Origin of the sequence: Actinomyces radicidentis (assembly GCF_001553565.1) — a bacterium.
GTDB classification, from domain to species: domain Bacteria; phylum Actinomycetota; class Actinomycetes; order Actinomycetales; family Actinomycetaceae; genus Actinomyces; species Actinomyces radicidentis.
The window spans coordinates 1,436,296-1,493,496 of record NZ_CP014228.1; the positions used below are offsets into that span (position 1 = coordinate 1,436,296).

At 72.2% G+C, this 57,201-nt stretch carries 53 protein-coding genes, 1 tRNA gene and 1 pseudogene (2 of these 55 cut by a window edge); 44 read left to right on the forward strand and 11 right to left on the reverse strand.

Annotation, left to right across the window (positions count from 1 at the left end):
• A protein-coding gene (locus AXF14_RS05985) for a TetR/AcrR family transcriptional regulator (protein ID WP_067941659.1) crosses the window boundary here: on the reverse strand, positions 1–194 show its beginning. 460 nt of this gene lie to the left of the window's left edge; only the first 194 of its 654 coding nucleotides appear in the window; it begins with the start codon at positions 192–194; its stop codon lies off the left edge, out of view.
• A gap of 159 nt (positions 195–353) precedes the next feature.
• Positions 354–851, reverse strand: coding sequence for a (deoxy)nucleoside triphosphate pyrophosphohydrolase (locus AXF14_RS05990; RefSeq protein WP_067944105.1), 498 nt, complete (start codon positions 849–851; stop codon positions 354–356).
• A 126-nt stretch (positions 852–977) separates the two neighbouring features.
• Between AXF14_RS05990 and AXF14_RS05995 the strand changes: the two genes are divergently transcribed.
• The 3 genes from AXF14_RS05995 to AXF14_RS06005 all read left to right on the forward strand — a co-directional run bounded on the left by AXF14_RS05995 (position 978) and on the right by AXF14_RS06005 (position 3,320).
• On the forward strand, positions 978–1,715 hold the full coding sequence (locus AXF14_RS05995) for a M50 family metallopeptidase (RefSeq protein ID WP_084355399.1): 738 nt from the start codon (positions 978–980) through the stop codon (positions 1,713–1,715).
• A 42-nt stretch (positions 1,716–1,757) separates the two neighbouring features.
• Entirely contained in the window at positions 1,758–2,807 is a 1,050-nt protein-coding gene (locus AXF14_RS06000) for an ArsB/NhaD family transporter (protein ID WP_067941661.1), read from the forward strand.
• A gap of 129 nt (positions 2,808–2,936) precedes the next feature.
• Positions 2,937–3,320: a DoxX family protein gene (locus AXF14_RS06005; RefSeq protein ID WP_067941663.1), complete on the forward strand. Its 384-nt coding sequence runs from the start codon at positions 2,937–2,939 to the stop codon at positions 3,318–3,320.
• 581 nt (positions 3,321–3,901) lie between these two features.
• Here AXF14_RS06005 and AXF14_RS14885 read toward each other — a convergent pair.
• A pseudogene (locus AXF14_RS14885) lies at positions 3,902–5,098 on the reverse strand (esterase-like activity of phytase family protein); the annotation flags it as partial.
• 1,102 nt (positions 5,099–6,200) lie between these two features.
• Positions 6,201–6,274 (reverse strand) — tRNA-Gly (locus AXF14_RS06020).
• Positions 6,275–6,497: 223 nt separating this feature from the next.
• Between AXF14_RS06020 and AXF14_RS06025 the strand changes: the two genes are divergently transcribed.
• The 4 genes from AXF14_RS06025 (at position 6,498) to AXF14_RS06040 (ending at position 9,954) form a co-directional block, all read left to right on the forward strand.
• Entirely contained in the window at positions 6,498–7,097 is a 600-nt protein-coding gene (locus tag AXF14_RS06025) for a TM2 domain-containing protein (protein ID WP_067941670.1), read from the forward strand.
• A 153-nt stretch (positions 7,098–7,250) separates the two neighbouring features.
• Positions 7,251–7,988 carry a DUF805 domain-containing protein gene (locus AXF14_RS14675; protein WP_211260142.1) on the forward strand — a complete coding sequence of 246 codons (738 nt, stop codon included), beginning with the start codon at positions 7,251–7,253 and terminating at the stop codon, positions 7,986–7,988.
• A gap of 207 nt (positions 7,989–8,195) precedes the next feature.
• Entirely contained in the window at positions 8,196–8,849 is a 654-nt protein-coding gene (gene dcd, locus AXF14_RS06035; protein WP_067941672.1) for a dCTP deaminase, read from the forward strand.
• 7 nt (positions 8,850–8,856) lie between these two features.
• On the forward strand, positions 8,857–9,954 hold the full coding sequence (locus AXF14_RS06040; RefSeq protein ID WP_067941675.1) for a hypothetical protein: 1,098 nt from the start codon (positions 8,857–8,859) through the stop codon (positions 9,952–9,954).
• A 79-nt stretch (positions 9,955–10,033) separates the two neighbouring features.
• Here AXF14_RS06040 and AXF14_RS06045 read toward each other — a convergent pair whose 3' ends face one another.
• Positions 10,034–10,828, reverse strand: coding sequence for a 3'-5' exonuclease (locus AXF14_RS06045; protein ID WP_067941677.1), 795 nt, complete (start codon positions 10,826–10,828; stop codon positions 10,034–10,036).
• Positions 10,829–10,996: 168 nt separating this feature from the next.
• Here AXF14_RS06045 and AXF14_RS06050 point away from each other — a divergent pair, with 168 nt between their 5' ends.
• Positions 10,997–11,749 (forward strand): NADPH-dependent oxidoreductase, encoded by a 753-nt coding sequence (locus tag AXF14_RS06050; RefSeq protein ID WP_067944124.1) that lies wholly within the window; start codon positions 10,997–10,999, stop codon positions 11,747–11,749.
• Positions 11,746–12,594 (forward strand): serine hydrolase domain-containing protein, encoded by an 849-nt coding sequence (locus tag AXF14_RS06055; protein ID WP_067941679.1) that lies wholly within the window; start codon positions 11,746–11,748, stop codon positions 12,592–12,594. Before AXF14_RS06050 ends, AXF14_RS06055 begins: the two co-directional genes overlap by 4 nt.
• A 103-nt stretch (positions 12,595–12,697) precedes the next feature.
• Here the strand turns inward: AXF14_RS06055 and AXF14_RS06060 are convergent, their stop codons facing one another.
• Positions 12,698–13,522: an exodeoxyribonuclease III gene (locus tag AXF14_RS06060; RefSeq protein WP_067941681.1), complete on the reverse strand. Its 825-nt coding sequence runs from the start codon at positions 13,520–13,522 to the stop codon at positions 12,698–12,700.
• Positions 13,523–13,558: 36 nt separating this feature from the next.
• Here AXF14_RS06060 and AXF14_RS06065 point away from each other — a divergent pair, with 36 nt between their 5' ends.
• From AXF14_RS06065 to AXF14_RS06155, 19 genes are all read left to right on the forward strand, one after another.
• Positions 13,559–14,866, forward strand: coding sequence for an ABC transporter substrate-binding protein (locus tag AXF14_RS06065; RefSeq protein ID WP_067941683.1), 1,308 nt, complete (start codon positions 13,559–13,561; stop codon positions 14,864–14,866).
• Between the two features lie 62 nt (positions 14,867–14,928).
• A complete protein-coding gene (locus tag AXF14_RS06070; protein WP_067941685.1) occupies positions 14,929–15,804 on the forward strand; it encodes an SDR family NAD(P)-dependent oxidoreductase in 876 nt (291 codons plus the stop codon).
• 111 nt (positions 15,805–15,915) lie between these two features.
• Positions 15,916–16,413, forward strand: a complete 498-nt coding sequence (gene tpx / locus AXF14_RS06075) for a thiol peroxidase (RefSeq protein ID WP_067941687.1) — start codon at positions 15,916–15,918, stop codon at positions 16,411–16,413.
• Positions 16,414–16,778: 365 nt separating this feature from the next.
• Complete coding sequence (gene nrfH, locus AXF14_RS06080) at positions 16,779–17,285, forward strand: cytochrome c nitrite reductase small subunit (RefSeq protein ID WP_236756080.1); 507 nt, start codon at positions 16,779–16,781, stop codon at positions 17,283–17,285.
• Between the two features lie 6 nt (positions 17,286–17,291).
• On the forward strand, positions 17,292–18,758 hold the full coding sequence (locus tag AXF14_RS06085) for an ammonia-forming cytochrome c nitrite reductase subunit c552 (RefSeq protein ID WP_067941688.1): 1,467 nt from the start codon (positions 17,292–17,294) through the stop codon (positions 18,756–18,758).
• 79 nt (positions 18,759–18,837) lie between these two features.
• Entirely contained in the window at positions 18,838–19,455 is a 618-nt protein-coding gene (locus AXF14_RS14440) for a hypothetical protein (protein WP_067941690.1), read from the forward strand.
• A 39-nt stretch (positions 19,456–19,494) separates the two neighbouring features.
• A complete protein-coding gene (locus AXF14_RS14445; protein ID WP_067941693.1) occupies positions 19,495–20,073 on the forward strand; it encodes a tetratricopeptide repeat protein in 579 nt (192 codons plus the stop codon).
• Positions 20,074–20,077: 4 nt separating this feature from the next.
• Positions 20,078–20,770 (forward strand): cytochrome c biogenesis CcdA family protein, encoded by a 693-nt coding sequence (locus tag AXF14_RS06100; RefSeq protein WP_067941694.1) that lies wholly within the window; start codon positions 20,078–20,080, stop codon positions 20,768–20,770.
• Between the two features lie 13 nt (positions 20,771–20,783).
• Positions 20,784–22,313 carry a cytochrome c biogenesis ResB family protein gene (locus AXF14_RS06105; RefSeq protein ID WP_067941696.1) on the forward strand — a complete coding sequence of 510 codons (1,530 nt, stop codon included), beginning with the start codon at positions 20,784–20,786 and terminating at the stop codon, positions 22,311–22,313.
• Positions 22,306–23,229 carry a c-type cytochrome biogenesis protein CcsB gene (gene ccsB, locus AXF14_RS06110; protein WP_067941698.1) on the forward strand — a complete coding sequence of 308 codons (924 nt, stop codon included), beginning with the start codon at positions 22,306–22,308 and terminating at the stop codon, positions 23,227–23,229. Before AXF14_RS06105 ends, ccsB begins: the two co-directional genes overlap by 8 nt.
• Entirely contained in the window at positions 23,216–23,947 is a 732-nt protein-coding gene (locus AXF14_RS06115) for a TlpA family protein disulfide reductase (protein WP_169798254.1), read from the forward strand. Before ccsB ends, AXF14_RS06115 begins: the two co-directional genes overlap by 14 nt.
• Positions 23,948–24,097: 150 nt before the next feature.
• Entirely contained in the window at positions 24,098–24,667 is a 570-nt protein-coding gene (gene pyrE / locus AXF14_RS06120; protein WP_067941702.1) for an orotate phosphoribosyltransferase, read from the forward strand.
• 28 nt (positions 24,668–24,695) lie between these two features.
• Positions 24,696–25,265, forward strand: coding sequence for a hypothetical protein (locus tag AXF14_RS06125; RefSeq protein ID WP_067941704.1), 570 nt, complete (start codon positions 24,696–24,698; stop codon positions 25,263–25,265).
• Entirely contained in the window at positions 25,262–25,975 is a 714-nt protein-coding gene (locus tag AXF14_RS06130; protein WP_067941707.1) for a TrmH family RNA methyltransferase, read from the forward strand. The genes AXF14_RS06125 and AXF14_RS06130 overlap by 4 nt, the downstream gene beginning before the upstream one ends.
• 128 nt (positions 25,976–26,103) lie before the next feature.
• Positions 26,104–27,159: a class II fructose-bisphosphate aldolase gene (fbaA, locus tag AXF14_RS06135; RefSeq protein WP_067941709.1), complete on the forward strand. Its 1,056-nt coding sequence runs from the start codon at positions 26,104–26,106 to the stop codon at positions 27,157–27,159.
• A gap of 351 nt (positions 27,160–27,510) precedes the next feature.
• Complete coding sequence (locus tag AXF14_RS06140) at positions 27,511–28,866, forward strand: ABC transporter substrate-binding protein (RefSeq protein WP_067941711.1); 1,356 nt, start codon at positions 27,511–27,513, stop codon at positions 28,864–28,866.
• Between the two features lie 112 nt (positions 28,867–28,978).
• Positions 28,979–29,824 (forward strand): carbohydrate ABC transporter permease, encoded by an 846-nt coding sequence (locus AXF14_RS06145; RefSeq protein ID WP_067941713.1) that lies wholly within the window; start codon positions 28,979–28,981, stop codon positions 29,822–29,824.
• Positions 29,821–30,747, forward strand: a complete 927-nt coding sequence (locus tag AXF14_RS06150) for a carbohydrate ABC transporter permease (RefSeq protein ID WP_084355401.1) — start codon at positions 29,821–29,823, stop codon at positions 30,745–30,747. Before AXF14_RS06145 ends, AXF14_RS06150 begins: the two co-directional genes overlap by 4 nt.
• Before the next feature lie 110 nt (positions 30,748–30,857).
• Positions 30,858–31,496 carry a MusI family membrane protein gene (locus AXF14_RS06155; protein ID WP_067941715.1) on the forward strand — a complete coding sequence of 213 codons (639 nt, stop codon included), beginning with the start codon at positions 30,858–30,860 and terminating at the stop codon, positions 31,494–31,496.
• Between the two features lie 213 nt (positions 31,497–31,709).
• Here the strand turns inward: AXF14_RS06155 and AXF14_RS06160 are convergent, their stop codons facing one another.
• A complete protein-coding gene (locus tag AXF14_RS06160; RefSeq protein WP_211260143.1) occupies positions 31,710–33,059 on the reverse strand; it encodes a hypothetical protein in 1,350 nt (449 codons plus the stop codon).
• A 149-nt stretch (positions 33,060–33,208) separates the two neighbouring features.
• On the opposite strand from AXF14_RS06160, the gene AXF14_RS06165 reads away from it, so the two are divergent.
• The 4 genes from AXF14_RS06165 to efeB all read left to right on the forward strand — a co-directional run bounded on the left by AXF14_RS06165 (position 33,209) and on the right by efeB (position 38,793).
• On the forward strand, positions 33,209–34,495 hold the full coding sequence (locus tag AXF14_RS06165; RefSeq protein WP_067941718.1) for an adenylosuccinate synthase: 1,287 nt from the start codon (positions 33,209–33,211) through the stop codon (positions 34,493–34,495).
• 516 nt (positions 34,496–35,011) lie between these two features.
• Positions 35,012–35,902 (forward strand): iron uptake transporter permease EfeU, encoded by an 891-nt coding sequence (efeU, locus tag AXF14_RS06170; protein WP_067941720.1) that lies wholly within the window; start codon positions 35,012–35,014, stop codon positions 35,900–35,902.
• A gap of 72 nt (positions 35,903–35,974) precedes the next feature.
• A complete protein-coding gene (gene efeO / locus AXF14_RS06175; protein WP_067941722.1) occupies positions 35,975–37,342 on the forward strand; it encodes an iron uptake system protein EfeO in 1,368 nt (455 codons plus the stop codon).
• Positions 37,342–38,793: an iron uptake transporter deferrochelatase/peroxidase subunit gene (efeB, locus tag AXF14_RS06180; RefSeq protein WP_084355402.1), complete on the forward strand. Its 1,452-nt coding sequence runs from the start codon at positions 37,342–37,344 to the stop codon at positions 38,791–38,793. The genes efeO and efeB overlap by 1 nt, the downstream gene beginning before the upstream one ends.
• A 162-nt stretch (positions 38,794–38,955) precedes the next feature.
• Here the strand turns inward: efeB and AXF14_RS06185 are convergent, their stop codons facing one another.
• Entirely contained in the window at positions 38,956–40,224 is a 1,269-nt protein-coding gene (locus AXF14_RS06185; protein ID WP_067941724.1) for an LppM family (lipo)protein, read from the reverse strand.
• An 89-nt stretch (positions 40,225–40,313) separates the two neighbouring features.
• Complete coding sequence (locus tag AXF14_RS06190) at positions 40,314–41,144, reverse strand: LppM family (lipo)protein (protein ID WP_236756082.1); 831 nt, start codon at positions 41,142–41,144, stop codon at positions 40,314–40,316.
• A 175-nt stretch (positions 41,145–41,319) separates the two neighbouring features.
• On the opposite strand from AXF14_RS06190, the gene AXF14_RS06195 reads away from it, so the two are divergent.
• The 10 genes from AXF14_RS06195 to purQ all read left to right on the forward strand — a co-directional run bounded on the left by AXF14_RS06195 (position 41,320) and on the right by purQ (position 51,241).
• On the forward strand, positions 41,320–43,167 hold the full coding sequence (locus AXF14_RS06195) for a phosphoenolpyruvate carboxykinase (GTP) (RefSeq protein ID WP_067941726.1): 1,848 nt from the start codon (positions 41,320–41,322) through the stop codon (positions 43,165–43,167).
• Positions 43,168–43,327: 160 nt separating this feature from the next.
• Positions 43,328–43,834, forward strand: coding sequence for a phosphatase PAP2 family protein (locus AXF14_RS06200; protein ID WP_067941728.1), 507 nt, complete (start codon positions 43,328–43,330; stop codon positions 43,832–43,834).
• A 152-nt stretch (positions 43,835–43,986) separates the two neighbouring features.
• Positions 43,987–44,631, forward strand: coding sequence for a hypothetical protein (locus AXF14_RS06205; RefSeq protein ID WP_067941730.1), 645 nt, complete (start codon positions 43,987–43,989; stop codon positions 44,629–44,631).
• A 205-nt stretch (positions 44,632–44,836) separates the two neighbouring features.
• Positions 44,837–46,192, forward strand: coding sequence for a hypothetical protein (locus AXF14_RS06210; RefSeq protein ID WP_150118434.1), 1,356 nt, complete (start codon positions 44,837–44,839; stop codon positions 46,190–46,192).
• 149 nt (positions 46,193–46,341) lie between these two features.
• Positions 46,342–47,595, forward strand: coding sequence for a phosphoribosylamine--glycine ligase (gene purD, locus AXF14_RS06215; RefSeq protein WP_067941734.1), 1,254 nt, complete (start codon positions 46,342–46,344; stop codon positions 47,593–47,595).
• A 191-nt stretch (positions 47,596–47,786) separates the two neighbouring features.
• Positions 47,787–48,719: a phosphoribosylaminoimidazolesuccinocarboxamide synthase gene (locus AXF14_RS06220; protein WP_067941736.1), complete on the forward strand. Its 933-nt coding sequence runs from the start codon at positions 47,787–47,789 to the stop codon at positions 48,717–48,719.
• Positions 48,716–49,378 (forward strand): hypothetical protein, encoded by a 663-nt coding sequence (locus AXF14_RS06225; RefSeq protein ID WP_067941738.1) that lies wholly within the window; start codon positions 48,716–48,718, stop codon positions 49,376–49,378. Before AXF14_RS06220 ends, AXF14_RS06225 begins: the two co-directional genes overlap by 4 nt.
• Positions 49,375–50,088, forward strand: a complete 714-nt coding sequence (locus AXF14_RS14450; protein WP_236756084.1) for a PsbA protein — start codon at positions 49,375–49,377, stop codon at positions 50,086–50,088. Before AXF14_RS06225 ends, AXF14_RS14450 begins: the two co-directional genes overlap by 4 nt.
• Positions 50,089–50,288: 200 nt before the next feature.
• Positions 50,289–50,549 carry a phosphoribosylformylglycinamidine synthase subunit PurS gene (gene purS, locus AXF14_RS06235; RefSeq protein WP_067941740.1) on the forward strand — a complete coding sequence of 87 codons (261 nt, stop codon included), beginning with the start codon at positions 50,289–50,291 and terminating at the stop codon, positions 50,547–50,549.
• Complete coding sequence (gene purQ, locus AXF14_RS06240; protein WP_067941742.1) at positions 50,546–51,241, forward strand: phosphoribosylformylglycinamidine synthase subunit PurQ; 696 nt, start codon at positions 50,546–50,548, stop codon at positions 51,239–51,241. The genes purS and purQ overlap by 4 nt, the downstream gene beginning before the upstream one ends.
• A gap of 484 nt (positions 51,242–51,725) precedes the next feature.
• Here the strand turns inward: purQ and AXF14_RS06245 are convergent, their stop codons facing one another.
• The gene (locus AXF14_RS06245; protein WP_067941744.1) at positions 51,726–53,150 is read right to left on the reverse strand and encodes a glycosyltransferase; all 1,425 of its coding nucleotides are present in this window, start codon (positions 53,148–53,150) and stop codon (positions 51,726–51,728) included.
• 165 nt (positions 53,151–53,315) lie between these two features.
• Here AXF14_RS06245 and purL point away from each other — a divergent pair, with 165 nt between their 5' ends.
• Complete coding sequence (gene purL, locus AXF14_RS06250) at positions 53,316–55,697, forward strand: phosphoribosylformylglycinamidine synthase subunit PurL (protein WP_067941748.1); 2,382 nt, start codon at positions 53,316–53,318, stop codon at positions 55,695–55,697.
• Between the two features lie 216 nt (positions 55,698–55,913).
• Here purL and AXF14_RS06255 read toward each other — a convergent pair whose 3' ends face one another.
• Positions 55,914–56,726, reverse strand: a complete 813-nt coding sequence (locus tag AXF14_RS06255; RefSeq protein WP_067941749.1) for a class I SAM-dependent methyltransferase — start codon at positions 56,724–56,726, stop codon at positions 55,914–55,916.
• A 118-nt stretch (positions 56,727–56,844) separates the two neighbouring features.
• Between AXF14_RS06255 and AXF14_RS06260 the strand changes: the two genes are divergently transcribed.
• Positions 56,845–57,201, forward strand: the beginning of a protein-coding gene (locus AXF14_RS06260; RefSeq protein WP_084355403.1) for an NAD(P)-binding domain-containing protein. The gene runs 1,002 nt beyond the window's last position; 357 of the gene's 1,359 nt are visible here — the first part of the coding sequence; its start codon is at positions 56,845–56,847; its stop codon lies beyond the right edge, outside the window.

Sequence of the window (57,201 nt, forward strand, 5' to 3'; positions counted from 1 at the left end):
GCGAGGAGGAGGTCCTCCTTGTCCGCGAAGTGGTTGTAGACCGCGGTGCGGCCGACGCCGGCGTGGGCGGCGACGTCGGAGAGGGTGATCCTGTCGAAGGAGCGCTGGCTCATGAGCTCGGCCAGGGCTCCGAAGAGGGCGCTGCGGGTGCGCTCGCGGTGCTCGGCCAGTGAGTTACCCATGATCTTCGGCATGGGGGAGAGCCTAGACCCGAAGGTGACGGATCGCGATGCGACGTCAGGAAATAGGGGGCCGGTGCGGTGGGGCAGACGGCCCATCCCGCCGAGAACGAGGGTTGTGCACGAAAACGAAGGAAGTTCCCTCGTTCTCGGGCACAACCCTCGTTCTCGAGGCTAGAGGGCGACGACCTCGTGGATCGCGGTGAGGATCGGCAGGTCCGCGGGTAGCCACGGCAGGTCCGCGACCTCGTCGAGCGGCACCCAGGACATGGACGAGTGCGCGGTGCCCCGGTGCGGGCCGTGCTCGGGGTCAGCGGGCTCGGCCAGCCACACGCGCATCCGGTAGCCGTGCATCGCGCGCCACGAGGCGGCGTCGTCGCCCGGGTGCGTGGACGGGTCGGCCACGTCGGCCTGCTCGGGCGTCCCGACGGCGAGCGCGGGGGAGGGACGGACCTCCTCGCCGAGACGGACCTCGAGGTCAATCTCCTCGCGGAGCTCGCGGGCGAGGGCCTCCGCGGGCGTCTCCCCGGGCTCGACCTTGCCTCCCGGGAGCTCGTACTGCCCGGCGTGCTCGGCCGGGTAGGAGCGGGCGGTGCAGAGCATCGTCGTGGGGTGCTCGAGGGAGTCGAGGACGGCCGCGGCGACGACGAGGCGTGAGGCGGGCGAGGGGATCTCGGAGCGCTCGGCGCCGGCCGGGGGAGTGGGGCCGGTGGGAGCGTCGTCGACGGGGAAGGTCATGCCCGGACCCTAGCGGAGAGCCGACGGCGGTCCACAGCATCGGCTGGCACACTGCCGGGCGTGAACACGGACTGGAACGCGCTGTGGCAGGGCGCGGTCGAGCGCACGCGCCCCGACGCCGTCGCCGACCCGCGCGCCCTGTGGCCCGCGCTGGTGCTGCTCGCCGTCGTCCTCGCCTGGCGGCCGGCGCGGCGCTGGGGCCGCACCCTCGTCACCGTCGTCCACGAGGCCGGGCACGCCGCGGTCGGCGTCCTCGTCGGGCGGCGCTTCCAGGGCTTCGTCGTCGAGCGCGACCTGTCCGGTCACGCCGTCACCGCCGGCCGCTCCCGCGGCCCGGGCCGCATCGCGACCACCTGGGCCGGCTACCCCGCGCCCGCGGTCCTCGGCGCGCTCGTCGTCGTGGCCGCGGTCCACGGCTGGGCCGGGGTCGTCCTCGTCGCCGCGCTCGCGGACGGGCTCGTCCTGCTCGCCATGTCCCGCTCCTGGCGCACCGCCGGGCTCGTCCTGCTCATCGGTGCGCTGACAGGAGCCCTGTGGTGGTGGGGCGGGCCCTGGCGCGACGGCGTCGTCGGAGGCGTCGGTCTCGCCCTGCTGCTGGGCGCCTGGGACTCCCTGCGCGACGTCGCCGCCAGCCGCGACGCCCACCAGGACCACGGCACGCTCGCCGACCTCACGCCCCTGCCCGCCGGCTTCTGGCTCCTCACCTGGTTCCTCGCCGACGCCGCCGCGACCGCCCTGGCCGTCTGGGCCGCGTGCGGGGCGTGGGCCGTGAGCGGTGCGGGGCTGCCCGGCGCCTGAGCGTCCGCGGCGAGCCTCCGCGCGGCGTGGTTGGATCGGGGCGTGCTCCTTCTCGGCGGCGCCGCCGCCGGGGCGGTGAGTCTCCTCTGCGTCCTCCTCGTCCTCGGCGTCGCCATCGCGAGGCCCCGCGGCGTCCCCGAGGCCGTCGCCGCCGTGCCAGCGGCCCTGCTCCTCCTCGCCACCGGTGTCGTCAACCCCGACGACGTCGGCGACGTCCTCCACGAGCTCGGCGGCACCGTGGCCTTCCTCGCCGTCATCCTCGTGCTCGCGCACCTGTGCGAACGCGAGGGGCTCTTCACCTACGCCGGACGCTGGATGGCCGACCGGGCGCACGGGTCGCCCCGCCGTCTCCTGCTCCTCGTCTTCCTCGTCGCCTCCGTCACCACCGCGGTCCTCAGCCTCGACGCCACGGTGGTGCTGCTGACCCCGGTGGTCCTCGCGACCGCCGCGAGGGTCGGTGCCGACGCCGGCGCCCCGCGCCTCGCCCTCGCCGTGGTCCTCCTCGTCCTCGTCGGCTTCGTGGTGTGCTCGGCGCTCGGTATCGAGATCGTCTGGCCGACGCTCGCCGGCGTCGTCGTGCTGCTGGTGAGGAGACTCGTCGCGCCGTCGGGCGACAGGGACGGGACGATCCGCGAGCTCGCCGGCGTCCTGCGCGCCGCCAACCCCCTCTTCCTGCTCTTCGTCCTCGCGCTGGGCGTCGTCGTGCGCGGGGCCGTCGACCACGGCCTGGCCACCCTCGCGGACGGGATCCTGCCGCACGAGACGGGGCTGCCCACCGTCATCGTGATCGCGGTCCTCGCGGCGCTGGCCGCCAACCTCGTCAACAACCTCCTGGCGACGCTCATGCTCGTGCCCCTCACGGCCCCGCTGGGGCCCGTCGCCGTGCTGGCCGTCCTCATCGGCGTCAACATCGGGCCGAACCTCACCTACGTCGGGTCGCTCGCCACCCTGCTGTGGCGTCGGGTGCTCGTCGGGCAGGGCGCGCGCTCCGAGCTGCGTGAGTTCACCCGGCTCGGGCTCATGGTCGTGCCCGTGTCGCTCGTGGCCTGCGCGACGGCGCTCTGGGGCGCAGCGCGGGTCCTCGGGGTCTGAGGGCGCCGTCCGCGCTGGGCTGACACGGCCGCCGTCGGCGCCCCCTGCCTGGGCGAGCCGTCGAGCGAACCGCTAGGGTCCCGGCAGGAGCAGGCGCCGCCTGGGCGCCCCGCAACGAGAGGATCCACCGTGATCAACCCCGTCAAGATGGCCGGACGCGCCATGCTCGCCACCGTCTTCATCGGCGGCGGCCTCAACCAGCTCAAGGGCTCCGCCCAGCTCGGCCCCGTCGTCGACTCCGCCAAGGAGGAGTACGGAATCGACGTCGACGTCCCCGGCGAGACCCTCGTCAAGCTCAACGGCGCCGGCATGATCGCCGCCGGCTCCGCCATGGCGCTGGGCATCCTGCCCCGCGTCTCCGCCCTCAGCCTCGTCGGCCTCCTCGTCCCCACGACGATCGTCGGCCACCCCTTCTGGAAGGAGACCGAGGCCGGCAAGAAGCAGACCCAGATGACCTCCTTCGCCTCCAACACGGCCGTCGCCGGCGGCCTCCTCATGGTCGCCGCCAGCTGAGCGCAGGCGTCACCGCGGCCCTGGCGACGTCGCAGCCCGGCGCCGCGCACGAGTGAGCCGGTCCCCGCTACGGGGACCGGCTCACTCGCGTCCGGGGCCGCTGTGAGGGCGTCCGGCACCGACGACGGCGACGCGCCGTCCGGCCCGGTCGCGGGGCGGCTCAGCGCAGGTGCAGGCCCGGCCACACGGGGCCGTGACCGCCCCACCACGGGCCGCGGCCCCAGCCGTGCCCCTTGCCGTGACCGTTCCCGTGGCTCCGGCCCTTGCCGTGACCGCGGCCCTTCTCGTGCCCCTTGGCCTGACCCGGGTGGGTGCTCGTCGGCTCGCTCGTCGGCTCGTCGCTGGGCTCCGTGGTCGGCTCCGTGGTCGGCCCCGCGCTCGGCTCGTCGCTGGGCCCCGCCGTCGGCTCCTCGGACGGAGCCGGGGGTCGGCTCGGCCTCGGCCGGGTCGTCGTCGGTGAAGAGAGCCGAGGCGTCGCCCAGGCGAAGGAACACCGTCTCGCCGGTCGCGTCCTTGAGGCCGTCGTTGTCCGTGACGGCGTAGGCCCGGCCGTCCGCGGCGATGGTGAAGCCCTCGAGCTTCCCCTGCGTCCAGCCGTTGGTGCCGCGCAGCGCCGGGAGCGCGTCGTAGGCGACGCGCGTCGTCGTCGGGTTGAGCGCGTCGGCGGACACGGAGCCCTCCTCGGGCAGCGTCACCTGGAGGACCTGCTTGATCCGGGCGTCGGGTCCGTTCAGCTTGTCCCGCTCGATGACGGCGAGGGTGTTGTCGTCGACGACGGTGAGCTCGGACAGCCCGATCCAGTCGCCGTCCGCGTCCGTCGAAGTCGTCTCGACCCCGGACCAGGTCCACTCGCCCGTGGCGGTGTTGTAGCGCCCGATCCGGTTCGTCGTCGCGCCCTCGACGGCCTCCAGCGGCTTGGCCGACGGGTCCACCCACAGCGGGCGCTGCAGGGCCACGTAGACGACCTCCTCGCCCTTGGCGTTGACGGTGGAGTCGATGCGCTCGAGGCCCCACTTGCCGACGTGGTCGGTGATCTCGGCCGGCAGGTTGATGCGCTCCTGGATCGAGAGCCGCGAGTCGGTGCGGATGATCTGGTTCTCCGCCCCGGTCGCCCCTCGGAGGTGAGCCAGGAGCCGCCGTCGGCGCGCGCGTCGAGGCCCCCGATGTCCAGGTCGGAGGCGGCTGCGCCGTCCTCGGTCACGGAGCGGGCCCGCACGATCCGCGCCGGCGTCTGCGAGGCGTCGATCGTGTACAGGCGCCCCTCGGCCAGCGCCGCGTCGGAGGCCGCGTAGAGCGTCGAGGCGTCGGCCGGGTCCCCGGTGAGGGAGCCCAGTGCCGTCCACCCGATCGCGTGACCGGAGGCGTCGTCGTCGGAGACGATGCTCGGCTGCTCGGTGGCGGGCACCGCGCCCCCGAGCTCGTAGAGGTTGACGGACGAGCGCACGAGGGCGTCGGAGTCGTCGGTCTCGGAGGAGACGGCGAGGAGGTTCCGGCCCGGGATCGGGAGGATGCCCTCCGGGCCGTTCGTGGAGAAGAGGAGCTGGACGAACCGCGGGTCGGCCGGGTCGTCGACGTCGTAGACGGCCACGAAGTTGGAGCGCTCGGAGGCGACGAAGGCGTAGCGGGTGCCGTTCATCGTGGCGACGGCGAGGCCCTCGATCTCCGGACCCTTCTTCCCCGCGCGGTCCTCGTTGTGGAGGCCGTAGCGGGTGGCGAGCTCCTCGACGGAGGTCCCCGCGTCCCACACGACGTTCCCTGCGGTGTCCCACACGGTCCACCCTCGGCTGCCGCCCTTCCAGTCGCCCTCGTTCGCGGTGGCGAGGTGGTCGTCGTCGATCCAGCCGACGGCGTCGGGCTCGCGGGGCACGTCCGTGATCGAGCCGGACGGGTCGATGAGGCCGTCCTTCTCCGTGTCGACCCCGTCGAGGGAGACGGTGCCGGCGGAGAAGACGCTCGTGATCTCGCGGGTGCCCAGGTTGATGACGGCGACGCCGTTGTTCTCCTGGAGGGTGACGGCGAGCTCGTTCCGGGAGTTGATGGAGACGTACTCCGGCTCGAGGTCCTCCGGGGTGTCCAGGCCGGCCGCGGCGACGATGGGCAGGGGGTTGCCGGCGTCGTCGTGGAAGCGGATCGGGGTGGCGGTCCAGCCCGAGGGGTCGCCGGTGAGGTCGAGGGTCTGGACGAAGCCGGTGGGCGGCTGGGGCAGGCCGCCGTCGACGTCGGTGTTCTCCTCGTCGCGCTGGTTCTCCATGGCGATCGCGGCGATCGAGCCGTCGTCGTTGATCGCGATGGAGTCGGGCTGGCCGCCCAGGTCGATGGAGGCGACGCGCTCGCGGTCGGACAGGCGCAGGACGTCGACGCGGCCCTTCGGGTCGGTGAAGTCGTCGCCGGTCTCGTCGATGACGACGAGCACGTAGTCGCCGGTGATGGCGACCGAGGTGGCTGGTCGTCGGCGTGGCCGAGCTCGGCGAGGTCGACGGTGCCGGCGCCCACGGGGTTGCTCGGGTCGGAGATGTCGAGGAAGCCGAGGCGCTTCCCGGCGGCGCCGGAGACGGCGAGCGCGGCGGCGGCGCCCGCGATCGTCGGGCGCGCCAGGTGGGTGAGACGGGGGAGCAGCACGGTGGTCCTCATCCGGTTGGGGATCGTGCCCGTCGGGGTGGACGGGCTGGTCGTGCCGATGCTGTGAGACGGGGATGAACCCGCGGCGGCGGCAGCGGGAACGGTCACGGAACAGTCACGGCGCCCGCCCGGGAGTGCGGTTCCGCGGCGTCCGGGACGGGTGCCGCCGGGCGCCGAATCGAGAGGGGGCGGAGCATGCTGTGGCGGTGCGACGCCGGGGGACGACGAAGGCCAGGAACCGTGCGGTTCCGGGCCTTGCGCTGGAGCGGGTGACGGGAATCGAACCCGCGCTGTCAGCTTGGGAAGCTGAAGTTCTACCATTGAACTACACCCGCGCGCTCACCAGTGGTGAGGTGCTGGAGCAGCATACCCCACGCACGCGCCAGCGCCGAAAACGGCACGATTCGGCCACGGACGCGCCTCGAAGCGGATACGTGCCGCGGGGGCGACGGTCCTGCCGTTACTGTGGCGGAGGCGGGCCCCGTGCCCGCGGCCCCGGCGTCCGGCACCTTCTGCCCGTCGCGGTGACGACACTCCCTCCCCAGAGAGCCCCTCCGCATGAGCGACCCGTACAACCCGTCCGGCTACCCCCAGGGCCAGGCCGGCGTCCACCAGGCACCTCCGATCGGCGCCCAGGGCGCCGTCGTCCAGCCCTACGGGCAGCCCGGTCAGGCCTATACGGGCACCGGCTACGCGTCGGCCCCGTCGGGCGGCTACGCCTCCGCGCCGTCGGCCGACAGCGGGTACGACGCCGGATACCAGCAGTACCAGGGCGCCTCTCAGCAGCCGGGCTACGGGGCCGGATACCAGGCCGCCGGCTACCAGCAGTACCAGGGCGGCTACCAGCAGCCCGGCTACCAGCAGCCCTACGCCGGCGCCTACGCGGTCGCCCGCAAGTCCAAGATCGCCGCGGGCCTCCTCGGCATCTTCCTGGGCTCCCTCGGCGTCCACAACTTCTACCTGGGCCGCGACGCGCGCGGCGGTCTGCAGCTCGGGCTCACGGTCGCCGGCGTCATCCTCAGCTTCATCTTCGTCGGCCTCTTCGTCCTTCTCGGCGTCGAGGTGTGGGCCCTCGTCGAGGGCATCCTCATCCTCGCGGCGACCCCCGGCGCCGTGCCGTGGGGCGTCGACGCCCGAGGCGTCCCCCTGAGCGACTGAGCCGCCCGCCGCCGCCGGACCGGGTGGGGACCGGTCCCCACTGACACGGCGGCGAGCGCGTCCCTAACCTCGTCGGGACACGGCGGAGCACCGCCCTCCCGCGACCCCGTCCCCGAACCGCAGACAGCCCCGACAACCAGCCAGGAGCATCACGTGAGCACCGGATACGACCCCTACAACCAGCCCCAGGGTGGCCAGCAGCCCGACGCCTCCCAGGGCTACGGCTACGGGCAGGCCTCCTCGCCCGCCTACGGCCAGAGCGCCGTCGCTGCCTACGGCCAGTCCGCCTACGGGCAGCACGCCGGATACGGCGAGCAGGGCTACGGCCAGCAGGGATACGCCCAGCAGGGCTACGGCCAGACCGGGTACGCCGACCCCGCCCAGGGCTACCCGGGCTACTCGACCTACGGCGCCGCCTCCGTCCCGGGTCTGCCGCCCTTCGTCACCGCCGAGACCGCCCCGAGCGACGTCGGCCTCGTCGACGCCATGAAGCTCTTCTTCAAGAAGTACGCCCAGTTCCGCGGCGCCGCGTCGCGCTCGGAGTTCTGGTGGGCGGCCCTCGGCATGTTCCTCATCGAGCTCATCCCGATGATCCTCGTCTTCATCGGCTTCGGCGTCATGGCCGCCGGGACCACCCTCGACGAGTACGGCTACGCGCAGTCGACCGGGTCCCCGGCCATCCTCGTCATCGGCTACCTCCTCATGATGATCATCGGCCTCGCCTGCATCGTCCCGAGCCTCGCCATCACCTGGCGCCGCCTCCACGACGCCGGTAAGTCCGGCCTGTGGTACCTCATCACCTTCGTGCCCTTCATCGGCCCGATCTGGCTCCTCGTCCTCACCATCACCGAGCGCCACCCCGAGCAGTGGCGCGCCGAGTGGTTCGTGTGAGCCGCTCCTGAGCGCCCGCCCGTGAGGGCCGTCGGCCCCGCACCACCGAGCGTGGTGCGGGGCCGACGTCGTTCCCGGGCCGGGTTCCGCCGCACCCGCCGTACCCGCCGCGGCGCCCCGCCCCGGCGGGCGTCCCCGTGGGGAGCCAGACGCCGTCGGCAGCCGCTCGAGGCCCGCCCGCGGTGCGGTCCTGGCACAATCGGGCCCGTGCTGCTCTCCGACCATGACATCCGCGCGGAGCTCGACGCGGGCCGCGTCGTCCTCGACCCCTACGACCCGGCGATGATCCAGCCCGCCTCCATCGACGTGCGCCTGGACCGCTGGTTCCGCCTCTTCGACAACCACCGCTACCCGGTCATCGACCCCGCCGTCGAGCAGTCCGAGCTCACCCACCTCGTCGACGTCGGCCCCGACGAGCCCTTCATCCTCCACCCCGGCGAGTTCGTCCTCGGCGCCACCTACGAGCGCGTCACCCTGCCCGACGACGTCGCGGCCCGCCTCGAGGGGAAGTCCTCCCTCGGCCGCCTCGGCCTCCTCACCCACTCCACCGCCGGCTTCATCGACCCCGGCTTCACCGGGCACGTCACGCTCGAGCTCTCCAACACGGCCACGATGCCGATCAAGCTGTGGCCCGGGATGAAGGTGGGCCAGCTGTGCTTCTTCCGTCTGTCCAGCCCCTCCGATCACCCCTACGGCTCGGGGGCCACCGGCTCGCACTACCAGGGGCAGCGCGGCCCGACCGCCTCCCGCTCCCACGTGCGCTTCGACCGGATCCGCATCACCGACCCCGGTCCGCTCGCCGACGGCGTCACCAGCTTCGACGACGCCGCACCCTCCGGCCGGGCGGCCGACGAGCGCTGAGGCCGTCATGACCGACTCCACCGGAACCTCCGCCGGCCGGCCCGGTGCCCAGCGGCCCGCGGACACCGCCGCGGCCCTCCCGCTCGACACCGGCGTCCTCATCGTCCCCAGGACCCTGCCCGCCGACGAGCTCGACTCCCGCCACCTCCTCGTCCTGCCCGACGACGTCGAGACCGAGGAGGTCGAGGCCCTCGCCGTCTCCCAGGACGCCCGCGCCGGTTGGCTCTCGGTGTCCTCGATCGGCCTCATGCCCGGCGTCGAGCTCCACGGCCCCTGGCGCCTCGACGACGCGCTCCGCCACCGCCTCGACCTGCCCGAGTGGGCCGACCAGGTCATGGCCCTGGCCTGCGAGCCGGACCGCGGCGGGCCCCTGCCGGTCGAGCTGGCCGGACTCGACCCCCTCGCCGACGCCTTCGCCCTCCACCAGCCCGAGGGGACCGAGCTCCTCGCCCTCCAGCGACTGCGCGCCATCGCCCGGCGCCTGCGCGGCGGCCTGCGCCTCGTCGGTGACGGCATCGTCCCCGAGCTCCACGTCCCCGACCCCGATGAGCACGTCGGCCTCACCCTCGTCGCCCCCGTGTGGCTCGCCCCGGACGCCCTCGAGGCGCTTCTCGCCGACGTCGCCCCCGGCTCCCGCGCCCAGCTCGATGTCCCGGCCCCCGCCGCGGGGGAGACCGGCCTCGCCGCGCTCGACCCGGAGGAGCGCCGCCGGCTCGAGGCGGTGCTCGGCGCCGAGGCGCTGGACAAGGCCGAGGAGGCGGCGCGGCACCGCGCCGCCGCGGGCCCGGAGGAGACCGTCCTCGACGGCTACGCCGTGCACGTCCCCGGGGCCGGGGCGCCCGACGGCAGCGTCGTCGAGCTGCGCGTGCAGGGCGTCGAGGCGCTCCCGCTCGCCCTGCGCGGCGAGCCCTGGGCCGCGGAGGGGTCGCTCATCGCCTACCAGGGCGTGTGGCGGCCGCTCGACCCCGCATCACCGGACGCGGGCGAGCGCGCCGCGGCCGGGGAGGTCATCGAGGCGGTGACAGCGGCCGTCCAGCGGGCCGCCGGTGGCGCCGTCGTCGACGACGACGGCTTCCTCGTCGTCCTCGACCCGGACGCCGACTGACCGGCTCCTGACGCAGGCGCCGGCTGAGCCGCCGGCTCGTCACCGACCGGGTGCGACGGTGCTCGCGCCCCGCGTTCCGTCAGAGGTGGTCCGGGACGCCCTCGCGGGGCACGCCCGGGCCACGGCGCGGCACGAGCAGGGCCTCGGCCCGCTCGGCGGCGGCCTCGTCCCAGGTCCAGCCGGTGAAGGCGCGCGCGTCCGCCAGCGCCCGCGCCCAGGCGACCGGCGCCTCGCCGCGCTGCGCCCCGATGCTCATGTAGTGGCGCAGCAGGCCCGCGGAGGCGCGGGCGTCGTCGAGCGCCGAGTGGTGGTGCCCGATCTCCACGCCGGAGGCCTCGCAGCAGGTCGTGAGGCGGCGCGACGGCGTCGTGATGAAGTGACGCGCCCACTCCATCGTGCACACGCGCGGCACCCGGGCCCCGCGGGCCAGGCGCTCCCGGCGCCCGAGCGCCTGGGTGAGGAAGCCGACGTCGAAGCGGGCGTTGTGGGCCACGACGACGCGCCCGGCCAGGTCCCGCACGAGGAGGTCGGCGACGTCGTCGAGGCTCGGGGCGCCGACGAGGTCCTCCGCGACGATCCCGTGGATGAAGGTCGGCCCCACGTCCACGCCGGCGCCCGGGTCGACGAGGGTGGACCAGGCGCGCTGCTCGACGCCGTCGGGACCGGCCAGGACGAGGCCGATCTCGAGGATCTCGTCCCCGGCGGGGGACAGGCCGGTCGTCTCCAGGTCGACGACGGCGTAGCCGACCTCGCGGGCCGCGCTCGCCAGCGCCTCGCGGTCCTCGGCGGCCCGGGCGTACGCCGCGGGCGCGACCGTCGCCGTGCGCGGCCTCAGCGGGCCGCGGTCGTGCGGGCGGCGGTGGTAGAAGGGCATCGCGGGCATCGTATCGGCCCGGACGGTCACGAACGGCGCGGCGCTAGAGTCGGGGACATGACCGAGACCAGCAACGAGTCCACGGGGGCCGCCGCGCTCGACCACGGCAACGGCCCGCAGCGCACGGACGCCCCCTCCGACGCCCTCAACCGGCCCGTCACCTCCCTCGTGAGCGGCCCGACCATCGACGTCCAGCTCGCCCACCGCACCATCCGCGCGTACACCGACGAGCCCGTCGGCGAGGACGTCATCACCACCCTCCTCGACGTCGCCCGCCAGTCGGCCACCTCCTCCTTCCGCCAGCAGGTCACCGTCATCCGCGTGCTCGACCCCGCCATCCGCGAGGAGATCCACGCCGTCTCCGGCCAGCCCTACGTCGGCGGCAGCCGCGGCGAGCTCCTCGTGTTCGTCGTCGACCTCCACCGCAACGCCGTCCTGCGCGAGCGCGCCGGCGCCGACGTCGAGCCGGTCGAGCGCACCAACCTCTTCCTCCAGGCCGTCGAGGACACCGTCATCGCCGCGCAGAACCTCGTCGTCGCCGCCGAGTCCCTGGGCCTGGGCACCACCTACCTCGGCTCGATCGCCACGGACCCGCGCCGGATCATCGCCGCACTCGGCCTGCCGCGGCACACCTACCCGCTGCTCGGCCTCCTCGTCGGCCACCCGGACCAGGAGCCCCAGTTCAAGCCGCGCCTGCCCCGCGAGATCACCACCGCCGTCGACACCTACCCGGAGGTGACGGACCACCTCGAGGCCCTCGAGGCCTACGACCGCACCGTGCGCGATTACTACGACCTGCGCGAGGCCAACAAGCGCTCCGACACCTTCACCGCGCAGGTGGTGCGCACCCTCGGCAACGGCGGCTCCTCCAGCTCGCCCGTCCTCGAGGTCCTCCACGAGCAGGGGCTGTGCCTGCGATGAGTGCTCCCCTGACCGGTGAGGCCGCCCGCGCCGCCCTGCCCGCCCTCGACGGTCTCGACTTCCCCTGCGCCCTCGTCGTCACCGAGAACGGCCAGGTCGTCGCGGAGGCCGGCGAGGTCGAGGAGACCTTCCCCTTCGCCTCCGTCACCAAGCCCATCGCCGTGTGGAGCGCCCTCATCGCCGTCGACCGCGGCCTCATGAGCCTCGACGACCCCGCCGGCGAGCAGCTGCCCGGTGCCACCGTCCGCGACCTCATGTCGCACTCCTCGGGCATCTCCTTCGACGGCGCCGACGGCGCGGACACCGTCCTCGGGCCCCCGCGCAAGCGCCGCGTCTACTCCAACCGCGGCATCGAGATCCTCGGCCAGCGCCTCGAGGAGGCCACCGGCACGGACCTCGAGGAGTGGATCGAGACGACCGTCCTCGAGCCCCTCGGCATGGCGAGCGTCCTCGTGCCCGGGTCGCCCGCGCACTCAGGGTCCGGCAACGCCCGCGACCTCAGCCTCTTCGCCCGCGAGCTCGCCGCGCCCACGCTCGTGTCCGCCGGTCTCGCGGAGCAGGCGCGCCACGTCGTCCACCCCGGGCTCGACGGCGTCCTGCCCGGCTACGGGCGCCAGACGCCCAACGACTTCGGCCTCGGCGTCTCCATCCGCGGTCACAAGCACCCGCACTGGACGGGGGAGCGGAACTCCCCGGAGACCTTCGGGCACTTCGGCCAGTCCGGCTCCTTCCTCTGGGTGGACCCCGTGGCGGGCCGTGAGGCCGTGTTCCTCGGCGCGAAGCCCTTCTCCAAGGCGCACAAGGCGGCCTGGCCCGCCCTCAACGACCAGGTCCTCGCGCTCTGACTCACGCCCCCTTCGTCGAGATCGGGACATCCTGACCTCGAGATCGGGACACCGTCTCCCGGAGAGGCGCTGGGCCAGCCCCGCTCGCTCTGTCGGCCGCCGCTCAGTCGACGTCGACGATGACCGGGACGTGGTCCGAGGCGCCCTTGCCCTTCCGCTCGTTCCTGTCGATCGCAGCGCCGCGCACGCGGCCCTCGAATGCGGCCGAGCCGTAGACGAAGTCGATGCGCATGCCCTCGTTCCGGGGGAAGCGGAGCTTCTGGTAGTCCCAGTACGTGTAGTTCGTGACGCGGTCGCGGGTCACCTCGGTCAGTCCCGCCCCCTCGAAGGCGGCGAAGGCCTCGCGCTCCGGGACTGAGACGTGGGTGGCGCCCTCGAAGACGCTCATGTCCCACACGTCCTCGTCGCGCGGGGCCACGTTCCAGTCGCCGACCAGTGCGAGCGACTGGGCGGGCTCCGCCGCGAGCCAGCCGGCGACGTCGTCGCGCAGGACCCGCAGCCACTCGAGCTTGTACGCGTAGTGCGGATGGGTGAGCTCGCGGCCGTTCGGCACGTACAGGCTCCACAGGCGCACCGGGTCGCTCACCGCGCCGTCAGGACCCGGCAGCCCGCCCACGGTCGCGCCGAGCGCACGCGCCTCGACGACGGGCTCGACGCCCTCCTTGGAGGACCACGTCGGCTGGCCCGGGAAACCGACCTCGACGTCGGCGAGCCCCACCCGGGAGGCGATGGCGACGCCGTTCCACTGGTTGAGGCCGTGCACCGCGAGCTCGTAGCCGGCGGCCTCGAGGGCCTCGCGCGGGAACTGCTCGGGCTTGCACTTGATCTCCTGCATGGCGAGGACGTCGACGTCCTCCCGCTCGAGGAAGGCGAGGACGCGGTCGACGCGGGTGCGGATCGAGTTGATGTTCCAGGTGGCCAGTCGCATGCGGGCAGGGTACCGGCCGGGTGCGAGACTGCCCCCATGCCGCAGACGCAGTCCCACGCCCAGCCGGACGGTCCCCGTACCGCCCTCAGTCGCCGTCGGGTGCTCGGCGCCACCGCCGCCCTCGCCTCGGCCACCGCGCTCGCCGCCTGCAACCGGCCCGGCTCCTCCGGGGCTGGATCCACCGAGACCATCGCGATGCTCACGCTCTGGCACCGTCTGCCCGACGCGGCCACGGCGGCTCTCGAGGCCATGGTCGAGGAGTGGAACAAGGCCAATCCCGACGTCCAGATGACCGCCCTCCACTTCGACGGGACCGCGGACGAGCTGGAGAAGCAGGTCGCCGACGCCGTCGCCAAGGGGAAGGTGCCCGACCTCGTGCAGGTCGAGGCCGAGGACCTCCCCGCCTGGTACGGGGCCGGCGACCTCTCCGACGTCACGAAGGCCGCCGCCTCGTACACGGGCTCCTACACGAAGGGCTCCCTCGCCCAGACGACCGTCGACGGCGTGCTGTGCGGCATCCCCCTCACCGTGGACCCCCTCGTCTACGCCTACGACGCAGCCGCCTTCACCGAGCAGGGGTGGAGCGCACCCGCCAGCTGGGCCGAGCTCAGCAGCGAGGGCTGGGCCGGCGGCCCGGCCGGCAAGTACGTCGTCACCTGGGATCCCGAGCGCTCCGCGCACCGCATGGCCGCCCTCACCACCGCCGACGGCGGGGCCTGGTTCACGGCCGACGGCGGCACCTGGACCGCCGCCGTCGACGGCGAGGCCTCCCAGACGGTCGGCGCGGCCGTCCAGAAGGTGCTCACCGACCAGATCGACGTGCTCGCCACGGGCGACTCGGCGGCGCAGGTCGTCCAGGCCTCCATCACCTCCGGGACCCTCCTCGGCGCGGTCGTGCGCGGTAGCGAGGTCGCCTCGCTCCTGCCCGACGGCGCCGAGGCGTGGACCCTCACCGCCGCGCCGACCGTCTCCGGCTCCGGGACCGCCGTCCTCGAGGGCGGCTCCTCCCTGTGCGTGCCCAAGGGCTGCGAGCAGACCGCGGACGCCCTGCGCGCCGCCCACTTCCTCGCTGGGCACGTCCAGGAGCTCTCCGACGCCGGCCTCGTGGCCGCCTCGACCACCACGACCCCGACGACGGGCGACGCACTCGCCAAGGCCTGGGGCGGCCAGGACGTCGCCGGCTTCCTCGCCACGACCACGAAGGACGCCGCCGGCGTCACCTACGCGCCCGCATGGGACGCCGTCGTCGACGCGCTCAGCGGCGTCGGCTCCAACCCGACTCCGGCCGCGGACGAGGTCGCCACCGCCCTCGCGGCCGCGCAGCAAGCCGCCCAGCGGGGCTGAGCGGACCACCTCGGCGCGCGACCCCGTCGCGCCACCACCCCCGCCGTACCTCAGGAGGACCCATGGGAACCGCACTCGTCACCGGCGCTACGAGCGGCATCGGTCAGGAGATCGTTTGGCAGCTCGCCGAGGCCCACCACGACCTCGTCCTCGTCGCCCGCGACCGCGCCCGCCTCGAGGCCCTCGCCGAGCGCCTCCACCAGGTCGCCGGCGTCGGAGCGCAGGTCCTGCCCGCCGACCTCTCCACCCCGGACGGGCGGGCCGCCGTCGCCGCCCGACTGCGTGCCGCGGGGCGGCCCGACGGGGCCGACGAGCCCGACGCCAGTGCGTCCGACGACGTCGGTGCGGCCCGGGCCGACCAGGCCGACGACCGCCCCCACAGCGCCGAGGACGTCGCCGCCCGCCCCGTCGACCTCCTCGTCAACGACGCCGGCTTCGCCGTCGGTCAGCGCTTCGTCGGCGGCGACCTCGCCCAGGAGCAGCGGGCGCTGGCCGTCATGGTGCAGGCCGTCCTCGAGCTCACGCACGCCGCCGTGCCAGGCATGGTCGAGCGGGGCCGCGGCGCCGTCCTCAACGTCTCCAGCGCCACCGCGCTCACCGCCATGGGCACCTACGCCGCCCACAAGGCCTGGGTGCGCACCTTCACCGAGGGCCTGGCCTCCGAGCTGCGGGGCACCGGCGTCACCGCGACCGTCGTCAACCCCGGGCTCACCCGCTCCGAGTTCCACGACCGCGCCGGCATGGGGGACCAGTGGCCCGGCGTCGCCTGGCTGCGCGCCGAGGACGTGGCGCGGGCGGCGCTCGCGGCCGTGCGCCGCGGCCAGGTCATCTGCACGCCCTCGGCCCGCTACCTCGCCGTCAACGCGGCCCTGCGGGTGAGCCCGCGCTGGCTCGTGCGCCGCGTCGCCGGCCACGCGAGCGTGCGGACGCAGTACTGACGCGGTACTCACGCCGCTCTCGCCGCTCTCGCCGGACGCTGACGCCAAGGGCGAACTCAGAGGCGCCTGTGTTCCCTGGCGTGTCGACTGATCGGCTGTCATGATCAGTGCATGGCTTCGATCACCTTCCAGGGAAACCCTGTCCAGACCGTCGGCGAGCTGCCCGAGGTCGGCTCCCAGGCCCCCGCCTTCGACCTCGTCGCCGGCGACCTCTCCGCCGTCACGAGCGACTCCCTCGCCGGCCGCCGCCTCGTCATCTCCATCTACCCGAGCGTCGACACCGGCGTCTGCGCCGCGGCCCTGCGCGAGTTCAACCAGCGCGCCGCCGACCTCGAGAACACCACGGTCGTCTCCGTGTCCAAGGACCTGCCCTTCGCCGCCGCCCGCTTCTGCGCCGCCGAGGGCATCGACAACGTCGAGACCGTCTCCGCCTTCCGCTCCTCCTTCGGCGAGGACTACGGCGTCACCATGACCGACGGCCCGCTCGCCGGCCTCCTCTCGCGCGCCGTCGTCGTCACGGATGAGAACGGCAAGGTCGTCTACACGCAGCAGGTCTCCGAGGTCGCCGAGGAGCCCGACTACGACGCGGCCCTCGCGGCCCTCGCCTGAGTCGGTCCCACCTCTCCGTCGCGGCCGCCGCCCACGCCCGGGTGGCGGCCGCGACGCGTGCGTCCGGCGGATCGCCCCGGTGCCCGGGGTGGGGCGTGGCGGTGGTCCGCCGGGTCGACGAGCCCGTGGCGGTGCGGTGCGCCTTCTGCCAACCCATTGCCATGGGATGAAGGTCCTATAACAGAAGGGTGTGAGAGTCGCATGAGGTCGCCAGGTGCGCCATGTGAGCTCCGAGCCGTGGCGGGCGCCCAGTACGGCTCCGTATCCTTGAGGGACACGTCCTACTGATCCCCAGGGCAGGACGCCCTTCCCGGAACACGTGGGACGACTCAACGTCGAGCCGAGCCGGTCCTGGGAGGTGTGCCGTGCGCCGTCTGATCCGACTGATCAAGCGCCTCTGGAGCGAGTTCACGCACGCCTTCACCGGGTGGGCCGGCATCGCCCTCGCCTCGCTCCTCGGCGTGGTCCTCGGTGTCGGCGTCTACACGCTGCAGTACTCCGGGGTCACCGGCTACCTGGGCAACGACCCCCAGACCTGCGCGAACTGCCACGCCATGAACGAGGAGTACGAGGGCTGGCTCGCCGGGAGCCACCACGACGTCGCGACGTGCAACGACTGCCACGCCCCGCACGACAACCTCGTCGCCAAGTACATCAACAAGGCGGACAACGGCTTCTGGCACTCCCTGAAGTTCACCCTCGGCAACTACCCCGAGAACATTCAGATCCGCGAGCACAACCGCGAGATCACCGAGGCCGCGTGCCTCTACTGCCACGGGGACTTCGTGGAACAGATCGAGAACAGCTCCGCCCACAGCGGTGAGACGGTGTCGTGCATCCGCTGCCACGACGGCGTCGGGCACGAAAGGTGATGTGACATGAGCTCCTCAGCGAAACCCTCTCCCGAGCCCACCACCTGGACAGGGCCCCGCAAGAAGTGGGTGCCGATCACGGTGCTCCTCGTGGTAGCGGTGGCGGCCGGCACGCTGACGTGGCTGCTGACCACCATCTTCGACCACAAGCAGGAGGCGAAGACGCCCTTCACGGCGGTGGTCGAGATGGACGACACCACCTACGACCCCGCCGTGTGGGGGCAGAACTTCCCGCTGCAGTACGACTCGTACAAGCGCACCATCGAGGACACCGACGGCGACTTCGTCAAGGTCGACCCGACCGCCGACGACCCGCGCGAGTACCACACGAAGTCCCGCATCGACGCGGAGCCGCGCGCCCAGCACATGTGGCGCGGCTACGCCTTCGCGGTGGACTACACCGAGCCCCGTGGGCACGAGTGGGCCCTCACCGACCAGATGAACACGGAGCGCACCGACCCCGAGAAGTTCAAGCAACCCGGAACGTGCCTCAACTGCCACGGCTCCATGCCGGAGGTCTGGGACGAGCTCGGTGACGGCGACCGTCAGGCCGGGTTCGACGCGATGAACGCGATGAGCTACCAGGACGCCGTCCAGCACGTGAAGGGCACCATCGCCTGCATCGACTGCCACGACCCCAAGACGATGGAGCTCACCATCACGCGCCCCGCCTTCATCGAGGGCATCAAGGCGGCCAAGGCCGACGAGGGCATCCAGAACTACGACGTCAACCGCGACGCCACGCCGCAGGAGATGCGGACCTACGTGTGCGCCCAGTGCCACGTCGAGTACTACTTCAAGGGCGAAGGCAAGACCCTCACCTTCCCGTGGAAGAACGGTCTCACCGTCTACGACGCCATGGACTACTACGACGAGGTCGGCTGGACCGACTTCACCCACGCGGAGTCCGGCGCCCCGATCCTCAAGGCCCAGCACCCCGACTTCGAGACCTGGTCCCAGGGCGTCCACACCGCCAACGGCGTCACCTGCGCCGACTGTCACATGCCCTACGAGCGTGACGGCGCCTCGAAGGTCTCCAACCACCAGATCATGAGCCCGATGGCGAGTGACGAGACGATCAACGCCAGCTGCCTCACCTGCCACCACGCGACGGCGGATGAGATGCGGGACCGCGTCGACACGATCCAGACCACGTGGGAGGACTCGCTCAACGTCTCCTTCACGGCCCTGGACGCGCTCATCAATGACATCACGGCCGCGTCGAAGGACGGCTCCGCGACTGAGGAGCAGCTCAAGAGCGCCCGCGACTATCAGCGCAAGGCGCAGTTCGTCGTCGACTACTCCTTCTCGGAGAACGGTCGAGGCTTCCACGCCCCCGCCTACTCCGTCTCGATCCTCAACCAGGCCACGGACTGGGCCCGCTCCGGCCAGCTCGCCCTCAAGGGCGTCGAGACCGAGCACGGCAACGGGCCGGCGGTCGAGCTGCCGAAGATGCCCGCGGACAAGGACTGAGCGAGGCGATCAGCGCACGCACCCGCACCCCTGACCCAGGCCGGTCCCGGCCTCCCCGACACAGCATTGGTTCCTCTTCATGAACAATGACGGCACCAGGCCCACGCGAGACGAGCTCGAGGCCTTCCTCGCCACGGCTCCCGACAACCTCAAGGACTGGGCCCGCCAGCAGCTGGCCCAGGTGGACGGTGCGTCGGACCTCGCCGGGGCCGACGGCCCCACGGTCGGGATGCCGGACGGCTCCGACGCCGGCTCCGCGTCCGAGGAGGCTGTCCCCGACGAGGTCCCAACGGGCGCGCCCGACGGTGAGGCGGGCCTCCATGAGGAGACCGACCCGGACCCGGCCGAGGACATCGAGCTCTTCGACCCGTTCCCGGACGACCCCGAGGACGAGGGAGCCGCCGACGTGGAGGACCTCCTCGAGGAGGACGAGGTCGTCCGGGACGGCGTAAGACGCCCCGGAGCCGCACGCTCGCACCGGTTCGGCCTGGGCCGGCTCCGGCGTCGCCGGTCCGGGGAGGGCGACGACGCGACGGCGGGCTCCGACGACGCGACGGCGGAGGCGGCTACGACGGCCCCTGAGGCGGCGTCCACCGCTGCCAGGGGTGAGTCCCGGCTGCAGCGCCGCACCGGGCTCACGGGCCTCAACCTCGTGCTCGTCACGCTCCTCGCGGCGTGCGTGGTCATCATCATCTAGCAGCACGGTCGCGGAGGGGAGGGGCTCACCGCCTCCGGCATGCCCTCGAACCACCCCGTCGTCCAGACCACGGACGCCGCGACGGCGCTCCCCACGGACTTCGCCTCGATGGACGAGGCGGTCCCGGTCGACGCCGACCGCGAGGCGGAGCTCAAGAAGGCCGCCGAGGCAGACCCGTCCGACCTCGAGTCACGTCAGGAGCTCGGGGTGATGTACCTGCAGGCCGCCCTCTACCAGGACTCCATCACCTACCTGCAGCAGATCCTCGACCAGGATCCCGACAACGCGGACGCCCTGCTGACCATCGGGGTCGCCGAGTACCAGAGCAACCAGTACGACCTGGCCGAGACGCACTGGAAGAGCGTCACGGAGCTCCTGCCCGACGTCGCCGAGCCCTGGTACAACCTCGGCTTCCTCTACATGGCGCAGGAGCCGCCGAAGGTCGCTCAGGCCATGCAGGCCTGGGACAAGGTCATCGAGCTCGCCCCCTCCTCCGAGATGGCGGAGACGGCCCGCAGCCACCAGGCCCGGGTCCTCGGGGAGACCGGCACCGACGATGCCCACTCGTCGTCCGCCGCGACGCCGGCTGCCGGCCCCTCGACCGGCGGGAAGGGCTGAGACGATGGAGGTCACCCTCCCGGTCGCCGTCCTGGCCGGGATCCTGTCCTTCGCCTCGCCGTGCTTCCTGCCGATCGTGTCGGCCTTCGTGGGGCAGCTCGTGGGGACGGACTCCGGTGCGGTCAGCCGCCGCGGCGCGATGAGCAACGCCATCGCCTTCGTCGTCGGCTTCTCACTCGTCTTCATCGCGCTGTGGGCGTCGATCGGTCTGCTCGGCAGGTCGCTCGGCCCCTACGCGGTCTACGCGCGCATCGCCGGTGGGGCCGTGCTCGTCCTCATGGGGCTCCACGTCGCCGGGCTCCTGCGGGTCGGTGCGTTCGACCGACTGGTCCGCGCCGAGCTGCCCGCCGGCTCGGCGCCCTCGCCCCTGCGCGCCGGCGTCATGGGCGTCGTCTTCGGAGCAGGGTGGACGCCCTGCATCGGTCCGATCCTCAGCGGGATCCTGGCGCTCGCCACCATGAGCGCGACCGCGTGGAGCGGGGTGGGCCTCATGGTCGCGTACTGCGCCGGTCTCGGCCTGCCGATCATCGCCGTGGCGGTCGGGTCCGCGCAGGTGACGCAGCGATTCGGCTGGTTCCGGCGCCACCACGTCGGCGTCTCCCTCACCAGCGGTGCGGTGCTCGTCGTCATCGGCTTCCTCATGATCACCAACGTCCTCGCACGGCTCTCGGCACTGACGCCGTTGGCCGGAACCTAGAGAAAGCGACGCGATGACTACTTCCACGCCACCGCCGCTCGACACCGACGCCGCCCCCGACGCCGACCCGGCGCCCCGGGCGACCGAGAAGCGGGCTCAGACGACCGCGGCGGACGGTCTCGACTCGGAGGTGGGACTCAGCCCCCGCCAGTTCCTCCGGCAGGTCTACGCGCTCTTCTACAACAAGACCGTCGGGCTGGTCCTCATCCTCCTCGCGGGCCTCCTGTCCTTCCTCGGTGCGATCTTCCGCCAGGTGCCGCTGTCGATGCGCGGCGACGAGGACGCCATCGCGCGGTGGATCGAGTCGGTGCGGCCCGTCTACGGCGGGTGGACGGACGTGCTCAACGCCATCGGCGTCTTCACCATGTTCACCTCGGTGCCCTTCCTGGTGGTCATGGCGCTGCTGGCGCTGTCGATCATCGCGTGCACGGTCCACCGGATCCCGCTCCTCCTGCGCAACGCCCGCCATCCCCGCACGCGGGTGACCGCGGCCTTCTTCGAACGAGCCCGGCTGCGCGCGACCTACACGGTGCCCGTGGCGCCCGAGGAGGCCTTCGACGCCGTCGTGGCCGACGCCCGCCGCCACCGCATGCGCGTCATCCGGGAGGATCGGGGGCCCGGCCTCAACGCCTACATGGACCGCAACGCCTGGGCCCCCTTCGGCACCGTCCTCGCGCACACGGCCTTCATCGTTATCATGGTCGGCTTCCTCGTCTCCGCGTTCACCGGCTTCCGGGACGAGGAGTTCAGTGTGACGGTCGGCCAGTCCCGCGACGTCGGGCACGGCACGGGGCTCACGGTGGTCGCCGACGACTTCAACGACGCGTACTACGAGGACGGGCAGCCCTCCGACTACGTCGCCGAGCTGACCCTCCTCAAGGACGGCGAGGAGGTCGCGCACCGTGACGACGTCCGGGTCAACACGCCCCTCACGTACGACGGCGTCATGCTCCACCAGGCCTACTTCGGCTTCTCGGCGATGGTGACGATCACGGACGGCTCCGGCAAGGAGGTGTTCGCCGGGGGCGTGCCGCTCGAGTGGACCACCCAGGACAAGAGCCTCACCTACGGGCGCCTGCCGCTGCCCGACGGCGGCGTGGCCTACGTCATCGGGGCGGCCTCGGGCGCGACCGGCACGGGCATCGCCCCCGGCCAGATCAAGGTGGAGACCTACGACTCGCCCACCGCCACCGAGGCCCAGGCCTCCACGACGATCGACGCCGGCGTGCCCACCAAGGTCGGCACCTACACCTACACCTTCGAGCGCGAGCAGAAGTTCACCGGCCTCATCGTGCGCCGCGACCCGGGGACCGGGATCGTCTGGGCGGGTTTCGGGCTCCTCGCCGCAGGCACCTTCCTCACCATGTTCCTGCGCCACCACCGCGTGTGGCTCCGAGTCACCGAGGAGGCCGACGGCGCACGGGTCCGGATGGCCTCGCCGGACCGCCAGGACTCCGGCTTCGCCAGGTCCTTCACGGACATGGCCGTCCGCACCAGCGAGCAGATCCTCAGCACCCAAGGAAGGACCCACGACGATGATTGAGTACTCCCAGGCGCTCCTCCTGCTGACGACGACCCTCGTCGCCCTGTCCACCATCGCGTACCTCGGCGCGGTCTTCGCCGTCCGCAGGGCGCCCCGCGCGGCAGCGGTGAGCGCGGGACCGAGCCGCACCACGGTCGTCATCGACACCGGGACCGCGGGCCGCGGCGTCGAGGTGACCGGGGGCGTGCGTCACGCGACCCTCCCGCGCTTCTCCGTGACCTGGTGGGCGTCGCGCGCGAGCCAGCTCGCCCTCCTCCTGCTCACCGGCTCCCTCGTCGCCAGGTGGGTCGCCGTGGGGCACGCGCCGCTGTCCAACCACTACGAGTTCGCGGTCGCCTTCGCCTGGGGCATGCTCGTGGCTCAGGTCTTCTTCGAGTGGCGCTACCGGGTGCGCACCGTCTCGATGATCGTGGTCCCCGTCATCCTGGGGATGCTCGTCTACGCGTCGACCCTGTCCTACGAGCCGAACCGCCTCATGCCGGCGCTGCAGAACTCGCCCCTGCTGACCCTGCACGTCCTCACGGCCTCGATCGGCTACGGGGCGGCGGTGGTCTCCTTCGGAGCCGCGGCGATGCACCTCCTGGCTCCGCGCGTGCGGTGGCGAGGGTGGCCCAGCCAGGAGGTCCTCGACGACCTCGCCTACAAGGCCACGGTCGTGACCTTCCCGATGCTCACCCTCATGCTCATCCTGGGCGCGCTGTGGGGCAACGTGGCCTGGGGCCGCTACTGGGGCTGGGACCCCAAGGAGACAGCCGCGCTCGTCACGTGGCTCATCTACGGCGCCTACCTGCACGCGCGCGTCACCCGTTCATGGCGCGGCAACCGTGCGTCCTGGCTGCTCATCCTCGGCTTCGTCGCCGTCATCTTCACCTACCTCGGCAACCTGTTCTTCGGAGGACTCCATGCCTACGCCTGATCCTGACGACGAGATGACCGAGTTCCTCGAGCCCGAGGAGGTCGAGACGAAGGAGCATCCCGAGGACGCCGCCGGGACGCGGGGAGCGCGGCGCTCGCCGCGGTCCGCGGCCGACGAGCCCGCGTGGCGCGCCCGCTTGCGCCGGTCGAGCTTCGGCCAGCTCGCCGTCATCTCGGTGACGGCCTTCGCCATCGCCGTCGCCGCCTGGTGGGTGGTCAGGCCCGAGGACGCCACGGACACGCAGGTCAGCGCCGGCGCGGTCAGCCAGGTCCAGGTCGAGGGAGCCCAGAAGGCCCCCGCGGTGGGCCAGACCGCCCCGGGCTTCACCGCGACGGACCTCAAGGGCGAGCCCGTGGACCTCGAGGCGGTGACCTCCTCCGGCAAGCCCGTGTGGCTCGTCTTCGCAGCGACCTGGTGCACCGGGTGCCGCACCGAGATGCCGGACGTCGAGGCCGCGGCCGCTGAGCACCCCGACGTCGACGTCGTCGTCGTCTACGTCGGCGAGGGGACCCAGACGGTGAGCTCCTACGCCGAGCGCATGGGCCTGACGACGACCCAGGTCGCGGACTCCACGCAGACGGTCTCCGCCGCGTACGGCGTCATGGGGCTGCCGACCCACTACTTCATCGGCACCGACCGCACCGTCGCGGCTACTCGGGTCGGCGTTCTCGGACCCGACACGATCAGCTCCGAGCTGGCGAGCATCAACGCCGGCTGAGCCGGGGCCGCGCCGCGTCGGACGACGGACCGGTGGCAAGGGCGGGCGGCCCCGCTCCCGACGGTTCCGGTGCTCATTCGTGACCATGATCCGGGCCACCACGGGACCTTCCGAGCCCGCTCACGCACGCCGGTCGCCTAGCCTGGGGACGTGACCACCAACGACGCCCAGCGCGCACGCCTCGCCCAGCTCGTCTCCGACCTCGCCGTCGTCCGCGGCAGGGTCACCCTCGCCTCCGGCCTCGAGTCCGACTTCTACGTCGACATGCGCCGTGCGACCCTCCACCACGAGGCCGCCCCGCTCATCGGCCATGTCATGCTCGACATGCTCGAGGAGGCCGGCCTCGGCACGGACGAGGTCGACGCCGTCGGCGGCCTGACCATGGGCGCCGACCCGGTCGCCACCGCCATGCTCCACGCCGCCGCCTCCCGCGGCCTCGACCTCGACGCCTTCGTCGTCCGCAAGGCCGCCAAGGACCACGGCATGAAGCGCCGCGTCGAGGGCCCGGACGTCGCGGGCAGGAACGTCGTCGTCCTCGAGGACACCTCCACCACCGGCGGCTCCCCGATCGAGGCCGTCGGCGCCCTGCGCGAGGCCGGCGCCAACGTCCTCGCCGTCGCCGTCATCGTGGACCGCGACACCGGCGCCAAGGAGCGCATCGAGGCGGAGGGCCTGCCCTACCACGCCGCCCTGGGCCTGTCCGACCTCGGGCTGGACTGACCCCACCGCAAGCTGACTGGAGGCTCCCATGACCGCCACGTGGTTCGCCGTCATCGTCGTCCTGCTGCTCGTCGCCGGCTACTTCTACGGCGTCGGTGTCCGGGGCCGTCACCTCGTGGCGGCGGGCGCGAGCATCGACGAGGCGTGGCGCGGCGTCGAGGCGAGCCTCGTCGGCCACCACCAGGCGGCGGAGTCCCTCGTCCGCGCCGTCGACGAGCGCGGGCTCGTCACCAGCTCCCAGCGCGAGGCCGTCGAGTCCGCCGTCGCCGACGCCGCCCGCACCGGCACGCCCTCGGACCGCGCCCGCCGCGAGTCGCGCCTCAACGACTCCGTCACCGCGCTCAGCGCCGTCCTCGACGCCTCGTGCCAGTCGCAGGGCGGGGACGCCGAGGTCAAGGCCGCTCAGGCCGCCTACGAGCAGGCCTGGGACGACGTCGACACCGCCGGCGCCCGCTACAACTACCTCGTTCCGGGCTACAACCGCCTCACGCACGGGATCTTCAACACCGCGCACACCCGACGCACGGGCCGCCGCCCCGTCGAGAACTTCTTCCCCGGCGCGATGGGCGAGATCGGCGCCAACGCCGCGAAGCTGTGAGCGAGCCCGACGGCGCGAGCGCTGGGGCCGCCGAACCCGGCCGCGACCACTGGGCGGGCCTGCCCGCCGAGCGCGACGAGCCCGCCGACCGCCGCGTCGTCGGCGTCGGGCCGTGGCCGGGGGGAGAGGCCGCCTGGCCGGACGGCCCCCGCTACGACCGCGAGCTCCTGCGCGACGGCGACCGCCGCAACGTCGTCGACCGCTACCGCTACTGGACCGTCGAGGCGGTCCGCGCCGACCTCGCCGCCCGCGCCCACCCGCTCCACGTCGCCATCGAGAACGTGAGCCAGGACCTCAACATCGGCTCCATCGTGCGCACGGCCAACGCCTTCAACGTCGGCGCGGTCCACGTCGTCGGCCGGCACCGGTGGAACAAGCGCGGCGCCATGGTCACCAACCGGTACCTCGACGTTCGCCACCACCCCGAGCCCGCCGGGCTCCTGACGTGGGCGGCCGCAGAGGGCTACGAGGTCGTCGCCATCGACAACGGACCGGGCTCCCGTCAGCTCGAGGGCGAGGCGCTGCCCGAGCGCTGCCTCCTCGTCTTCGGCTCCGAGGGGGCGGGCGTCTCCGAGGAGCTCCTCGCCGGGGCCTCGCGCCTCCTGCGCATCGGCCAGTACGGCTCGACCCGCTCCATCAACGTGGCGGCCGCGGCCGCCGTCGCCATGCACACCTGGGTGCTCCAGCACGCCGGGCCGGCCCCGGACTGACTGACGCGGCCGCCTCGGGTCGAGGCCGGCAGGAGGATTCGGGACCATCGCCCGGTTCACCTCACCGGCGATCCGTGGGAGAATCGGCCACGCACCACTGACTCATCACTTTCCTCAGGAGGCACCCAGTGGCCATTGCAACCCCGGAGTCCTACGCCGACATGCTCGACCGCGCGAAGGCTGGCAAGTACGCCATCCCCGCGATCAACGTCACCTCGTCGCAGACCCTCTCGGCCGCCCTCCAGGGCTTCGCCGAGGCCGAGTCCGACGGCATCATCCAGGTCTCCAACGGTGGCGCCGCCTACTGGTCCGGTCACACCATCGCCGACCGCGTCAAGGGCTCCCTCGCCCTGTCCGCCTACGGCTACGCCGTCGGTGACCTCTACCCGGGCACCTTCGCCCTCCACACCGACCACTGCCCGCGCAAGCTGGTCGACACCTGGCTCAAGCCCCTCCTCGAGATCGAGATCGAGCAGGCCAAGCGCGGCGAGCCCACCGCCTTCCAGTCCCACATGTGGGACGGCTCCGCCGAGTCCCTCGACGACAACATCGAGATCGCCGTCGAGCTCCTCGCCATGAGCAAGAAGGCCAACACCATCCTCGAGATCGAGATCGGCGCCGTCGGCGGCGAGGAGGACGGCATCTCGGGTGACGAGAACGCCAACCTCTACACCACGGCGGACGACGCCTGGAAGGCCGTCGAGGCCCTCGGCCTCGGCGAGAACGGCCGCTACACCACGGCCCTCACCTTCGGCAACGTGCACGGCGCCTACAAGCCGGGCCACGTCAAGCTCCGCCCCGAGCTCCTCGGCGAGATCCAGGACGAGGTCGCCAAGCGCCTCGGCGACCGCCTCTCCACCAAGGTCGGGGACAAGAACTCCCCGTTCGACCTCGTCATGCACGGCGGCTCCGGCTCCACCGCCGAGGAGATCGCCACGGCGGTCCGCAACGGCGTCATCAAGATGAACGTCGACACCGACACCCAGTACGCCTTCACCCGTCCCGTCGCGGACCACATGATGAAGAACTACGACGGCGTCCTCAAGATCGACGGCGAGGTCGGCAACAAGAAGGTCTACGACCCCCGCTCGTGGGGCAAGGCCGCTGAGGACGGCATGGCCGCCCGCGTCGTCGAGGCCTGCGAGCGCCTCGGCTCCGTCGGCTCCGCCTCCAAGCAGCACTGAGCCCGCCGGCCGGCGGCGCCACGTGCGCCCGTCGGCCCGGCCCCAGCGCCGCTGAGACAGACCGTCGCCCCGGTCCTCCCTCGTGGAGGACCGGGGCGACGTGCGTCCACCGGCCGTAGCCGGTTCACCCGGAGGTTGCCGAGGGCCTTGCGGCTGCGTCGCGGCGACGCGCTCACGAGAGCCGCGCGGGTGAACGCGAGGTGAATCGTGCAAGGTTTGCAGAAATCTCTGCTCCCTTGTGCAAGGATGAGGTGTCGCCGATCGGGCCGACCGTTCATCGCGGAGCCCTGTCGAACCCAGCGCACCTCGGGCTGATCCCGCCCACGCCGACGTGTCCAAAGGAGGACCACCATGCGCCCCGTCTCCCGCCGCACCGTTCTCGGAGGCTCCCTCGCAGCCGCCGTCGCCGCCACCCTCGCCGCCTGCTCCCACGGCTCGGACTCCGCCAGCTCGGACTCCTCCGACGGGGCCGGCTCGGGCAGCGTCTACTTCCTCAACTTCAAGCCGGAGGCCGAGGAGGCCTTCAAGAAGATCGCCTCCACCTACAAGGAGAAGACCGGCGTGACCGTCAAGGTCGTCACCGCCGCCTCCGGCACCTACGAGCAGACGCTCCAGAGCGAGGTCGCCAAGTCCAACCCGCCCACGATCTTCAACATCAACGGCCCGGTCGGCCTGGCCACCTGGCAGGACTACGCCCTCGACCTGTCCGACACGGACTTCGTCAAGGCCCTCACCGACGACTCCATGGCGCTCAAGTCCGACGACGGCACCATCTACGGCTCGCCGCTGGCCACCGAGGGCTACGGCATCATCTACAACGACGCCATCCTGCAGAAGTACTTCGCGATGGACGGCGCCGTCGTCACCTCCATCGACGAGGTCAAGGGCTTCGACAAGCTCAAGGCCCTCGCGGAGGACATCCAGTCCAAGAAGGACGACCTGGGCATCAAGGGCGCCTTCGCCTGCACCTCGCTGGCACCCGGTGAGGACTGGCGCTGGCAGACCCACCTCGCGAACTACCCGGTCTTCTACGAGTTCCGTGACGACAAGGTCACGGACACCGACGACCTCAAGCTCACCTACTCGAAGAACTACCAGCAGATCTTCGACCTCTACCTCAACAACTCGACGGTCCAGCCCTCGGAGACCTCCGCCAAGACGGTCACCGACTCCATGTCCGAGTTCGCGCTCGGCCAGTGCGCCTTCGTCCAGAACGGCCAGTGGGCCTGGTCACAGATCTCCGACGTCGACGGCAACACGGTCAAGTCGGAGGACGTCCACTTCATGCCGATCTACGTCGGCGTCGACGGCGAGGACAAGACCGGCATCGCCCTTGGTACCGAGAACTACCTCGCGATCAACTCCCAGGCCGACGAGGACGCCCAGAAGGCCAGCACCGACTTCCTCAACTGGCTCTTCACCGACGCCGAGGGCGCCAAGCTCCTCACCGACAACTCGGTCGTCTCCGCCTCGCCCTACAAGGCCTTCGCCGACCTCAAGCCGGCCGACCCGCTCGGCTCCGAGCTCGTCGAGTACCTCAACAACACGGAGCTCACCCCGATCAACTGGGTCTTCCAGACCTTCCCGAGCCAGGACTTCAAGGACCAGCTCGGTCAGCACCTCGCCCAGTACGCCGCCGGCAGCGATGACTGGTCCGCCGTGAAGGACTACTTCGTGTCCGAGTGGAAGTCGGAGAAGTCGGCCTGATTCGGTCCGACGACGCAGCCCGCGCCGCTCGCACGAGCGGCGCGGGCGCCGTCGTCAGCCGTTCCCCGTCCCAGCCCGGCCCGGCTCACCGGATCGGTCGAACAGAGGCACCATGACCAAGGCACTCAAGAAGTACTTCCCGATCTTCGCGGGGCCAACCCTGTTGGCCTTCCTCATCGCATTCATCGTCCCCTTCTTCACGGGGCTCTACCTGTCCTTCACGAAGTTCACCACCCTCACCAACGGGCGGTGGGTCGGCACCGAGAACTACGCCAAGGCCTTCGCCGAGCGCTCCGGATTCGTCCACGCCCTCGGCTTCACGGCGGTCGTCTCGGTCATCTCGATCATCACCGTCAACCTCGGCGCCTTCGTCCTGGCCTACCTGCTCACCCGCAAGCTCCGGGGCACGAACTTCTTCCGCTCCGTGTTCTTCATGCCGAACCTCATCGGCGGCATCGTGCTGGGCTACACCTGGCAGGTCATGCTCAACGCGATCCTCCAGCACTGGGACCAGACCATCGTCAACGACTGGCACCTGGGCATGGCGGGCCTCATCCTGCTCGTCAACTGGCAGCTCATGGGCTACATGATGATCATCTACATCGCGGGTCTGCAGAACGTGCCGCCCGAGCTCATCGAGGCCGCCCAGATCGACGGCGCGTCCCGCTGGGGCACCCTGCGCAACGTCACCATCCCGATGGTCATGCCCTCCATCACCATCTGCCTGTTCCTCACCCTGGCGAACACCTTCAAGATGTACGACCAGAACCTCGCGCTCACCAACGGCGCACCGCTCAAGCAGACGCAGATGGCGGCCCTCAACATCGTCGAGGCGATGTACAAGCAGGTCGGCAAGCAGGGCGTCGCCCAGGCCGAGGCCGTCATCTTCTTCGTCATCGTCGCCGTCATCGCGCTCATCCAGCTGCGCGCGACCCGTTCGAAGGAGGTCGACGCGTGAGCACCGCCGTCACCGCCAACCAGGACCCCGCCGTCGTCTCGGACGGCGGCTCCACCGGGCGCCGAGCCGCCGCCAAGCCGGCCCGTCAGAAGCAGGGCGCCGGTCGGAACCTCCTCACCGCGCTCCTGGCGATCCTGTCGCTCATCTGGGTCGTCCCGCTGCTGTTCATCCTGGTCAACTCCTTCAAGGGCAAGTTCTTCATCTCGGAGAGCCCCTTCAGCCTGCCGAACGGGGAGACCTTCTCCGGCTTCGACAACTACGTGACCGGCCTGCAGCTGTCCGGCTTCGCGCGCGCGATCGGCTGGTCGCTCTTCATCACGGTCGGCTCCGTGGCCGTCATCGTGCTGCTCACGGCCATGACCGCGTACTACATCACGCGCGTCAAGACGTGGTGGACGAGCCTCATCTACTACCTCTTCGCGTTCTCGATGATCGCGCCCTTCCAGATGGTCATGTTCCCGACCGTCAAGATCGCGGACATGCTCGGCCTCGCGACGCCGTGGGGCATGATCGTCCTCTACCTCGGTTTCGGAGGCGGGCTGTCGGTCTTCCTCTTCGCCGGCTTCATCAAGTCGATCCCGCTGGAGATCGAGGAGGCCGCCTACATGGACGGCTGCTCCCCGCTCCAGAGCTACTTCCGCGTCGTCATGCCGCTCCTCAAGCCGACGGCGGTCACGGTCGCCATCCTCAACGCCATGTGGGTGTGGAACGACTTCCTCCTGCCGAACCTCGTCATCGGTCAGGACGAGCGCTACAAGACGATCCCGATCGTCATCCAGATGCTCATCGGCTCCAACGGCAACCGCGACATGGGCGCCCAGATGGCGATGCTCGTCCTCGCGATCATCCCCATCGTCGTCTTCTACCTCTTCGGTCAGAAGCACATCGTCGAGGGTGTCGCCGCCGGAGCGGTCAAGGGCTGAGCAGCCGCAGGGGCTGACTCAGCGTCGGGGCCGGTCGGCCGTCACCGGGATCGTGGGGGATCCTGGGACGGGCGACCGGCCCCGACCCCACCTCGAAGGAAGGAAGGCACGTGGCAGGACTCCTCAGCCCGGGCACCCCGTTCCACCGGGCGTGGTCGTCCGCGGCGGACCTCGTGCTCGTCAACGTCGTCACGCTCGTCGCCAGCGCGCCGCTCGTCACCGCGGGCGCCGCACTCACCGCCTGCGCCCGCGTCACCGCCGAGATGGCGCGCGACGAGGAGGGCTACGTCCTGCGGACCTGGTGGCGGTCCTTCCGCGGCGCCCTGCTGCAGTCGCTCGCCTGGTGGCTCCCCGTCCTCGCCCTGGCCGGGACCGGGGCCGTCGCCTACGTCCTCGCCGGGAGCGGCGCGGCGAGCGCGGGGACCGCCGGCGCCGTCTCCGGCCTTGTCCTCGCGGGGAGCGCCCTGGTGACCGGGATCCTCGTCTGGCTCGTCCCGCTCGTCGCCCTCTTCGAGAACACGGTCGCCGGGCACCTGGCGAACGCGGTCCGGCTCGCCGTCGGCCGGCTCGGGACCACCCTCGTCGCGCTGGCCGTCCTCGTCGCGCCCCTCGTGCTCGTCGTCGTCCTACCGGGCTCGCGCACGGCGGTCGCCTGGTTCGAGGTCCTCCTCGGCGTCGCCTTCGCCGCCTACCTCATCGCCCTGCTCCAGCGCCGCGTCATGGGAGACCTCCGGGAGTCCGCCGCCTGAGCCGCGTGCGCCGGGATCCCGGCCGGGCAGCCGACGCGCCGCCGAGTGGCTGCAGGGTCGAGGTCGCCCCGGTCCTCCCAGGTGGAGGACCGGGGCGACGTGCGTTCCCGGAGGAGTACGGGCGAGTGAGCGATGACCCGACCCGGGGACACGGGGAGCCTCGAGGGTCGGGCGGAGCTCCGACAGCCGGCACCGCCCGTCGGGGCACCCGGGTCAGTGGCCCCCGTCGGAGCCCTCGTAGGTCGAGGAGTGCCGCCCGTGCTTGGCGGCGTTCTCGGCGTCGACGACGGCCATCTCGTTGGGGACGATCGACAGCTCGGTGGTCGACAGGACGTCGCCGGTGGAGACCTGGACGAGGCTGAGGGTCTTCGCCGCGGCGTCGGTGACGTAGGCGAAGTCGCCGACGGTCCGCAGGTTCGGGCCGGGGGCCTGCCAGTTATCGTTCTCGGTCCACGGCTTGACGACGTCCGTGGCCCGCTGCTCCTGGCCGCTGGCCGGGTCGATGACGTGGAGCCTGCCGTCAGCCGTGAGGACGACGGCCTCGCCGTCCTCGCCGCGGCCCAGCGAACGGAACCAGTAGGCCGATCCGAGCTCGACGGTGGAGACCGAGGTCTTCGCGGTGTTGATGATGCCGACCTTCGTGGGGCGCTCGATGTCGCCGTCCTCCGTGGGCTTCTCCGTCTTGTAGTCCACCAGGACGTAGGGGGAGTCCTCGCTGCCGGCCTGGTTGCCGGAGCGCTGGTAGTCCTCGGGGACGTCGACCTTGTGGAACTGCCCGCCGGAGTAGACGACCGGGCCGTTCTCGCAGCCGAAGGTGGCGACGTCGCCGTCGCCGGAGGCGGTCGCCTCGCCGTGCACGCCGGGGCAGTCGGTCGTCTCGGTGATGACCTTGCCGTCGGCGTCGCGCTCCTGGACGGTGTGACGCTCGTCCTCGGTGCCGTGGGTGACGAGCCAGTTGCCGTTCTCGAGCGGGACGGCGACGCCGTGGTGCGGGGACTCGGTGTCGAAGCTGGTCAGCTCGGCGTCGTCGAGCACGCCGTCCTCGAGGGCGTCGAGGTCGAAGGTGGTGACGGTGCCCGTGCCGTCGGCGAAGAGCGAGGTGCGGCCGGCGTGGGTGACGACGTGCCCCGGGTGCTCGGCGGGGACGACGGAGCCGGTGAGGTGGGGCTGGACCTCGTAGTAGTGGTTGTGGTCGCCGTGGGGCTTGACGATGAGGCCGAGGTCGAGGACCTCGAAGCCCTCGGAGGAGGAGACGAGGACGTGGCGACCGTCGCCGGCGGCGTTGAGGCGGAGGAAGCCCTCCTTCTTGATGTCGGCGAGGACCTCGCCGGTGGCGGTGTCGAGGACCTGGATGCCGCCGTCGTAGGCGATGGCGGCGCGGGGCTCGAGGTCGGCCACCTCGATCTCCTTGTAGGAGGCGCTCGCGGTGGCGCTCGGCTGGCCGGAGGTGGTGCTGTCGGCCTCGGAGGAGCCGCTGGTGGCGCCGCCGCACGCGGCGAGGCTCAGGGTGAGGCCCATCGCGGCGGCGAGGATCGGTGTGCGTCGGGGGAGTGGGGTTCTCATGCCAAGGATGATAACGATACTCAAGACCGTGAGTGCAAGCACTGCGCTCCTCCGCCGCCCGTTACGGACCGGTCCGCCCCTCGGTCGCTCCGGTAGGCTGGGGCGCGGCGCGGCCACCGCTGCGCCGCAAGCGACTCAGGGAGTGCACAATGCCAGCCGTCGTGGTCGTCGGAACCCAATGGGGCGACGAGGGCAAGGGGAAGGCGACCGACCAGCTCGGTCAGGACGTCGACTACGTCGTCAAGTTCAACGGCGGCAACAACGCCGGCCACACCGTCGTCATCGACGGCGAGAAGTTCGCCTTCCACCTCCTCCCGGCCGGGGTCCTCACGCCCGGCGTCACCCCGATCATCGGAAACGGCGTCGTCGTCGACCTCGAGGTCCTCTTCCAGGAGATCGCCGAGATCGAGGAGCGCGGCAAGTCCGCCGCCTCCCTCAAGGTCTCCGCCAACGCCCACATCATCCCGAGCTACAACCGACTCATGGACCGCGCCACCGAGAAGTTCCTCGGCGACCGCCAGCTCGGCACCACCGGCCGCGGCATCGGCCCGACCTACGCGGACAAGATGAACCGCATCGGCATCCGGATCCAGGACCTCTTCGACGAGTCCATCCTGCGCCAGAAGGTCCGCGGCGCCCTCGACCAGAAGAACGACCTCTTCGAGAAGGTCCTCGGCGTCGAGCCGATCGACCCCGAGGCCGTCGCCGACGAGCTCCTCTCCTACGCGGACCGCGTCCGCCCCATGGTCATCGACGACTCCCTCGTCCTCAACGACGCCCTCGACGCCGGCAAGACCGTCCTCTTCGAGGCCGGCCAGGCGACCATGCTCGACATCGACCACGGCACCTACCCCTTCGTCACCTCCTCCAACCCGACCGCCGGCGGCGCCTGCACCGGCACCGGCGTCGGTCCCACCCGCATCGACTCCGTCGTCGGCGTCGTCAAGGCCTACACCACCCGCGTCGGCGAGGGCCCCTTCCCGACCGAGCTCCTCGACGCCGACGGCGACCGTCTGCGCGAGGAGGGCGGCGAGTACGGCGTCACCACCGGCCGTCCGCGCCGCTGCGGCTGGCACGACGCCGTCGTCACCCGCTACGCCGCCCGTGTCAACGGCCTCACCGACCTCGTCATGACCAAGCTCGACGTCCTCACCGGCCACGAGACCATCCCGGTCTGCGTCGCCTACGACGTCGACGGCGAGCGCGTCACCGAGATGCCGCTGACCCAGTCCGGCTTCCACCACGCCGAGCCGGTCTACGAGGAGCTCCCCGGCTGGACCGAGGACATCACCGGCGTGCGCCGCTTCGAGGACCTGCCGGTCAACGCGCAGCGCTACGTCGAGCGGATCGAGGAGCTCGCCCGCGTGCGCGTCTCCGCCATCGGCGTCGGCGCCGGTCGCGAGGCCACCATCGTGCGCCACGAGCTGCTGGGTTGATCGCGCTACCCCGCCTGCGGCGTCCGCTGGGCTGAGGTGCTACCCCGCCTGCGGCGTCCGCTGGGCTGAGGTGCTACCCCGCCTGCGGCGTCCGCTGGGCTGAGGTGCTACACCGCCTGCGACGCATCCGACGGCGGCCGACCACCACGCGTGGTCGGCCGCCGTTGTCGTGCGAGGGCGCCGCGGCTGCGCGCAGAACGCAAACCGTGGCGCTCACGGCAAACTGTGGCGGCGACGGCGTCGTGGTTTGCCGCCAACGTCATGGTTTGCGCGGCGAGGTGAGGCGTGGCGAGGCGGGTGGGCGCGCCCGTGCAGGTGCGGCCGATGAATGTCGTGGAGCTGATAAGCGCGCCATTGCGTCATTCCCCGTATACGTCACAGTTCACGCACGATATTTGGTAGTGCTTCCTAAGTAAGGCTAGCCTGCACTGCGTTGCCGGCCCGATCGCACCGCGACGGCGCCCCGCGACCGGCCCGCTCCCACGGGCCGCCAGCACACCCAGCAGCGGGAGCCCCATGTTCATCGCCAACCTCCTCATCGCCCTCCGCGAGGGCTTCGAGGCCGCGCTCATCGTCGGCATCATCGCCGCCTACCTCGTGCGCACCGACCGTCGAGACGTCCTCCCCAAGATGTGGGTCGGCGTCGCCCTGGCCGCCTGCCTCCCGCTCGCCTTCGGCGCCCTGCTCACGTGGGGCCCCAAGACCCTCACCTTCCAGGCCCAGGAGATCATCGGCGGCACCCTCTCCCTGGTCGCCGTCGCCATGGTCACCTGGATGATCTTCTGGATGGGGAAGTCCTCCCGCTCCCTCAAGAAGGGCATCGAGTCCTCCCTCGACGACGTGCTCGCCGGCAGCTCCTCGGGCTGGGGCGTCGTGTGGATCGCCATCGTCTCCGTCGGCCGCGAGGGCCTCGAGACCGCCCTGTTCATCTGGGCCACCGTCCGCTCCTCCGTCGAGAACCACGTCTCCGCGACCACCGCCGGCCTCCTCACCGGACTCGTCATCGCCATCGCGCTCGGCTACGTCGTCTTCAAGGGCGCCGTCCGCATCAACATGCGGATCTTCTTCAACGTCACCGGCTACTTCCTCATCCTGGTCGCCGCCGGCGTCGCGTCCTACGCCGTCCTCGACCTCCAGGAGGCCGGCGTCCTCCCCGGCGTCATGAGCCACGCCTGGGACCTCTCAGCCGCCCTGCCCGGCCAGGACTCGCCGGTCCACTGGCTCTACATCCTCCTCAAGGCCATGTTCCAGGTCGAGGTCGCCCCCACCGTCCTCCAGGTCGTCGCCTGGTGGCTCTACCTCGTGCCCACCGTCATCGCCTTCACCCGCCAGGTCCGCGGCCGCCGCCCGGCCCCGCGCCCCGCCGACGCCGCCTCGGCCGAGTCCGCCGACGCCGTCACCGCCTGACGCGTCCCGCACCCACCACCCCGCCCGACCAACCCGACGCACCCCGTCACCACCCCACCCCAAGGAGAACCCGTGCCCGCCACGACCGCCCCCGCCCGCCGCCCCGGCCTCACCCGGCGCTCCGTCCTCGGCCTCCCGATCCTGGCGCTCGCCGGCGTCGGCCTCGCCGGCTGCGTCGACAACAACCAGGGCTCCTCCTCCGGCTCCTCCGCCTCCGCCGGGGCCTCCGCGGGCGCCACCGCCATCACGGTCGAGATCACCGACGACGCCCTCACCCTCTCGACCGAGGAGATGCCCTCCGGCGTCGTCACCTTCACCATGACGAACAAGGGCACCGTCGCCAACGAGTTCGAGGTCCTCACCGAGAACAAGCTCCAGATCGTCTCCGAGCAGGAGAACATCGGCCCCGGCACCACGGCCACCCTCACGACCGCGCTCGCCGAGGGCACCTACTACGTCGCCTGCAAGCCCAACATGGTCGGCGACCTCAAGGGCGTCACCAAGCTGACCGTCACCAAGGGCGCCGCCGTCGAGGTCTCCGACGACGTCGCCAAGCTCGAGGAGCAGGCCGTCACCTCCTACACCGCCTACGTCAAGGACCAGGTCGGCCAGCTCCTCACCGCCACGCAGGACTTCGTCGACGCCTACACCTCCGGCGACACCGACAGGGCCAAGGAGCTCTTCCCCCTCGCCCGTCAGCACTACGAGCGCATCGAGCCCACCGCCGAGTCCTTCGGCATCGAGGAGCCCGGCGACCTCGACAGCGCCCTCGACCTGCGCGTCCAGGACCTCGCCGCCGACGCGGGCACCGACACCACCGACGCGTCCGTCATCAAGGGCTGGACCGGCTGGCACCGCATCGAGGCCGACCTCTGGGACGGCGGCGAGGGCTCGCCCTTCGCCTTCGCCGACGACCTCGCCCGCAAGGGCGCCGGGCAGGACCTCGTCGACAACACCCAGAAGCTCTACGACCTCGTCTACGGCAAGATCGACGGCGCGGGCGGCGCCTTCGAGCTCACCCTCACCGACGTCGCCACCGGCGCCGCCTCCCTCCTCGAGGAGGTCGCCCTGTCCAAGATCGTCGGCGAGGAGGAGACCTTCTCCCACACCGACCTCTACGACTTCAAGGCCAACGTCGAGGGCGCCGAGGTCGCCTACGGCAACGTCGAGGACATCGTCAAGACGAACGACACGGACCTCGCCACGCAGATCACCGAGCGCTTCAAGACCGTCGACGACCTCCTCGCGAAGTACGAGGACGGAAAGACCGCCGACGGCGCCACGAAGTACGTCGACTACTCGACCATCGCCGCCGTCCAGAAGAACGCCGGCGAGGCCCCCTCGGACACCGACTACACGAAGGCCCAGCGCGAGCTCTCCGACGCCGTCAACGCCCTGTCCGAGTCCCTCTCCCAGGTCGCCGGGACGGTGCTGCACTGATGCGCCTCTCGCGGAAGGCGCAGGACGGCGCCGAGCAGGTCGAGCGGACGGCTGGGCAGGCGGGTTCTGCTGGGCAGGGCGCGACGACGGAACCCTCCGGAACCGGGACCACCGGACCCGACGGCGCCCAGGCGCCATCGGGGTCCGCCGGTGGGACGAGCGGCGCCGAGCGCCCGCGCGTCAGCCGACGCGGCGCCTTCGCCGGAGCCGGCATCGGGGCCCTCGCCGCAGCGGCGGCCGGCTTCGGCGCCGGCCGTGCGACCGCCCCGGAGCCCGAGCCGGCCACCGCCACCTCCTACGCCTTCCGCGGCGAGCACCAGGCGGGGATCCTCACCCCCGCCCAGGACACCCTCTACATCGCCGCCTTCGACGTCTCCACCGAGGACGCCGACGAGCTCAAGGACCTCCTCGCCCAGTGGACGACGGCCGCCGAGCAGATGTGCGGCGGCGAGCTCGTCGGCGGCGAGCCCGACGCCAACAGCCAGCTCCCGCCCAAGGACACCGGCGAGGCCTGGGGCTACCCGGTCTCCGGGCTCACCATCACCTTCGGCGTCGGTAAGTCCCTCTTCGTCGACTCCGACGGCAAGGACCGCTTCGGCATCGCCGACAAGCTCCCGTCCGTCCTCGACGAGGGCGTCCCCACCTTCAAGGGCGACCAGATCAAGGAGGCGGACTCCGCCGGCGACCTCCTCATCCAGGTCTGCTCCGACGACGCCCAGGTCTGCGTCCACGCCATCCGCAACCTCACCCGGATCGCCTTCGGCACCGCCACGATGCGATGGAGCCAGATCGGCTACGGCCGCACCTCCTCGACCTCGAAGGACCAGGAGACCCCGCGCAACCTCTTCGGCTTCAAGGACGGCACGAACAACGTCAAGGCCGAGGACTCCGCCGAGGAGCTCGCCGAGCACCTGTGGGTCCAGGACGGCGACGACGACGCGGCCGGCTGGATGACGGGCGGCACCTACATGGTGGCCCGCAAGATCCACATGACCTCCGAGGTCTGGGACCGCGTCCGGCTCAGCGAGCAGGAGCAGGTCATCGGCCGCGACAAGCGCTACGGCGCACCGCTCAGCGTCGAGAACCCGACGTCGTCGAAGGACGAGTTCACCGCGGTCGACTACGAGGCCAAGGGCTCCGACGGCGAGACGCTCGTGCCCGCGGACTCGCACATCGCCGTCGTCGCCCCCCAGCGGAACTCGGGGCGGCGGATGCTGCGCCGCGGCTACAACTACACCGAGGGCAACGACTCCCTCGGCCGCATCCAGACGGGCCTGTTCTTCATCGCCTTCGTGCGCGACCCGAGGACGAACTTCTACCCGATCCTGGAGAGGATGACGCAGTCGGACGCGATGCAGGAGTACCTCCAGCACCGCTCGTCCTCGCTCTTCGCCGTGCCCGCGGGCGTGGGGGAGACTGACACGACCTGGGCGCAGGCGCTCTTCGCCTGACGCTCCGGAGCCTCATCCCGCACAGCCGCAGACGTCCTCGGCAGACGGTGGCGCCGACGGCGTCGCGGTTCGCCGAGGACGTCTGCGGCTGTGGGCTGGAGCGGGCTGGATGGGGAGGGCGGGGCTCGCTGACCCGGGGGCGCGGAGCCGGACCGTGCGAGGTCAGACGGCGCTGGTGCCGGTCCCCGAGCCGTCGCCCTTCGGGCGGAAGCGCGCGTCCGAGGCGCCGCCCGTCCGACCGCCCTGGCCCCAGCCGTAGGTCGGGTAGGCGGACCCCTGCGCGCGCACCTGCTCGGCGGCCTCGTAAGGATTCGGCGACGACAGGTCGACCGTTCGTCCGGGCTGCTCGGCGCCGTACGCCGTCGGCTGCCCAGGCTGCGCCGACGTCGGCGGCTCCTGCGAGCCGGCCGGGAACTGCGCGGGCTGCACCGTCTGCGGCGCCTGAGGAACCTGCCCCGGCACGGGCGCGCCGGGCTGCTGGTATCCGGGCTGAGGCTGCTGGCCCTGCCCGCCCTGCCACGGCGGCGGGGCCGGGGAGGCCGTCGGCGCGCTGCCCGGCTGGCTCCAGCCGACCTGCGGCGTTCCCGCCTGCGGCACGGGAGGCACGCCCTGCTGCCCCGTGCGGCCCTGCGCCGCACCGGGACCGGTCCGGTACGGGTCCGCGCTCGGCGCTCCGGGGACAGGGGCGCCGAACGGGGCTCCGGGCTGCCCGGTGTACGGGCCGACGCCGGGGGCACCGACCGGGACGCCGTACTGCGCTCCCACGGCCGCCCCCGCCCTCCGCCGGTTCCGGCGGGCGAGGACGACGGCGAGCACCACGCCGCCCGCGACGAGCAGCACGAGGAGGAGGCCCAGCGCGACCCAGGTGAGCGGGCTCGTCGAGCCGTCACTGCCGACGGCCCTCAACGACGCGGTCTCGGCGCTGACGTCGCTCCAGGTGACGGTCCGCCCGTCCTTCGAGGCGTTTCCGGAGGCCTCGACGACCTTGCCCGGGAAGGTGACGGTCACGGAGATGTCGGTCGCGGAGCTCATCGGCGTCTGCCCCGCCTGCGCCATGGCCCCGACCTGCTGCGTGAAGGTGTACCGCCCGTCCTGGTGGGTGATGGTCGGCAGGCCCTCGGTGCTCCCGTCGAAGCTCGACAGGGGCAGGTCCTTCGCCTTCATGGTGCAGGTCGGGTCGCCCTCGTCGTTCTCCGAGTAGACGTAGGTGACGGAGCCTCCCGTGGGGCCGGCGCCGTTCGAGGCCGAGCACGAGTCCCTCGTGAGGTAGCCCGATCCGGAGTCGTCCCACATCGAGTAGGTGACGTCGACGGTGCCGTCCTTGTCGATCGTGTAGTCCTGCTTGACGCCGCAGGCGCTCAGGAGGAGGACCAGGGGGATCGTGGCGGCCGCGGCGAGGCGGCGCAGGGAGGCGCGGGGGAGAGGGGCCATGCCCGGAGTGTAGGGGCGGTGCCGGTGCCGCCACAGGCCCCGCGCGGTCCTGTGGGCACCGGCTCAACCGGGCCGTGCTGCGAGCGGCCTCAGCGGCTGTGGCGCCGCCAGGCCAGCGCGCCGACGACGACGCCCGCGGCCACGACGCCGCCGATGATCCACGCGCTGAAGCGGTTCCAGACGCTGCGCCCCTCGTTCGTCGCGGCGTAGCCGGTGGCGGTGACGCCGTCGGAGAGCGCGTCCGCGTCCGTCCAGGTGACGGTCGTGCCGGAGACGGAGCCGCCGTCGGCGTCGACGACGGCGCCCGGGAAGGTGATCGACACCTTCGCGTCGACGACCGAGTTGAGCGAGCCGGCGTCGGCGCTGCCGGAGGCCGTCGCCCCGGCGGTGGCCGCGTCCGTGGGGGCGGCGGAGGAGCCGTCCTCCGCCGCGGCCGTGGCCGACTGGGGGTCGGTGAGCTCGCTGCCCGTGTCGAAGCCGGTGACGCTCACCTTGTACAGGTTCCCGTCGCGCTCGACGAGGGGGGCGTTCGTCCCCGTGGCCGCGTCGCTCGCGTCGGGCACGGCGACGCCGGTGATCGTGACCTCGCAGCCGACCCCGTCGTCGTCCGCGGAGCCGACCTTCGTGGCCGTGACCTTCGCGTCCTGCGTCGCGCCGATGAGCGACGGGTCGGCGTACTGCGAGCAGTCGGTCGAGTCAGTGAAGACGGAGCCGGTCGTGTCCCGCATGTCGAGGGTGACGTCGTAGGTGCCCTCCGCCGAGATCGTCATGTCCATGTGCGCGGTGCAGCCTGTGAGGGCCAGCGCGCTCGTGGCGACGGCGGCACCGGCCAGGAGGCGGCGACGGCGGGCGGTCGCTGGGCGTGCGGCGCCCGTGAGGCCGGGGGCGTCGTCGGGTGCGGCGGGGGTGGTGGTGGGCACGTCTGGACCGTACACGTGCGACGTCGTGCACGAGCGATGCACCTCGGTGCAGGCGGTGGGGGTGCGCTCGGGCATAGGTGCAGCCGATCAGGGACTTTGGGAGGACGTGCAGCCGCCTCCCGTACGGCACCATTGCTCTCGACACACCCGATTGAACCCAACGGAGGGAACCACAATGGCTGTGACTGAGCAGGACGTGCGCAACGCTGCGCCGGCCAACGCCTCGCAGGACGTCATCGACTTCGCGATCCGCATCGCCGAGCTCGGGAAGCCCGAGCAGGTCGTCTTCACCGACGGCTCCGACGAGGAGTGGACCCGCCTCACCGACGAGATGGTCGCCTCCGGGATGCTCACCCGCCTCAACCCCGAGAAGCGACCCAACTCGTTCCTCGCCCGCTCGCTGCCGAGCGACGTCGCGCGAGTCGAGTCCCGCACCTTCATCTGCTCCGAGAAGGAGGAGGACGCCGGCCCGACCAACCACTGGTACGACCCGGCCGAGATGAAGAAGATCCTCAACGAGAAGTTCGACGGCGCCTACGCCGGGCGCACCATGTACGTCATCCCCTTCTCGATGGGTCCGCTGGGAGGGCCGATCTCCCAGCTCGGCATCGAGATCACGGACTCCCCGTACGTCGTCGTCTCCATGCGGATCATGGCGCGCACCGGCACCCCCGCGATGGACCTCATCGCCGAGGGTCGCCCGTGGGTCCCCGCCGTGCACTCCGTCGGCGCCCCGCTCGCCCCGGGTGAGAAGGACACGACCTGGCCGTGCAACGAGGAGAAGTACATCACCCACTTCCCCGAGACCAACGAGATCTGGTCCTACGGCTCCGGCTACGGCGGCAACGCCCTCCTCGGCAAGAAGTGCTACGCGCTGCGCATCGCCTCGACCATGGCCCGCCGCGACGGCTGGATGGCCGAGCACATGCTCATCCTGCGCCTCACCGACGAGAAGTCCGGCAAGCGCTACCACGTCACCGCCGCCTTCCCGAGCGCCTGCGGCAAGACCAACCTCGCGATGCTCCAGCCCACGATCCCCGGCTACAAGGTCGAGACCGTCGGCGACGACATCGCCTGGATGCGCCCGGGCCCGGACGGCACCCTGCGCGCCATCAACCCCGAGGCCGGCTTCTTCGGCGTCGCCCCGGGCACGTCCTACAAGACGAACCCGATGGCCATGGAGACGATGAAGGCCAACACCATCTTCACGAACGTCGCCCTCACCGACGACGGCGACGTGTGGTGGGAGGGCATCGACGCGCCCCTGCCGGACCACCTCATCGACTGGAACGGCAACGACTACACGCCGGCCGACGCCGCCGCGGGCAAGAAGGCCGCGCACCCGAACTCGCGCTTCACGACGCCCGCCTCGCAGTGCCCGATCATCTGCCCCGACTGGGAGGCCCCCGAGGGCGTCCCGATCGACGCGATCCTCTTCGGCGGTCGCCGCGCCAGTAACGTCCCGCTCGTCGCCGAGCAGTACGAGGCCGCCCACGGCGTCTTCATCGGCGCCTCCGTCGCCTCCGAGGTCACCGCGGCCGCCACGGACGTCAAGGCCGGCTCCCTGCGCCACGACCCCTTCGCCATGCTGCCCTTCTGCGGCTACAACATGGCCGACTACTGGGGGCACTGGCTTGAGATGCAGGAGAAGCTGGGCGACAAGTTCCCGAAGGTCTACCAGGTCAACTGGTTCCGCAAGGACGAGGACGGCGCGTTCCTCTGGCCGGGCTATGGCGACAACTCCCGCGTCCTCGACTGGATCGTCCGTCGCGCCGGCGGCGAGGTCGAGGCCGTCGACGGCGTGACCGGCCGCTACCCGAGGCTCGAGGACTTCAACCTCGAGGGCATCGAGGTGGGCGAGGCCGAGTGGAACAAGATGTACGACATCGACCCCGACGCCTGGGCCGCCGAGATGGAGGACACCGAGGAGTACTTCAAGCAGTTCGGCGACAAGGTGCCCGCCGCCATCACCGAGCAGCTCGCCAAGTTCCGCGAGCGCATCGCCGCGGCCAAGGAGGCCTGAGCGACGCGGCAGCACGAGTCCTGACGTCGGCTTTGCCGGCAGAGCCGGCCCCGGTCCGTCCTCGTGACGGGCCGGGGCCGGCGCGTGTTGGGCCCGCCTGGGCTCCTGCGGTGCCCGCTCAGGCGGCGCCGACCCGGACGTCGTCTCCCTGCTCTCCGACATGGAGAGCTACTGGACGCCCAAGACCTTCGTCGAGACCTCGGACGAGACCAAGGCCGCCACCGCCTACACCGGCGACGTCAAGGACCCCGCCGTCCTCGGCCACAACGACGAGATCGTCCAGTCCATCAACGCGGCCGGCTCCGCCGACCAGACCCAGGCCCACCGCGCCCTCATCGACGCCGACTACGACTGGAAGCAGACCCTGCCCGACTCCCTCGGGCCCGTCCTCGGCGGGTGGTCCTCCGAGGGCGTCGCGGACAGCTCCCTGCCCTTCACCACCGCGTGGATCGACGAGGTCGGCGAGGGCACCAGCACCGGCAACGCGAAGAAGTACTACAACTACCCGCGTCCCTACCTCGAGTCCCGCGGCCCACCGACCTCGGCGAGAACGCCAACGACATGGCCGGTCTCGCCGACAACCTCGGCATCCACCAGGTCCCCGACTGGACCGACCCGACCACCGGCCTCACCCACACCGGCGGCTACGGCAACCTCGCCGACATGACCAAGCCCTCCCAGGCCTTCCCCTCCGGGCACACCACCTACGCCTAATCCGTCGGCATCGCGCTCGCCGAGCTCGCCCCCGAGGTCCTCACCCGCTCCTCCGAGGCCGGCAACAACCGCATCGTCCTCGGCGTCCACTACCCGCTCGACGCCATGGGCGGCCGCATCACGGCCTCCGCCGAGCTCTCCGCCCGCCTCTCCGACCCCGAGATCATCAGCGGCACCGTCGAGCCCGCGCAGGCCGAGCTCGAGAGCTACCTCGAGGGCAAGTGCGAGGACGCCGGCTACGGCGACACCCTCGAGGACTGCATCGACGCCCTCGACGCCAACGACGCGGGCGGCTACACCAACGCCTTCACCGACGTCGTCTCCACCAGCCCCGTCACGGACCGCAGCTCGGCCCTGGCGGCCTACCGCGCCCGCATGACCTACGGCTTCACGCAGACCGGCACCACGGGCCAGGCCGCCCGCGTCCCCGAGGGCGGCGAGGACCTCCTCGTCACCGCCTTCCCGACCCTCACCGACGCCCAGCGGCGCTCCGTTCTCGCCTCCGCCGAGATCGACTCCGGCTACCCGCTCGACTCCTCGAGCCTCGGCTGGCAGCGCATCGACCTCGCCGCCGCCCTGTCGGCCAAGGTCGTCCTCGACGTCCACGGCACGGTCGTCGACGTCGTCACCGGCCAGGACGAGACGAGCGTCGTCGTCCGCACGCCCAACGGCAAGGAGCGCCCGTACACCGGCGGCCACGCCTCGAGCAGCCACTCGCACGGGCGCACGACCGCCAACCGGGTCCGCTGACACCCCCCGCGCGCCCGTCGTCGGCCCTGGGCAGCGGGCCGACGACGGGCGCGGCGGCGCACCGGGTCACTCCACCGCGGGGCGGTGACGTCAGCGGCCACCGCCCCGCCCGATGCGTCTGAATAAGGCACCAGATGCCTTTCCAAGGACTTGACCGGGATCAACGTCCCTCTCCGAGTTCCCGTTCGGGGTGTGGCATTGCGGCATGGAACTCCCTGGATTCCCTGACCAGGCGAGAGCTGCAAAGGCGTCGTTCCTCGACCCCCGAGTGAATTATCTGTCGCCTGGTACCTCGCTCGTGCTCCACGTCCTGCTGGTGATTGTCGTCGTCGGATTTCCGCTCGGCGGCCTTGTGTCCGACGGACATCTGACGCGAGCCGCCATCAGCAATACCGGAGGGGGGAGCGAGGGCACCCTGGCGACCCTCGCCCTCGGCATCGCCAGCCTCGTCGTCGCTCTCGTGGTTGTTGAGCCCAAGCAGTGGCGAACCCTTCTCGAGGAGCACGCCTCGCTGGCACAGGTCACTGCCGAGGAACGCCGTTCCAACGTCGTCTTCGGCGTTCTCACGGGCATGGGAATCGTCTCCGGGGCTCTCGCCGGAGTCGCCATCGTCGTCGCGGTGGGAACCCCCGAGATCGCGCCAATCGCGACCGCTGTGGTCTTGACCGTTGTGTGGGTCGTCATCGCCATATTGCCGGCTGTGACTCGGCAGTCTGGCGCGGGGTTGCTTGTCGAGTACGCGAACTCACTGCAGGGGCTCATCGCGGTTACTGAGATCTCTCTCGGGACGGCCGGCCAGCCTGGAGAGTGTCCGTGCGGGTGTGAAGGGTGCTGCTGCGGTCGGCGCAAGAGACGGACCACGTTCGTGGATCCGGCAGCTCCGTTGGAAGCGGCCGACGCGACGTCCGCTGTGGACAGAGCCGTTGCGAGGTGGACCACCTGGCCTGCTGCTGTGCTCGTTGTCCTGGCTGTGATCGTTCTCGTGCTCGCACGTGGAGAAGGCCTGGCGATCGTCGCGGCTGTGCTCTGTTGTGCCATCGGCGTGTCCTTCGAGTTTCGTGCACGGCTATGCCTGGCGCGTCGTGCGGTCTTCGATGGGGTCACCTTCACCGTGATCGCTGTACTGCTCGGTCTGGGCAGTGGGATTGGCGCTGGTCTGGCAGCGGCTCCGGAGCCCGTGCGCGTCGTCATCGTCGGTGTCCTCGCTGCGGGTGCGAGCCTCGCCCTGTCGTTGGGGGCCGTGAGTTACTTCTGGCGCCACGGAGCCCTGGGGACTCGTCACCTCCGTCGATTGGTCCTCAACGAGCTCCTCTGCAAGACAGCGGATGCTGCTCAGCGATTCCTCGACTTCGAGACTATGTTCGGAAGCACGAACCGATCCGATTCCGCGATGCAGGATCAAGCAGACAACACGGCGGACGCGAACGTCGAACGCACCCTTCGTCAGTTGCATGCCGAGATTTGGGCCGAGCTCGACTCCGACTCGGCCCGTGAAGCCGCACGGACCGCGCTCGAGGCGGTGAATGAGGTCCGTCGGCGTCGATATTCTTCCTGCTGCTGATGAGTCGGATTCTGAGTGGTCCCACTAGGAGGATGCTCCCCTCAAGCATCTTGTGAAGTGACGTCGTGCCCGTCCCCGTGCCGCGCGGGGCCGCGCACGCGGCCTGAGACCCCGGGCGCGCAGCGCGCCCGCCCCGCTACGCTGATCCCGTGAAGATCCTGCTTCTCGGGTCCGGCGCGCGCGAGCACGCCCTGGCCCGCGCCCTCGCCGCCGATCCCACCACCACCGAGCTCGTCGTCGCCCCCGGCAACCCCGGCACCGCGACCATCGCCACCAACCTCAAGGCCGACGCCTCCGACCCCGCCGAGGTCCTCTCCCTCGCCACCGAGATGGAGGCCGACCTCGTCGTCGTCGGCCCCGAGGCGCCCCTCGTCGCCGGCGTCGCCGACTCCCTGCGCGACGCCGGGTTCCCCGTCTTCGGCCCCGGCGCCGAGGCCGCCCGCCTCGAGGGCTCCAAGGCCTTCGCCAAGGAGGTCATGGAGGCCGCCGGGGTCCCCACGGCCGCCGCCGCCGTCTGCGCCACCGAGGACGAGCTCGCCTCCGCCCTCGACCGCTTCGGCGCCCCCTACGTCGTCAAGGAGGACGGCCTGGCCGCCGGCAAGGGCGTCGTCGTCACCTCCGACCGCGACGCCGCCCTCGAGCACGGCCGCGCCTGCCTCGCCAAGGAGGGCGGCCGCGTCGTCATCGAGGACTTCCTCGACGGCCCCGAGGTCTCCCTCTTCTGCGTCTGCGACGGCGCCACCGTCCGCCCGCTCGCCCCCGCCCAGGACTTCAAGCGCCTCGGCGACGGCGACGCCGGCCCCAACACCGGCGGCATGGGCGCCTACACGCCGCTCACCTGGGCCCCCGACGGCCTCACCGAGGAGGTCGTCCGCGACGTCGCCCAGCCCGTCGTCGACGAGATGGCCCGCCGCGGTACTCCCTTCTCCGGCCTGCTCTACTGCGGCCTCGCGCTGACCAGCAAGGGCACCCGCGTCGTCGAGTTCAACGTCCGCTTCGGCGACCCCGAGACCCAGGCCGTCCTCGCACGCCTCACCTCCTCCCTGCCCGAGCTGCTGCTCGCTGCCGCCACCGGCCGCCTCGACGAGGTCCCCGCCCCCACCTGGGCGGACCAGGCCGCCGTCGACGTCGTCCTCGCCGCCCCCGGCTACCCGGGCACCGTCACCACCGGCGGCGTCATCACCGGAGTCGAGGAGGCCGAGCAGGTCGAGGGCGTCCACGTCCTCCACGCCGGCACCGGCCTCGACGACGACGGCAGGCTCATCGCCACCGGCGGCCGCGTCCTGTCCGTCGTCGCGCTCGGCGACTCCGTCCGGGCCGCGCGCGAGCGCGCCTACGAGGGCCTGTCCCGCATCCACCTCGAGGGCTCGCAGCACCGCACCGACATCGCGCTCGGCCGCTGAGCCCGCAGCCCAGGCACCCACGAGGGCACGATCCCGTCGGTCGGGGCCGCGCCCTCGTCGCGTCACGGGGCCCGATCACGGCACCGGTCGGCGCTCCGGGCCCGGGTGCGCGAGTCCACGGGCGCCCGGGAGGGCGGACGCCGCCGTGGGAGCGGGCGATGCCTGTCACACACCGGTGGCAGGATGGGGCCATGAGCCCCGCAGCGCCCGCCACCCCCTCGAAGCCCGTCATCCCCCCGGCCCCCGAGGTCCCGGGCTGGGAGCACGTCTCCTCCGGCAAGGTCCGCGACGTCTACCGGCCCGCCGCCGGCGGTGACTGGGACGGCAAGGACGTCCTCCTCGTCGTCGCCTCGGACCGCATCAGCGCCTACGACCACATCCTCTCGACCGAGATCCCGGACAAGGGCAAGGTCCTCACCGCCCTGTCCGCGTGGTGGTTCGCGCAGCTCGCCGACGTCGTCCCCAACCACCTCGTCTCCATGGACGTGCCCCAGCAGGTCGCCGGCCGCGCCATGATCTGCGAGCGCCTCGACATGTACCCCGTCGAGTGCGTCGCCCGCGGCTACCTCACCGGCTCCGGCCTGGTCGAGTACCGCGCCGGCGGGGAGGTCTGCGGCGTCGCCCTGCCCGGCGGCCTCACCGAGGCCTCCCGCCTTCCGCGCCCCGTCTTCACACCTGCCGCCAAGGCCGAGCTCGGCGACCACGACGAGAACGTGTCTCTCGACCGCGTCAAGGAGATGATCGGGGACCGCCCCGCCGCCGCTCTGCGCGAGCTCACCATCCGCCTCTACTCCCGCGCCGCGGAGATCGCGCGAGAGCGGGGCATCCTCCTCGCGGACACCAAGTTCGAGTTCGGCACCGACGCCTCCGGCCGCATCGTCCTCGGCGACGAGGTCCTCACCCCCGACTCCTCGCGCTTCTGGCCCGCCTCCGAGTGGGTCCCCGGCGAGGTCACCCCCTCCTTCGACAAGCAGTTCGTCCGCGACTGGCTCACCGAGGAGTCCGGCTGGGACCGCCACGGCGACGCCGAGCCCCCGGCCCTGCCCGCCGAGGTCGTCGAGCGCACCCGCGCCCGCTACCTCGAGGCCTACGAGCGCCTCACCGGCTCGCCCCTCGCGCTGTGAGCACCGCGGCGGGAGACGCCCCCGCGCCCCAGGGGTCCTCGACGACGCAGCGCCGCTTCACGCCCGGCCCCGGCCTCATCGTGGTCGGGGCGGGGGCCCTGCTCGTCATCGTGCTGGCGCTCGCGGCCGCCGTCACCGCCTCGCTCGGCGCCAAGGGCGCCTCCGCCGTCCTCGGCGGCATCGCCCTCGTCATCCTGGGTGCCGGGCTCATCGCCTGGCTCCGCGTCCCCGCACGCTCCCTCGTCGTCAACGCCCCGCGCCTGCGCCTCGAGCGCAACCGCGCCCGCGCCGCCCAGCGCCGTCGCGCCGAGCAGGCCGCCGCCGACGGCGCCGCAGGAGCCGCCGCGGACGGGCGCGGCCGCGGCGCCCGCCGTGCTGCAGCCCGCCCCGGCACCGACCTCGCGCGCCCCGTCCTCGGCACCGACCTCAGCCTCCCGCCCTCGGGCGGCCGGCGGGAGCTCACCACCCGTGACGTCGTCACGGGTCCCGTCTCGACGCTCCTCGCCTCCACCCGCCTCGGCGTCGCCGCCGACGAGCGCCTCGCCGGAACGAGCGCGGGGGAGGGGATCATGCGCGTCCTCCAGCTCCTCGGCGGCTGCGTCGGCTTCGTCCTCGTCGCCCTCGGCCTCGCCAGCGTCCTCGGGCAGGTGATCCGGTGACGCCGCCGATCGGCCGACAGAGCCGCCCCTCCCAGGATCACGAGCCCGTCGACTGGGGCACGAGCGCGCCCCGCCCGCGCCCGGGCGCCGCCCGCACGGCGGGCGCCTCCGGCCCGACGGACCCCGACGTCGACTGGGGCGTCGGCCGCGAGGCCCCCGAGCCCGCGCCCACCCCGGGCCAGCGCGCCCGCACACCCTGGCCCGCCGCGGTCCGCCGTCGGCGCCTCACCGGCGTCCTCTACGCGCTCCTCGGCCTCGTGCTGGCCACCTGGTCCGCCATGAACCTCGCGACCGCGGCCGACGCAGGCCACCCCTGGGTCCCGCCGTGGCTCGTCGTCGTCCTCGGCGGCGCCGGGCTCGTCTCGGCCGCCGGCTACCTCGCCTGGGCCGGAGGCACTCCCGTCGCTCGGGAGGACGAGCGCTGGACCCCGCGTGAGGTCGACGAGCTCGCCGGCCTCACCGAGTCGCGCAGCGGCGTCGACGGCGTGCCCGGGCCCGTTCACGTCATGGGAACCTCGACCCTCGACACCTCCCGCCAGGCCCCCGCCGGCGTCGCCGGCGCCGTCGGCGGCTTCATGCTCGCCGGCGCGGTGGTCTGCGCCGTCGTCGCCCTCGTCCTCGGCCCCGCCTGGCTGCTCGGCACCGCGGCCCTCGCCGTCGGCGGGACCATCGCCATCCGCCTCGCGGGGGACTGGCTCGGGCACGTCTGAGCCGGCCGGGGCGGCCCCGCGGGCGCGGCGCACCCGCGGGGCCCGCCCCCCGGAGCGCCGCAGTGCTGAGCCCCGCCCGCTCCGCAGACGGCCTCCCGGACGCGGGCGCGCTCCGGTGCTGAGACCGGGCGTCCGGGCCCGAGACGAGCGGGGTACCCTGAGCGAGGACCTTCCTCTCCCCAGACAACCCAGGAGGACCGATGGGACGCATCGTCGTCGAGGTCATGCCCAAGCCGGAGATCCTTGACCCGCAGGGCAAGGCGGTCGTGGGAAGCCTCCCGCGACTCGGATTCGACCAGTTCACCTCCGTGCGCCAGGGGCGCCGCTTCGAGCTGACGGTGGACGGGGAGGTCACCCAGGAGGACCTCGACGCCGCCGCCAAGGCCGCCGAGACGCTCCTGTCGAACCCCATCATCGAGGACGTCATCTCCGTGCGGGCGGACGAGGGAGCCCAGGCGTGACCCGCATCGGCGTCATCACCTTCCCCGGAACCCTCGACGACGTCGACGCCCTGCGCGCCGTCCGCCTCGCCGGCGCCGAGCCCGTCTCCCTGTGGCACAAGGACGCCGACCTCCACGGCGTCGACGCCGTCGTCGTCCCCGGTGGCTTCTCCTACGGCGACTACCTGCGCTGCGGCGCCATCGCCCGCTTCGCCCCCGTCATGACCGAGGTCGTCGAGGCCGCCGGCAAGGGCATGCCCGTCCTGGGCATCTGCAACGGCTTCCAGATCCTCGCCGAGGCCCACCTCCTGCCCGGCGCCCTCATCCGCAACGAGCAGCAGAAGTTCATCTGCCGCGAGCAGCGCCTGCGCGTCGAGTCCACGACCACCGCCTGGACCAACCTCTTCGAGGACGGTGCGGAGATCACCGTCCCGCTCAAGAACGGCGAGGGCAACTTCATCGCCTCCCCGGCCGAGCTCGAGCGCCTCGAGGGCGAGGGCCGCGTCGTCTTCCGCTACCTCGACAACCCGAACGGCTCCGCCAACGACATCGCGGGCGTCCGCAACGAGCGCGGCAACGTCGTCGGCCTCATGCCGCACCCGGAGCACGCCGTCGAGCCCGGTTTCGGTCCCGACTCCGCCACCGGCCCCCGCACCGGCACTGACGGCCTGCGCCTCTTCCAGTCCGCGATCAGCTCCCTCGTCAGCGCCTGAGGCCGGCAGCAACCTCGCGTCCGACGCACCGACGGCGCCGCTCCCCACCCGGGGAGCGGCGCCGTCGTCGTATCCACAGATGCGAGGGCTGTGCTTGTGGATAACCCGATGCGGATCAGGTCACGAAAGGGTGAATTCCGGTCCGTCGGACGCCTGGCGTGGACAGGTGCGGCTCGGGCTGCGTCGGACAGGAAACGGCACCGTCGCGCGGATCCTGCGGGTGGAGCCTCGCGCCGCCACCCGCAAGAACCGCGAGATCTCAATGATTTGACGCCGTCGAGGGATCTGGGTTAGGCGCCCTTTGCGGTGGCCCGACCGATACGACCGTGCGCGCATCCGTGTGGCACGCGAGGCCGTGTGGGCAGTGACCACAGGGCGAACCGCGCCATCACGCGATTCCCCACCTCTGTGCACAAGGCTGTGGACCGAGTCTGTGGAAAACCCCTCGGCGTGTCACGCTGAGGGGCTCGTCCGGGGGAGGGGGTCAGGCCTCGACGGCACGCCCGATGACGTCGACGACTTCGATGAGGTGACGGTCCGGGAGGAACCCGCGGCGCACCGACTCGTGCGCTGCCGCACCCATCTCCGCGGCCCGCTCCGAGAGAAGGAGGAGGTCGCGGACCGCCTCCGCCCACGCCGCGGCGTCGTCCGGAGCGACGAGGACGCCGTCGACGCCGTCCTCCACCTGGTCGACGATCCCGCCGACCGCGCTCGCCACGACGGGCGCCTTCTTCCACATCGCCTCGGCGACCGTGAGCCCGAAGGCCTCGACCTGCGAGCGCTGCGTGACGACGCCGCTCACGCGCTGCAGCGCGTTGACGATCGTCGCGTTGACCTCGCGGTCCGCCGTCGGGATGCCGAGGACGTGGACGCGCGACGCCACCGAGGGTGGCAGCGTCTCGACGCGCTCGAGGATCCCGCGCAGCACCGCGCTCGGCCCAGCCTCGCGCTCGGGGTCCACCGCCGGCCCCGCCAGGACGAGGTGCAGGTCCTCCGGGAGCGTCCCGGTCTGCGAGGCGAAGGCCTCGATGAGCTCGAGCCCGCCCTTGAGGCGGTCCCAGCGCTGCACCTGCGTCACGAGGCGCGCGCCCACCGGCACCGGTCCGCCCGCGAGTACCGCCTCGTCCTCCAAGCCTCGGAAGGCGTCGGGGCGACCGTCCTCGCGCAGCAGCGGCACGGCGTCGAAGGGGGACTCGCCCTCGGCGATCCCGGCCAGTCGCACGACGGCCCACGCCTCGTCCCGGTCGAGCGGCCGGTTCTTGGGGGAGTCCGGGTTGATGGAGGGCCGCACGACGGCGCAGCGCTCCTCCTCGATGTAGGGCGGCCGGTACTCGGGCCGCGAGACGACGACGAGGTCGACGTCCTCGAGGTAGCGGTCCAGGAAGGCCCAGGCGCGCTGCCCTGCCTCGCCGGCCTCCGCGACGCCGGCGTGGCAGCGCCACACCACCGTCGCGCCCGCCGCGCGGAAGGCCTTCGCCAGCCCCGCCGTCGAGGGGTCGTGGAGGACGACGACGTCGCCCTCGCGGACCTCGTCCACGACGTTCTCCGCGTTCGAGGCGAGGACGTGCTCGTACAGGTCGCGCTGCTTGTCGCCCAGGCGGCCGCCGTCGCCGTCGGAGCCGTGGATGCCGGCGTGCAGGCGGGCTGCGAGGGTGACGAAGTCGGCCGGGGCGTCGAGCGCGAGCCAGCGCGCGTCGACGTCGAGCCCCCGGGCGTAGCCGACGAGCGGGGCGACGGTCTCGGCCGGGCCCGCCCCGGGCGCCGCCGGCGGCGTCACGGTCCACACGGTCCTTCCTTCCAGCAGGCCGTGGGCGGCCTCCACGCCGTCGTGGAGGCGGTGCACGGCGAGCTCGTCGAGGTGGCCCTCGAGATCCGACAGGGGCAGCGGTGCGACGTCGATGGTTCTCATGACCCGATCCTGCCCCCTTTTCGTGTGAGGTGCGGCACTTCGGAGGGTGCGTCGTCGAGCCGTGGCCACCACCGGCTCCGACCGGCGGACGCCCGGGTCGCGCGCCGCGCCGCGCGGGTATCCTTCAAGACGGTCACGTCCCTCCTCGAACCCAGGAGCAGCCGCATGGCACCTGCGTCCACCCGTCCCGCCGACGTCAACCAGCCCCGTCCCGTCGAGCACCCCGACACCGTCCAGGACGCCGCGTCGACGCCCGACCAGGAGATGCCCTACAAGGAGCTCGGCCTCAAGGACGACGAGTACGCCTCCATCAAGGAGCTCCTGGGCCGCCGCCCCACCAACGCCGAGCTCGCCATGTACTCGGTCATGTGGTCGGAGCACTGCTCCTACAAGTCCTCCAAGATCCACCTGGGGCAGTTCGGCCAGAAGGTCACGCCCCAGATGAAGGAGCACCTCCTCGTCGGCATGGGCGAGAACGCCGGCGTCGTCGACATCGGCGACGGCTGGGCCGTCACCTACAAGGTCGAGTCCCACAACCACCCGAGCTTCGTCGAGCCCTACCAGGGCGCCGCCACCGGCGTCGGCGGCATCGTCCGCGACATCATCTCCATGGGCGCCCGCCCCGTCGCCGTCATGGACCAGCTCCGCTTCGGCGCCGCCGACCACCCCGACACCCAGCGCGTCGTCCACGGCGTCGTCGCCGGCGTCGGCGGCTACGGCAACTGCCTCGGCCTGCCCAACATCGGCGGCGAGACCGAGTTCGACGCCTCCTACCAGGAGAACCCGCTCGTCAACGCCCTGTGCGTCGGCGTCCTGCGCCACGACGACATCCACCTCGCCAACGCCTCCGGCGCCGGCAACAAGGTCGTCCTCTTCGGCGCCCGCACCGGCGGCGACGGCATCGGCGGCGCCTCCATCCTTGCGTCCGAGTCCTTCGAGGACGGCATGCCGGCCAAGCGCCCCAGCGTCCAGGTGGGCGACCCCTTCATGGAGAAGGTCCTCATCGAGTGCTGCCTCGACCTGTTCAAGGAGGACCTCGTCCTCGGCATCCAGGACCTCGGCGCGGCCGGCATCTCCTGCGCCACCAGCGAGCTCGCCTCCAACGGCGACGGCGGCATGCACGTCGACCTCGAGAACGTTCTCCTGCGCGACCCGAGCCTCACCGCCGGCGAGATCCTCATGAGCGAGTCCCAGGAGCGCATGATGGCCGTCGTCTCCCCGGACAAGCTCGACGACTTCATGGCCATCATCGACAAGTGGGACGTCGAGGCCGCCGTCATCGGCGAGGTCAACGGCTCCGGCCGCCTCACCATCGACCACTTCGGCGAGCGCATCGTCGACGTCGACCCCAAGACGGTCGCCCACGAGGGCCCCACCTACGACCGCCCCTACGCCCGCCCCGCCTGGCAGGACGACCTCCAGGCCGACACCTCCGAGAGCCTCGCGCGCCCCGAGACCAAGGACGCCCTCGCCGAGCAGGTCACCGCCGTCGTCACGAGCGTCAACCAGGCCTCCCCGGCCTGGGTCACCAACCAGTACGACCGCTTCGTGCGCGGCAACACCGGCCTCGCCCAGCCCGACGACGCCGGCGTCATCCGCGTCGACGAGGCCACCGGCCGCGGCATCGCCATCGCCACCGACGCCAACGGCCGCTTCACCAAGCTCGACCCGGCCACCGGCGCCGCCCAGGCCCTGGCTGAGTCCTACCGCAACGTCTGCACCGTCGGCGCCAAGCCGCTGGCCGTCTCCGACTGCCTCAACTTCGGCTCCCCGGAGGACCCCGACGCCATGTGGCAGCTCGTCGAGGCCATCACCGGGCTCGCCGACGCCTGCCAGGTCATGGGCGTGCCCGTCACCGGCGGCAACGTCTCCCTCTACAACTCGCACGGCAAGGCCAAGGGCCTCATCGACTCCTCGATCAACCCGACCCCGGTCGTCTGCGTCCTTGGCGTCATGGACGACGTGCGCCGCGCCAACCCGTCCGGCTGGTCCGAGGAGGGCCTCGCCATCATCGCGCTCGGCACCACCGAGGACGAGCTCGACGGCTCCGCCTGGACCCGCGTCGTCCACGACCACCTCGGCGGCCTGCCCCCCAAGGTGGACCTGGAGGAGGAGATGGCCCTCGGCCGTGTGCTCCTGGCCCTGTCCGAGGCGGACATGCCCGACGGCTCGCGGATCGTGCGCGCCGCCCACGACCTCGCCGCCGGCGGCCTCGTCCAGACCCTCGTCGACGCGGTCCTGCGCCAGGGTGTCGGCGCCAGCGTCGACCTCTCCGCCCTGCCCGGCGACGTCGACGACTTCACCGCGCTGTTCTCCGAGTCCGGAGCCCGCGCCATCATCGCGGTCCCCGAGGCCGCGCTGCCCGTCGTCGCTGCGGCCGCCGAGGCCGAGGACATCGCCTGGGGCCGCCTCGGCACCACGGGCGGCGAGCTCCTCGTCATCAACGGCTCGGACCTCCTCGCCGACGGCGGGGCCGGCACCCCGCTCGTCCTCGACCTGGACGAGCTGCGCGCCGGCGTCGAGGGCACCCTGCCCGCGATCTTCTGAGCCGCACCTCCCGCGAGATCGGGACATCCTGACCGCGAGATCGGGACATCGTGTCGCCGATGGGGCGCCGTCCGGACAGCCGGACGGCGCCCCATCGCCGAGTCCGCTCAGCTCTCGCGCTGCGGATGGTCGGTCCGCGCGTCGAGCGGGGGCGGACGCTCACGGCACGCGGGACCGGGTGGGCTCTCGCGGCCGTCGGCGCCCCGCGCGCGCCGCTCAGACGCGGACGAGCACCTCGCCGTGCACGACGACGAACCAGCCGTCCGGGTCCTCGCTCCAGGCGCGCCAGTCGGCCGCCATCGCCTCGAGGTCGGCGTGACTCGCCGCGCCGGCCGCCTCCGCCTGCGGGCCGAAGGAGGACAGGCAGCGCTGCGCCCAGGTCCCTCCCCACCAGCGACGCAGCTCATCCGTCGCGTAGCACCAGGTCGACGCCGAGCAGGTGACCGAGCCGGCGCCGCCGTCGAGACCGGCCTCGCGGCACCAGGCCAGCAGACGCGATCCGGCGTCGGGCTCCCCGCCGTTCGACCGGGCCGTGCTCATGTAGACGTCCCGCCAGGCGTCCATCCCGGGGCGCTGAGGGAACCACGTCATCGCCGAGTACACCGCGTCGCGCGCTGCCACGATCCCGCCCGGCCGCGCCACCCGCGCCATCTCGCGCAGCGCCTGGACCGGGTCGGCGACGTGCTGGAGCACCTGGTGGGCGTGGACGACGTCGAAGGAGCCGTCCTCGAAGGGCAGGGCGTGCACGTCCCCCGTCACGAGCCCGACGGCGTCGGAGAGCCCGCGGGCCTCGAGCGTCCCGGCGGCCGCCTTGAGGGCCGCGGGCGCCCCGTCCAGCCCGATGACGCGCCCGGGCGCCACGGCCTGCGCGAGGTCCGCGGTGATCGTCGCCGGCCCGCAGCCGACGTCGAGCAGGCTCATCCCCGCCCGCAGGCGGGGGAGGAGGTAGGCCGCCGAGTCCGCGGCGGTGCGGTGGGCGTGGTTCGCGAGGACGGCGGCGGTGTGGCCGTGGGTGTAACGGGCGGGCATGGGGACGACGCTAGGGCGCCCTCCCGCGCGGTGCGGCCGGGAACCGCCGAGCGAGAACGGCTAGCCTCACAACCACGGGCCGGCACGGAGCCTCCGGCATCCGTGGTTGCATGAACCTGTGAGCGGAAGACACGCGACCGAGCACCCCCTCCCCGGTCAGTCCCCTGAGGAGCCCCTCGGCGTCGTCGTCATCGGCGCCGGCCAGGCGGGACTCTCCGCCGCCGGGGAGCTCGTGCGCCGCGGTGCTGTCGTCGGCGAGGACCTCCTCGTCCTCGACGCCGAGGACGGCCCAGGTGGGGCCTGGCGGCACCGCTGGGACTCCCTCACCATCGGCAAGGCGCACCGGATCGCCGACCTGCCGCGCTTCCCCGCCGGCGACATGGACGAGTCGCGGCCGAGCAACGCCGTCGTCCCCGAGTACTACGGCCGCTACGAGGTCGACCGAGAGCTCCAGGTCCTGCGCCCCGTGCGCGTT

Bases quoted from the DNA above. Each gene is read 5' to 3' on its own strand.
- AXF14_RS06140 (WP_067941711.1), top strand. From the start codon at position 27,511: ATGCGCCCCGTCTCCCGCCGCACCGTTCTCGGAGGCTCCCTCGCAGCC.
- AXF14_RS06060 (WP_067941681.1), bottom strand. From the start codon at position 13,522: ATGCGACTGGCCACCTGGAACATCAACTCGATCCGCACCCGCGTCGAC.
- AXF14_RS06160 (WP_211260143.1), bottom strand. From the start codon at position 33,059: ATGAGAACCCCACTCCCCCGACGCACACCGATCCTCGCCGCCGCGATG.
- AXF14_RS06070 (WP_067941685.1), top strand. From the start codon at position 14,929: ATGGGAACCGCACTCGTCACCGGCGCTACGAGCGGCATCGGTCAGGAG.
- AXF14_RS06025 (WP_067941670.1), top strand. From the start codon at position 6,498: ATGAGCGACCCGTACAACCCGTCCGGCTACCCCCAGGGCCAGGCCGGC.
- efeU (WP_067941720.1), top strand. From the start codon at position 35,012: ATGTTCATCGCCAACCTCCTCATCGCCCTCCGCGAGGGCTTCGAGGCC.
- AXF14_RS06085 (WP_067941688.1), top strand. From the start codon at position 17,292: ATGAGCTCCTCAGCGAAACCCTCTCCCGAGCCCACCACCTGGACAGGG.
- AXF14_RS06045 (WP_067941677.1), bottom strand. From the start codon at position 10,828: ATGCCCTTCTACCACCGCCGCCCGCACGACCGCGGCCCGCTGAGGCCG.
- AXF14_RS06200 (WP_067941728.1), top strand. From the start codon at position 43,328: ATGGAGAGCTACTGGACGCCCAAGACCTTCGTCGAGACCTCGGACGAG.
- tpx (WP_067941687.1), top strand. From the start codon at position 15,916: ATGGCTTCGATCACCTTCCAGGGAAACCCTGTCCAGACCGTCGGCGAG.
- AXF14_RS06040 (WP_067941675.1), top strand. From the start codon at position 8,857: ATGACCGACTCCACCGGAACCTCCGCCGGCCGGCCCGGTGCCCAGCGG.
- AXF14_RS06255 (WP_067941749.1), bottom strand. From the start codon at position 56,726: ATGCCCGCCCGTTACACCCACGGCCACACCGCCGCCGTCCTCGCGAAC.
- AXF14_RS06185 (WP_067941724.1), bottom strand. From the start codon at position 40,224: ATGGCCCCTCTCCCCCGCGCCTCCCTGCGCCGCCTCGCCGCGGCCGCC.
- AXF14_RS06125 (WP_067941704.1), top strand. From the start codon at position 24,696: ATGACCGCCACGTGGTTCGCCGTCATCGTCGTCCTGCTGCTCGTCGCC.
- purL (WP_067941748.1), top strand. From the start codon at position 53,316: ATGGCACCTGCGTCCACCCGTCCCGCCGACGTCAACCAGCCCCGTCCC.
- AXF14_RS06065 (WP_067941683.1), top strand. From the start codon at position 13,559: ATGCCGCAGACGCAGTCCCACGCCCAGCCGGACGGTCCCCGTACCGCC.
- AXF14_RS06105 (WP_067941696.1), top strand. From the start codon at position 20,784: ATGACTACTTCCACGCCACCGCCGCTCGACACCGACGCCGCCCCCGAC.
- AXF14_RS14440 (WP_067941690.1), top strand. From the start codon at position 18,838: ATGAACAATGACGGCACCAGGCCCACGCGAGACGAGCTCGAGGCCTTC.
- purS (WP_067941740.1), top strand. From the start codon at position 50,289: ATGGGACGCATCGTCGTCGAGGTCATGCCCAAGCCGGAGATCCTTGAC.
- AXF14_RS06100 (WP_067941694.1), top strand. From the start codon at position 20,078: ATGGAGGTCACCCTCCCGGTCGCCGTCCTGGCCGGGATCCTGTCCTTC.
- AXF14_RS06245 (WP_067941744.1), bottom strand. From the start codon at position 53,150: ATGAGAACCATCGACGTCGCACCGCTGCCCCTGTCGGATCTCGAGGGC.
- AXF14_RS06145 (WP_067941713.1), top strand. From the start codon at position 28,979: ATGACCAAGGCACTCAAGAAGTACTTCCCGATCTTCGCGGGGCCAACC.
- efeB (WP_084355402.1), top strand. From the start codon at position 37,342: ATGCGCCTCTCGCGGAAGGCGCAGGACGGCGCCGAGCAGGTCGAGCGG.
- ccsB (WP_067941698.1), top strand. From the start codon at position 22,306: ATGATTGAGTACTCCCAGGCGCTCCTCCTGCTGACGACGACCCTCGTC.
- AXF14_RS06205 (WP_067941730.1), top strand. From the start codon at position 43,987: ATGGGCGGCCGCATCACGGCCTCCGCCGAGCTCTCCGCCCGCCTCTCC.
- AXF14_RS14445 (WP_067941693.1), top strand. From the start codon at position 19,495: ATGCCCTCGAACCACCCCGTCGTCCAGACCACGGACGCCGCGACGGCG.
- AXF14_RS06115 (WP_169798254.1), top strand. From the start codon at position 23,216: ATGCCTACGCCTGATCCTGACGACGAGATGACCGAGTTCCTCGAGCCC.
- AXF14_RS06195 (WP_067941726.1), top strand. From the start codon at position 41,320: ATGGCTGTGACTGAGCAGGACGTGCGCAACGCTGCGCCGGCCAACGCC.
- AXF14_RS06055 (WP_067941679.1), top strand. From the start codon at position 11,746: ATGAGTGCTCCCCTGACCGGTGAGGCCGCCCGCGCCGCCCTGCCCGCC.
- AXF14_RS06210 (WP_150118434.1), top strand. From the start codon at position 44,837: ATGGAACTCCCTGGATTCCCTGACCAGGCGAGAGCTGCAAAGGCGTCG.
- AXF14_RS06220 (WP_067941736.1), top strand. From the start codon at position 47,787: ATGAGCCCCGCAGCGCCCGCCACCCCCTCGAAGCCCGTCATCCCCCCG.
- AXF14_RS06165 (WP_067941718.1), top strand. From the start codon at position 33,209: ATGCCAGCCGTCGTGGTCGTCGGAACCCAATGGGGCGACGAGGGCAAG.